The organism is Paenibacillus profundus (genome assembly GCF_021369635.1).
GTDB classification, from domain to species: Bacteria; Bacillota; Bacilli; order Paenibacillales; family Paenibacillaceae; genus Paenibacillus_B; species Paenibacillus_B profundus.
This window is the reverse complement of record NZ_JAJNBZ010000003.1, coordinates 239510-297180: the sequence shown is the minus strand read 5'-3', so window position 1 is coordinate 297180 and position 57671 is coordinate 239510. Positions and strand designations below refer to the sequence as shown.

Here is a 57671-nt window from a genome sequence, read left to right as displayed (position 1 = left end):
TCTGATCAGACCGCCTCATTCATTTCTTATCTTGGTTTCGCCATGCCTACATTCTGGTTCGGGATACTGCTGCAGGAACTGTTCGCACTAGAGTTAGACCTGCTTCCGCTGTCCGATATGTATACGATGGGCAAGGAAGGTCAGATCGGGGATTTATTTATGCACTTGATTTTGCCCGTTACGGTGTTGACGCTAGGTTTCTTGGCTTCCTATGTGAAGTTCTCCCGTTCAAGCATGCTGGAGGTGCTTAATCAGGATTATATCCGCACGGCCAGATCCAAGGGCATGAAAGAGAAACGAGTCATTTATAGACATGCCTTGCGCAATGCGATGATTCCGATCGTCACCATCCTCGGCTCGGATTTGGCCATTCTCGTGTCCGGAGCGGCCATAACGGAAAATGTGTTCAACTGGCCGGGCATGGGACGTCTCTTCGTGGAAATGGCCTTGGCGCGGGAATACTCGGTATTGATGGCCATTACGCTCATTACGGCCGTTATCGTCATCATCGGCAACCTGCTGGCTGACATTCTGTATGCGCTCATCGATCCCCGGGTTCAGTTGGCGCGCAAGGGAGGGGCATCGGCATGAGTGTAACGAAGCTGCAAAGGAAGCGACACAAGCCCACTCCTGGTTCCGAACCGAAGTTAGAGCCGCCTGTAGAACGATTGTCGGATAAACCGATTGGGATTTGGAAGACGGCATTCAAAAAATTCATGAGCAATCCGTTTGCCGTAGTTGGGCTTGTCGTCCTGCTGTTCTTTATTATTATTGCTTTATTTGCCCGTGTCATCGCACCATTCGATCCGGCTGCCATAGACTTGATCAATGCGAATTTGCCTGCCGGCAGTGAAAAGCACTTGTTCGGAACGGATGAATTGGGCAGGGATGTGCTGTCGCGCTTAATATACAGCAGTCAAGTCTCGCTTCTCGTCGGTTTTTCCGTCGCCATCATTACTGTTGTGATCGGTTCGTTAATTGGCGCTGTGTCTGGCTACTTCGGAGGATGGATCGACACGTTTTTCATGCGTCTAGTAGACGTCATGTACTCCGTGCCGACTTTGTTTCTCAACATTCTTGTGCTGTCCATATTCGGTTCCAAGTTCAGCTACATGATATTTATTATGGCCTCTACCAGTTGGATGGGGACGGCACGCCTCGTACGGGGCAACTTCCTGCAGTTGAGGGAAATGCAGTACGTGGAAGCCGCCAAGGCGATTGGCGTGTCCAGCTGGGGAATTATCGGAAGACATCTGCTTCGCAACACGACCGCGCCGATTATCGTCAGCGCGACGCTGATGGTGGGCGGTGCAATTCTTGCCGAATCGGCATTGTCTTATCTCGGCCTGGGGGTGCAGGCGCCCGAAACGAGCTGGGGACTGATGCTTAGCAGCGCTCAGGAATTCATGCTGGTCGATCCGTTGCAGGCGATCTATCCGGGATTATGCATCCTGATTGTCGTGTTGGCCGTCAACTTCATCGGTGATGGCATACGGGACGCTTTCGACCCAAGCAAAAAAGTGAGAATACCCCGGAGGAGGTTGCAGGAATGGCGGAAAAACTTCTCGAAATCCGGAATCTGACTTCGGGCTTTGTGACGGAGCAAGGAATCGCCAAAGCGACTGACCGGATTACGCTTTCCGTAGAGAAAGGGAAGACCCTTTGCATCGTGGGAGAGTCCGGCAGCGGCAAAAGCGTTGCATCCCTCTCGATCATGCGGTTGGTAGACTATGCCGGCGGTGCGATTTTTGAAGGCAGCATTGGTTTTAGCGGCGAAGAATTGGCTTCTATGAGTCAAAAAGAAATGATCCGCATTCGCGGCAACCGGATTGCGATGATCTTCCAGGATCCGATGTCTGCGCTCAATCCGGTGTTCTCGGTCGGCGATCAGATCGCGGAGAGCTTGCGGCTGCATCGCGGGGTGAGTCGCAAAGAGGCGTGGCGGCAAGCTGTCGATATGCTCCGCATGGTCGGCATTCCCGACCCGGAATTAAGGGCCAAGCAGTATCCGCACGAGTTGTCCGGCGGCATGCGGCAGCGGGTCGTCATCGCGATGGCGCTCATATGCAAGCCCGAGCTTCTTATCGCGGACGAACCAACTACGGCCCTGGACGTCACCGTACAGGCCCAAATTCTTGATCTGCTGCAGCGCTTGCAGCAGGAACTGGGCATGGCCATTGTGCTAATCACCCACGATATGGGCGTAGCCGCCGAGATGGCTGACCGCATCGCGGTCATGTATGCTGGCAAGATCGTTGAGGAGGGCACGGTAGGGGAAATATTCGATCATCCGAGCCATCCGTATACCATCGGACTGCTGAAGTCCATTCCCGGATTGGAAGGAGCGCGCGGAGAAGAATTGTACACGATACCCGGCACCATTCCGGGAATCAATCAATTGCCGTCGGGCTGCCGTTTTCACCCGCGCTGCGCGAAGGCAGAGGAGAAGTGCCGGCAAGCGGAGCCTTTGCTCCGTGAATTCAGACCGGATCACCAAGCGGCCTGCTGGTTGTATGATTCCGGCGGCGGACTTGGCGGAGATGACAAGGAATCCGAGGTGAAGCGCGCATGAATGAATCCTATTTTATCGATATTCGCCACTTGAAAAAGTACTTTCCGATTAAGACAGGGCTGTTCAATCGGGTCGTCGGTCATGTGAAGGCGGTTGACGATATTACGTTAGGTATATACGAGGGCGAGACGTTCGGACTAGTGGGCGAATCCGGCTGCGGCAAGTCGACGCTCGGCAGAGTCGTCCTTCATTTGCAGAGGGCGACGAGCGGGGAGGTCTTCTTTGACGGGAAAAATGTACAAGCCATGAATTCTCAGCAACTGCGGCGGCTGCGGCAGGATATGCAAATTATTTTTCAAGATCCGTTCGGATCTTTGAACCCGCGCTTTCAAGTCCGTGACATTATCGGAGAGCCCTTGCGTGTCCATCAGCGCGCATCAGCCAATGATATAGATAAGAAGGTCGTCGAATTAATGGAGCTGGTCGGACTGGATGCGTCCAGACGCAACCGCTATCCGCATGAATTCTCTGGCGGACAGCGCCAACGTATCGGCATCGCCCGGGCGATTGCCCTGAATCCGCGCTTCATCGTAGCGGACGAAGCCGTCTCCGCCCTGGATGTCTCGGTTCAATCGCAAGTGCTGAACCTGCTTATGAAGCTGCAGAAGGAACTCGGGCTGACGTTCTTGTTCATCGCCCACGGTCTGAATGTGGTCCGGCACATCTCCGATCGCGTAGGGGTCATGTACTTGGGCAAACTGGTCGAGGTAGCGCGTACGGAGGAGCTGTTCGCGAATCCGCTACACCCTTATACGGCAGCGCTGCTGTCTGCAATCCCGAGGCCAACTCCGCATCGGAAGAAGGAACGAATCGTACTGCAGGGAGACGTGCCTTCACCGGCGAATCCACCGTCCGGCTGCCGCTTCCATCCGCGCTGCTCATTTGCGCAGGAGCAGTGCCGGAAGGTAGCGCCGGAACTGCAAATCGTATCGTCCGACAGACAAGTAGCTTGCCACTTTCCACTGGAGTATAGTGAAATGAAGGTTCTGATACATTAACAGACAACAGCCCCTCTTTCGATGCCGGAAGAGGGGCTGTTCGTTAGCAGGGTTAATGAGCCGCCTGCCGCATAAACCGTGGGAATTGCAGCATTGCGATAAGCAGAGCGACGACAGCAAAAGCAAGCAGTATAAGCACGTTGAGCCATATATCCTGCAAGTGAGCGCCATGCAGAATAACACTCTTCAAGCCTTGCTGCGCCCAATATTGGGGGGTGAAATGGCCGATGGTCTGCATGAATTTCGGCATCATTTCCGTGGGGAACCATAGTCCGCCGATGACGGCTCCGCCCATTGCAATGAGCTGGGTGAATGCGATGCCTTGATTCTCGCTCTTCGCAAAGACCGACAAGGCAAGCCCCAATCCAGTGACGCAAAAGGCCAGCGCCAGAATGATAATAATGACGGACAACATGTCACCGAGCTCCAGGCCATATACGAAGTGTCCGAAGGAAAGCAGGACTGCGCATTGAAAGACGACGACGAGCAGATATGGAATCCACATGCCGATGAGATAGCTGAGCGGACGCATCGGCGTGCTGGAGAGTCTTGCTGTCATTCCAGTATCTTTGTCGGAGATGAAGCGGCGAGTCATCGAAATAATGACGAAGAAGACGAACATCACCGTGTAGCCCGGCACGACTTGGCTGATCATATCGAAAGGTATTACATTTTCGGTCTTCTCCGCAACGTGAATCGGCGGCGTGAGAACCTGCTTCAGCTTCGCCTCATTCATGCCCGATGACGCCAGGGCTTGCGCAATGTTCGCATCCCGGTAGCTGCCAGCGATATTGTGCAGCACGGCTTGAATCGGAGCTACGGAGGAGTTGGCCGTTTCATCCCGATACAGTGTTACTTCAGCTGGACCGGTGCCCGATTGCAAGTTCGCTTCGAATCCTTGCGGCAGAACGAGCAACGCGGACAGTTTGCCGTCGCGGATGCTGGCGATCTGCTTCTCTAGCGAGAGCGTAGAGTCGGTCTTCAATTCGAATCCGTCTATACGCTCGATCGACTGCAGCAGCTCCTTGGACGCCGCGGTATGATCCATGTCAAGATATTGTACTTTGATAGTTGAACTGCCGGCGCTGCCGAAGACGGATGCGAACAAGACGATGAATAGAATCGGCAGAACGAGCAGCCAGAAGAAGGTGCCTTTTTCTTTCAACAACAATCGGATTTCTTTGCGAGCTATGCTTTTAATCACGATACAATCCTCCTAAACATTTCGGGTGTTTGCCACCTTCTTGGTGCGTAAAAGTTCACTTTGCGAACTCGAATCAGCAGTCTTGTTATCCTTAAGCATCCCGCAGCGACGTGCCCGTTAAATTCAAGAATACCGTTTCAAGTGAAGGGCGGACGACTTCCAGCCGGGCGACGGCACAGTGCGACTGCAGGCATGCATCCGACACGCTGCGCATCGTACGCAGCACGTCGTCGGTTTCGATCTTCCAACCGCTTCCATGAGGGGCCGATGTACCCGGCACAGACGCCAGATCCGGCGCGGCAGCGCCATCTGTCTCCACATATACCGATTGCGTTCCGTACTGCGCCAGCAGCTCGTGTAATGAACCATTGGCGATGACGGAACCATGGTCGATAATGGCCACATCCTCGCACATCACTTCGACTTCCTCCATGTAGTGCGTAGAATATAAGATGGTCACGCCTTCTTGATTCAACTGCCGAATCATTTCAAATATATGATTGCGGGACTGGGGATCGATGCCGACGGTCGGCTCGTCGAGAATGATGAGCTTCGGGCGGTGCAGCAGCGCCGCTGCCATATTGACCCGCCGCATCATGCCGCCGGAGAACGTGGATAGCGCATCGCGGGCCCGGTCTTGCAGACCAACCTGTTCCAACACCTCCGATATTCTCTGCTTCAGTGTGGCTCCTTGCAAGCCGTACATTTCCCCGAAAAAGATCAGATTGTCATAAGCGCTCAGCTTCTCATACAACGTAATGTTTTGTGGGACGTAGCCGATGACCTTGCGCACATCCCCCGCGCGCTGGACCGCATCGATGCCGAATACGTGAACGCTGCCGCTGTCAGGGGCAAGAATGCCGGCTAATATTTTCATCGTTGTTGATTTGCCCGCTCCGTTCGGGCCAAGCAATCCGAAGCAGGTCCCGGTCCGGACTTGAAACGATATGCCGTGTAATGCGGTCTTTTGCCCATAAGATTTTTGCAGTTGAGACACCTGAAGTGCATATTCCATATCAATAACCTCTCCTTTATTTACAGGACGACATCTTTTTTTAGCGTGACGGTAGAGCAGAGCAGTAAGATTACGGCCAGACCGACTGAAATGGGCACCGCGATCGCAAACGCGTACGGTCCAAACGGAATCGAGCCTGTTTCTATATGTGTGTTCCAGTATTCATGCGGCAACCAAAATATCGCGTTGCCTGATAAGCCATATATCATCCAGAGCAGCGGGGTGAGCGGCTTGAGACGCGACTGTCCAGCGATGAAAATAAAGAGACCGAATGCGTTCATGAACGGAATGGCAGCGAACACGAACAAATACCACACGGACGAACCTGACATAAACGATAATAAGCCGGCTACTTCAAACGATCCTTGCCAGATCGTCGCGTAAACGTAAAAGAAGAGCGTCGCGAGCCAAGCGGCGGTGAAAATGAGAAAGACGACGCAGAGACTAGCCGCATACTTGGATAGAATGAGCGTGCTGCGGGAATAGGGGAGCGACAGCCACCAACCCAGCGTGCCGTTCTTCCATTCCCGCTTGACCATGCTATAGGTTAAAATGAACGCCATATAGGGGAAGCCAAAGGTGAAGAATAACAATCCTATAGGCCGGAATTTGTCAGCAAAATAAGCGGTGACGGCAAGGAGCAGTACAATCCCTGCGGCGAGATAGAAAAGCCACCATTTGGCGTGATCCTTTTTGCTCTTGCGCCGTTTCAATTCATCCTTCACTAAATAAAGTAAAGCATTTGTATCCATATGCAATTCCTCCCGACTCTAACGGTACAGTGTGCGGTAGATGGATTCCATGGAACCCTGCTCCGCGCGCAGCATCTCGACATCTCCGTGCAGCAGCACTTGACCGTTATCCATAAAGACAACGTGATCAAACAGACTCTCCGACTCGTGAATCTCGTGGGTGCTGATGAGAACGGTCTGCCGATTGTCACTTAAATTGTCTATAATCGCTTCAATAATGCGTTCGCGTGACAACAGATCGATGCCTGAAAACGGCTCATCAAGCAATAATAGAGGCACGCTGCGGGCCATGCAGATCGTAAGCATCAGTCTTGCTTCTTGCCCACGCGACATGCCGTGAACTTTCATCTCGGGGTCCAACCCCATGAATGAAATGAGCGATTCTGCCCGCTGACGCTCGAACCCGGGAAGAAGGTGTTCCGCCCAGTCGAGAGCTAACATGACTGTATGTCCTTCATACCATCGTGCCCGATCGGGCAAATAAGCGATATCTCGATTCGTCTGCCATCCTGGCGTGCGTCCAAGCACATCGATAGTTCCATGGTCCGGCTGTATCAAACCGGCTATCATGCGAAAAAAGGTCGATTTGCCAGCGCCGTTCGATCCCAACACACCGACAACGCGTTCTTGCGGTAAATGTATAGTGAAATCGTCCAATGCCCGCTTCTGTCCGTATCGCTTCACTATATTCTCGGCCCGGATTGCGATTTCGCTCATGAGGGATTTCCTCCTTTTTGCCGAATCAATTGCTGAATATCATCCCATGTAAAGCCTATGCTGTGCATCTTCTCAAAAAACTCCTGTACGGCTTCTTCCGCCAAGTTATTTCGGATCGTTTCCACAGTGTCAGCATTCGTCGTGATGAACGTGCCTTGTCCCCGTCGCGTCTCGGTCAATCGATCCCGCTCCAGCTCTTGGTAAGCACGCATCACTGTGTTCGGCGTTATCTTCAACGCTTGCGCCAGCTCCCGGACCGAAGGAATCTTCTCACCCAACGCAATCTCCCCCTTCGCAATCGAACTTCGAATCTGAGTTAACACTTGCTCATATAATGGCTTGCTTAAGTCAAGCTCAAAGCGCATTCCACCAATGTGAACTTCATTCAATGAGCACCCTCCTCGCGCAAAAACCTTTCTTGTATAAAGTGTATTATATCACTTGATACACTTGATACAATAGGCACACGAAAAAAAGACAGTTTCCGATACGGAAACTGTCTGAAAGGACTGGCTATTGCTGAGCAGTCTCTAGATTCTATAACGAATGGACAGACTTGAACATGTTATTTCTTAAGGCAGGATGGTGTTTTTATTCAGGCTGCTGCTCACGCAATCGGGCCATCTGCTGCCATACAGTGCCGACGGCATCTTCTCCGGAACGAATGCGCTCCATCGCGATGCGGGCCTGCAATGCGACTTCGAACTCCGCATCCTGAGCGGCCGTTTCGAGCACAGGCAGCGCCCGATCGTCTCCGGCTTCGTACAAGAAGCGGGCTGCACGCCAACGGACAAGCTTGTTCTTGTCCTTCATGGCTTCCATCATCGGCTCAATAGCGGACGGATCGCCGATATCAGACAACGTGTCTCCCGCTGTGCGGCGCACGCTAACCGAGGAATCCTTCAAGGCTTGGAACAGCAGCGGCATGCATTCCGCTGTCTTCAATTCGCCTAAATAGACGACGGCAAGACGCCGAATCTGACTTTGCCCGTCTTGAAGAGCTTGTGCGATGAATGGCAAACGTTCCGCTACAGGCTCCATCCGTTCCAAAGCGGCGTATCGCACACGCCAATCTTCATGCTGCATCCGTTCGGTCAATTCCTCATCTGTTAATTCGCGGCGCTCTTCGACGAATGGCACGTCTGTTTTGCCGGCGGCAATTCCTTGCTGCACCAGAGAATCGAGCCGCTCATCGGGATAGGCTGCCTCTAGCTCCTGTTCCACTTCACGAGCGATATCGGGCAGCTCGCCATAGCGAATCCCGTAGTCGCTCAGCTTGCGTTCTTTAATCAAGGTGGCGCTGGCGACTTCCGTCACAGCGCGCACGAAGCGCTCGGACAGGCCGACGCGCTCTTCTTTTCCATCCGCTTGCACGCGAATTTGCATCGGAATGGCGCGGAAATATTGCACATACACTTGAGCTTCCCCGAAGGATGTCCATGATGCAAGGTCGCCCTCTTGTCCTTCAGCGGCTTGCGGTTCACCGAAGATATCGCGCACATCCGCTAAGATGCGCGCCCAGTCCGCATTGGCGAAGCGGTCCAGCGCAATAAAGTCAGCTGTATGAAATACGCTCTTCACACCCTCGATATCGAGCAAGCGTCCGATGATGGCGGGGGCGGAGCGCCGGTTCTCCTCCGTATAGGTTCGACGAATGCCCGCTGGCAGCGTCTCATCCAGATGAAGCTTCATCGAATTCGGGCTGGGCGTTGGTTCAATTGTGATCAATTTCATTGACGGCACCTCCTGCATGTGTAGTCTTGACTATATTGTACCGCAACGAACCTGCAGGAACAATGAAGTGAAACGGGATGCAATTTGGCAGAAAGACGGTTGGAACGTAAGAAAATGAGTTATAAATATAAGATACAGGTATATGTTCAAGCTGCAAGTCGATTCATTCGTAATGCTGCTGTAGTCCTGCCCCGTAACAGAAAATTGGCAACTGAATTTCAACAACAAGAGGCTAGCTGAATACGATAGGGATTAGCCAGAGTACCCATAGTCGAATAATGGCTCAAACGGTGCTGAGCCATTGCTGCAGGACGATTGGAGCTTAGTTGTTGGGGGAAGTCTGACTCTGGTATGCTAGAACAAGAAATTGACTTCATCGCATCTACAAGGGATTGAACATTAGCCCCTTGCCATTCTATCCGAACTTTCTGCAAATGAGGTGGTGCTATGAAGCGCTATTATGTCAATATGGACGATGTGACAACGGAAAAGGCATGGAAGCAATTTCGGCGCTGGCGTGCCGAACGAAAAGTACGGCTTAAACAGAAGGATTATTCTTATGTGGTTCCGCAAGCGAGACCGGAGCTTGACCGGCTGCACGCCAACCGGACAGACACGACTGTCACTTGGATAGGACATTCGACCTTTTTGCTCCAAACCGGTGGTTTAAATATCGTTACGGATCCGGTGTGGGCCGAAAGCATGGCGATGGAGAAACGGCTGGCCCCGCCCGGCATTCCGATTGACCGCATACCGCCGGTGGACGTCATCCTCATCTCGCACTCGCACTATGATCATATGCATCTCAGCTCGATTCGGCGGCTTATGAACCCGAAGACGATGTTAATCGTTCCGGGAGGACTGAGAAGTAAAATGGTGCGTAAAGGGTTCTCGCAGACGATTGAGCTGGATTGGTGGAACGACATCGTTCTTGGCTCGGTGCGCATCACGTTCGTCCCGGCTCAGCATTGGACGCGCAGAACGTTGACGGATATGAATCGCTCACACTGGGGCGGTTATGTAATAGAACGGTTGCAGACAGAAAAACCACGCGAGCCTAATGGGCGATCCGACAATGCTGCTGCGGTGGAGAACACGATTTATTTTGCAGGGGACAGCGGGTATTTCCGGGGGTTTGAGCTGATTGGCAACCGCTTCGATATCGATCTAGCCTTGCTGCCGATAGGAGCGTATGAGCCGGAATGGTTCATGTCGCCGCAGCATATTACGCCGGAAGAAGCGCTGCAGGTGTTCGAGGACGTGAGGGCGAAGGTAATGATCCCGATGCATTACGGAGCCTTCAAGCTGGCGGACGATACGCCGAGGGAAGCGCTTGACCGCTTGGAGGCCGAACGGATCAGACGGAATATGGACCACAATAGGGTGCGGCTCCTGAGCCTTGGCGAGACATGGAGTTCTTCAGAAGCGAGCGCAGCGAACAGAGAAGCGTCGCATAATATGGGCCGTGCCAACGCTAGAGAGTAAATGCAGGAAAGAATATAAATGCACGCAAGAATATAAGTGCATGAATAAAATATACGATTGCTATTCAAGAAACAGCCTCTGTAGCAGGTTGTTTCTTTTTTTTTATTATTCTGTATCTTCTCGAATGTCAGGGTGTTAGAAACAGAAAAGTGATGGAACAGTGGATCCGGCTGTTTTTAAGCAATTGCTGCGGAATGAGTGTCAAAGCATTGGACGAGGTATAGGCTGCTGATTCATTGTATAAAATCCAATGCAGGATGAGACGAGGGGGATGCCACGGACAAGTATGGTCACGCCTTCAGCCCTACTTTTCTTCTAGAGTGGATCTGGGGCGAATGAGTTTCGTGGAAATAATCATTTTTGGAAGATTAATAGTTCAACTTATATAGATAAAGGAGACGGTATTCCAGCTTAAGGCAGGTTCCAGGGATGCTTGTTGGAGCATCCCTGGACCACCGATGACGAGCGCATGTTTTTGCATTCAATGCGGCTCCTCTTGGATTTATTGATTTAGCGCCGCTTGCTGGAAGTGTTGAACGTCTTCGTCAGCTTCTTAACGCTGTTCGCTTGCTGACGCTTGAGTTGGGCTTCCTCCGAGCGGCGCATGTAGGCGATTTCCCGCTGCAGCTTATGATAGCCCTTCAGGCGCTCCGCTTCTAATTCCCCCAGCGCGATGGCTTGCTGCACGGCGCAGCCAGGCTCGTGCCGGTGGGAGCAATTGGAGAAGCGGCAGTCTGACGCCAGCGCTTCAATATCCTCGAAGGTGTGCGCCAGCCCGCTGCCGCCGTCTACGGCAATCATGCCGACTTCGCGCATGCCGGGCGTGTCAATGAGCCAAGCGCCGCCGGAGAGCGGCAGCAGCTCGCGGTGCGTCGTGGTGTGACGGCCTTTGCCGTCGCTCTCGCGCACCGTCTGCGTTGCCATGTGCTCTTCGTCTGCAAGGGCATTGGCGAGCGTGGACTTGCCGACGCCGGACGAGCCGACGAGGACGACGGTCGTCCCGGGCGCCAGCAGTGCTTGCAGGCGGTCGAGGCCTGCGCCCGTATGCGCCGACACCGCGAAGACGTCGGCGCCGGGGACGGTGCGCATCGCTTCCGCCGCGAACGCAGCCGGGTCCTCGGCCGCGTCGGCCTTCGTGAGCACGACGGCTGGCATGGCGCCGCTATCCCACGCGAGCGCAGCGTAGCGCTCCAGCCGCCGCGGCTCGAAGTCGCTCGTCATCGCTGTGACGAGCAGCGCCACATCGGCGTTCGCGGCGACGACCTGCGCGTCCCGCCGGTTGCCGGCGACCTTGCGCGCGAACAAGCTGCGGCGCGGCAGCACGCCAGCAATCGTCGCGCGGCCCTCCGCCTGGCGCGGCGCTATGGCGACCCAGTCGCCGACGCACGGCCAGTCGCTCAGCGTGAGCATGCCTGCGCGCGCTTGTCCGGACAGCTCGGCGAGCCATTCGCCGTCCGCGCTAATGACGCGGTACAGGTGCTTGTGCGCGAGTGACACGCGCGCTGGCACGAGCTCACCGGCAAAACGGCGAGTGACCGCTTCGTTAAGCCCATCGAGCCACTGTGTCCACGTATCGGACCACGCGTCATTCCAGCCAAGCTCGGAGAGCTCCTTCACGGCGCAGCCGCCGTCTTGCACTTGCGGGAAGCCGCCGTCAGCCTGATCTGACTCTTCGGCTTCCGTATATGGAATGGTTTCGTTATTAATGATGTTGATTTCCTGCGATTGATCTTGCTTGAGATTCTGTTGTTTTTTCCCTTGATTCAAGTCTGTATTCTCCCTTGTTTACGGCCTGAGGCCGCGTCGAATGAACTTGCATGGTCACCTTCCAACGACATTGCGCCACGGTCAAGTTCGGGAACAGAATACAGTTCAACGACACTAGCGTCGAAGTTTGCATAATTGCGGATGCGCTAGGCGTCGAGCAGTTCCTCCCGAACGTTATATGCTGTTGCCATATTACATCCCTCGCTTTCTAAATCAGATAATCACATTATATACGGATAATCCACTAAATGGTAGATAGGAAGTTGACGATATATATGCAACATCGAGGAACACATACAGACGCACATATAGACACATAGACGAATATCGTGGATGTCGTGCAGATAAATACTGTTAAAATCGCAAAATACAGATAAGTGTGCTATAATAACCGTTTGAAACCATTATAGTTAAAAGGACGGGAATGCCATGATTAGTACAACCGGCGTTACGCTCCGCTACGGCAAACGCGCGCTGTTCGAGGACGTGAACATCAAGTTTACGCCCGGGAACTGCTATGGCCTAATCGGCGCGAACGGTGCGGGGAAATCGACATTTCTTAAAATATTGTCCGGCGAGATCGAGTCGACCAATGGAGAGGTGCACATTACACCGGGAGACCGTCTGTCGGTCTTGAAGCAGAACCATTACGAGTATGATGAATACCCGGTGTTGGAGACGGTCATTAGAGGCCATCAACGCCTGTACGATATTATGAAGGAAAAAGACGCCCTCTACGCCAAAGCGGATTTCAGCGAGGAAGACGGCATGCGTGCCGGCGAACTCGAAGGGGAATTTGCGGAATTGAACGGCTGGGAAGCGGAGGCAGATGCAGCAGAGATGCTGATTGGCCTTGGAATTCCGAAAAATATGCATGACAACAAGATGGCAGAGCTGGAAGGCAACCAGAAGGTTCGTGTCCTGCTTGCTCAAGCGTTGTTCGGCCGCCCGAACATCCTGCTGCTGGATGAGCCGACGAACCATTTGGATTTGGAGTCGATCAATTGGTTGGAGAACTTCTTGATGGATTACGAAGGCACTGTTATCGTCGTATCCCATGACCGCCATTTCTTGAACAAAGTATGTACGCACATCGCGGACATCGACTTCGGCAAGATTCAGCTCTATGTGGGCAACTACGACTTCTGGTACGAGTCAAGCCAACTGGCCCAGCATATGATGCGCGACCAGAACAAGAAGAAGGAAGAGAAGATTAAAGAGCTGCAAGCGTTCATTCAGCGCTTTAGCGCGAACGCATCCAAGTCGAAGCAAGCGACTTCCCGTAAGAAGATGCTCGAGAAGATTACGCTTGACGATATTCGTCCATCGAGCCGCAAATATCCATTCATCAACTTCAAAGCAGATCGTGAAGCAGGCAAACAGCTTCTGACTATCGAAGGCTTGACGAAGACGGTGGATGGCGAGAAAACGTTCGATAATCTTCACTTGGTCGTTAACAAAGGGGACAAAATCGCGTTGGTCGGACCGAACAGTGCGGCGAAGACGACGTTGTTCCAAATTCTTATGGGCGAGCTGGAAGCAGATGCAGGTACGTATTCTTGGGGCGTGACCACGTCGCAGGCCTATTTCCCGAAAGACAACGCAGCCTACTTTGACGGTGTGGAGACGAGCCTTGTCGATTGGCTGCGCCAATATTCGAAGGATCAGGATGAAACGTTCTTGCGCGGATTTTTGGGCCGCATGCTATTCTCCGGTGAAGAAGCACTGAAGAAGGCAAGCGTGTTGTCCGGGGGCGAAAAGGTACGCTGCATGCTGTCGAAAATGATGATGACCGGTGCAAACGTGCTTATTTTGGATGAGCCGACGAACCACTTGGACCTCGAGTCCATCACGGCGTTGAACAACGGTCTTATCGACTGCGACGGAACGATTCTGTTTACATCGCATGACCATCAGTTCGTACAGACGATCGCGAACCGCATTATCGAGATTACACCGAACGGCATCATCGATCGCGTGACGACGTTTGACGAATATTTGAATAGTGATGAAATTAAGGCGTTGCGCGAGCAGATGTACGCGTAAGCTAATAAATGTTATAGGACAGGGAGTCCAGACCTTCTGAAAAGGAGTAGGTCTGGACTCTTTTTTTGTCTTATAGAATGAGTCCTCACTTTGACCTTCCCGAAAAGGGTACATCTGTGTGCTCCTTTGCGTCACTCTCCCATCTATTCAGAACAGCTGCAACCCCTTCTCCTGCAAACGAACTGAAAATAAAAATGCTTGTCCATAACTAAAAGACTTCATGGTCCGGTCCTTATCTCCGTTCTCCCGTACAGTCAGGAAGGGGAACATCGAGGCGGAGGCACATGTCGTTTCGTATAGATACATATGCCACGAAGCCGGTTGCTCAGCATGGAAGCTAACCTCGCAGTGTCCGGAGAGTTGTGATTGGGCACACCGCCTCCTGATGTAAGGGGAGAATGGAGCAAAGGTGTGGATGAAGCAGTACGTCTGCCCAAGAGGCCGGTTTGACTGGCAGTGTCGAGAGTCGAAATGGTTCGTCCGGCCTTCTGACGGAGGGGGAGAACGGAGCAAAGGCGTGGATGAAGCAGTTCGTCTGCTCAAAAAGCCAGTTAGGCTGACAGCGTCGAGAGTCGAAATGGTTCATCCGGCTTACTGATGGAAGGGGAGAATGGAGCAAAGGTGTGAACGAAGCAGTTCGTCTGCCCAAAAGGTCAGTTAGGTTGGCATCGTCGAGAGTCGAGAAGGTTCGTCCGGCCTTCTGACGGAAGGGGAGAATGGAGCAAAGGTGTGGATGAAGCAGTTCGTCTGCCCAAGAGGCCGGTTTGACTGGCAGTGTCGAGAGTCGAAATGGTTCGTCCGGCCTTCTGATGGAAGGGGAGAATGGAGCAAAGGTGTGGATGAAGCAGTTCGTCTGCCCAAAAGGTCAGTTAGGCTGGCGGCGTCGAGAGTCGAAATGGTTCATCCGGCTTACTGATGGAAGGGGAGAATGGAGCAAAGGTGTGAACGAAGCAGTTCGTCTGCCCCAAAGGTCAGTTAGGCTGGCAGCGTCGAGAGTCGAGAAGGTTGTACGGCCTTCTGACGGAAGGGAAGAATGGAGCAAAGGTGTGAACGAAGCAGTTCGTTTGCCCAAAAGGTCAGCTAGGCTGGTAGCGTCGAGAGTCGAGAAGGTTGTACGGCCTTCTGACGGAAGGGAAGAATGGGGCAAAGGTTCGGATGAGCGAATCACGTTCAATCTAAACGTGACACTTGGGGGCGCTGTTTTTGATTCCTAGCAATGTCAAGATGTGAACGGCTACGGTGAAGCGGCTGACTGAACGACAATCGCCTATCCTCTCAACCCGCGTGATGCCGGGTGGCATAAGGATAGGCGATGTTGTCGTTAATGCCGATGCAGGTGGGGGTGGTTACGTGGTATGGGCAGGGCGGAATGCGTATTGAAAGGCGTGCAGCAGCTTCTCGAACGCCCGCTTACGAATGTGTCCGTAGGTGACGGCGCTGATCGGAGGATCGAAGCTGAAGCAGTACACTTTCGTGTCGGTCATGCGGGCTGCCTTCATATAGCGCTCGCGGATAAGCAGCTGCTCGTCCGGCTCCAACTCGTTAACAATCGATTCAACCAGTTCGCAGAAAGCAAGGCATTCGCTCGCCTTGTCTGTATTATATACAGCAATCGCAGCCGTCGGGTCTCCGATCCGGTTCGTAGCCCCATTCTCTCTTGTCTCGTAATTCGCCGTAATCTTCGCTTCGCGCACCGCAAACTTCATTACTTTGCACATTCTGTATTTAGCAAACACTTCCTCGATGCGGGCTTTCGCTTGTTTGGCATCCATCGTTTCCATGTGAGGTATCTCCATATATTCCATCGGTATCATCAAGCAAGTCCTCCTTCATTTCGACTCTTAGAGGTTGTTCAAAATGTCGCCTTTGATCACGAAGCATCCCGAGAGGTATTTCGGTATCGAAGCTTGCATTCACTCGTGAAGAGTCAAACTTGTAACTCTGCTCCTCCTTCGAGGTATGCTTTCGATGAAGTTTTCTTGCGAAAACTTGGGCTTCTCGGTACTGAAAAGTGTCATTTTTGAACACGCACTCTTAGTAATAGTTGCTTAAAATATCCCTTGTTGCTCATCCATCGTCCCGAGAGGGAATACGGCATCGAAGCTTGCGTTCGCTATAAAGAGCAAATGCTTCCGCTGTCGTTGTCTAAGAATCATGCTGGGCGCTCATGCCAGACATGCAAGAAAATGCTTGTAAGATGAGTCGCTTCCATCAATGAACAGCAATGCTGAATCTTCTTCGCGAATGCTTCCTGCAGCACGTTTTGCGCGCATGCGCATCCTTCTCGGTAGTAACAAACTTCCTATAGAACACAACGACTTGAGGTTGTTTAAATTGAACACCGTGGCAGGTATACCCATTATACCACAAAAACAAGAACATTTGTTCTTATAATAATATAAAAAGAAATCATCAAAAAACTAATAATTCCCTTTAAACCAAACGTGTGTTCGCCGTTCTATACTAGTAACGTGGACATCGTGAGCACAGAAGCCGCATCTCCAAGACAGCCCGTAAGTTTTCAAAGAAGCGGGTCGTCGGCAAGCAGCGGCAGAAGGATGCTTCAGGATGATTCCAAGGAGGTGATGGAATTTGATTGCATATCGGGATATCGTTCAACAGTGGATCATGCCGCTGGGTCAGGCGTTGCAACTGCCTGTCATAAGCGTGGATGCGCTCCAGCCGGACAGCTCGCTGCCGCTCATTGCCTATGATGTCGCCTCCCCGTACATCGATTGCACGCCGAATCAATCGGAGCATCAGGGCGCTGTGGACAAGGTGGTGGAAATGGAGTGGCTGCTTCTTATCCGAGCGGGCGATCGGATGGAGATGGTTGAACGATGCCGGGACATGCTGGGCTGGCTGTGGACCGATGGACTGGATTGCCTCGAGAGCATTCCGGCCGCGATGGTGCATATCAGTCCGGCGCAATGGAAGGCGGAGCCGCATACGGGGCTTGGCCTTCAAGTCAAGCTGCGCATGAAGGACCGCTTCGAACGGACGGTGCCGTCCGTAGCAACGATTCAGTTGAATCCAATGAAATCAAAGGAGTGAAGGGAAGATGACATTGCAAGACGTGCAAGTAACGATTGATTTGCAGAAGCCGACGGGACGATTGTCCTTCGCCATGCCACTGATTCTCGGGAAAAAAGAGGGCGGTTCCGCCTACAAGGAATATGGCGATCTGGAAACGGTAAAGGCCGACTTCGCTGAGGCGACGCCAGAATACAAAATGGCGCAGACCCTCTTCGGCCAAGGAGATCGCTCTCCGGCCCGCATTGCCATTACGGCACACGACGAGCAGGAAGCGGCGGTGGACCGCCTGCGTGCCGTGTTGGATATGGGGTGGTACTATTTGCTGTCCGCGGACAATGGTCCTGAGACGGTAGAAGCCCTTGCGGCCGAGCTGGAGAAGGAGGATTATCGCTTGTTTGTCACTCGGGTTGCAGACAAGACGAAGCTGCAGGCGTTGAAGGCGAAAGGATATACGCGCACCGCGGCATTCTATCATACGGATGCCGATGCGTATCCTGATGCGGCGCTCGTGGGCGCGGTCGGTTCCGCGGATGTTGGCTCCGTTACCTGGAAGTTCAAGGCATGCACCGGCATCGCGCCGCTCAAGCTGACGGCAAGCGAGCTGATGGAGATTCATGACGGCGGAGCTTTCACTTACGTGAACAAGCAAGGCGAAGCCCGCACGTCGGAAGGCAAGACCGTATCCGGCGAATATATCGACGTCATCATGTCGCGAGATTATGTCCGCGCCCGCATGGAGGCGCAAATTCAGCAGCTGCTCAATCAGTCTGACAAGGTGCCGTATACGAACGCAGGCATTGCACAGATCGAGAGTACGGTCGTCAATGTGCTCCAGGAAGCGTTCCGCATGGGCATCATCGCCGCGGATGACAGCGGCGAGCCGTTGTTCGGCACTTCTTTCCTGCTGCGCAATGAGGTGGATCCAAGCGATCGAGCCAACCGTGACTATCGGGGCGGGTCGTTCTGGTTCGAGATTGCCGGCGCGGTCCATCAGGTGCGCATTAAGGGTGTCATCCGCTTCTAAGCGGGAGCGGTAGGGAAGACGTTTTACGAAATTATTCATTATATACGGCTTGGACAAGCCAAGCTGTTGGAATTCATTGAATTATATCCGTACAGGAAAAGGAAGGTGCGATAGCAATGAGTATCGGCATTTATGATGCAAAGCAAGTGTCCGTTATCGTGGATGGCAAGTATATTACGGGATTCGGAGAGAACACATTCGTCTCCTGCGAGAAGGATGAAGAGCAGTCCGTGGCGCACGTTGGCGCTCGTGGCGAAGTTGCCATTGCTCACAAAAACAATCCGCTCGGCACGGTGAAATTAACGCTCATGTCAACATCTCCGCAGTTGGAGCTGCTCCATCGTCTCGCACGCGAAAAGAAGATATTCGACATCTGGGTCGTGTCCCATAATGAACCGCGCGAGCGGATTGGCGGCACGCAGGCCATCGTGAAGAAGCTGCCGGCAGCGGCATACGGATCGGAGCTTGAGGATCGCGAATACGAGATTCAAGTGCTGGACTATACACATCAGGTGATGTAACGAAAATACGACTGGGAAAGGGTGAATCAATGTGAGCAAGCAAACGACAGTAACGCTGGAGGGCGAGGATTACGTCCTGCAGCATCCAGGCGCGCGTGCCTTGATGCGGCTGTACGACGTTGCCCTGAAGGCAGACGGCGGCTGGAAGCTGGAGTCTTCGATGGATTTCTTCCTCCAGCATGTGATCGTATCCCCGCGCCTCAGCTGGGAGGCGCTCGAAGACAAATCCGACCTCTTAACTCCGCTCTGGCTGGAATGCGCGCGGTTTTTAGGGATGGTCGATACACCCTTGGAGCCCGAATCATCCATCGTATAAACGTTCCATTTCCGCGAATCCGCTCCGGCAGCTATTTTGGCATGTCGTGTTGAATAGCCGGGGCGGCATTACGTATGCGGAGGCGGACGCCATGAGCATCGAGGAGCTATGCGAAGCCGCCTCCGCCATGGAGTGGATGTTCGGGAAAGGAGGGAACTAAGAAATGGATGCACAGGTATCTACAGCCATTCACCGCGAGCTGAGATCGATGAACGGCAGGTTGAGCGATTTGAAGCCGGTCATCACCATTCTGAAGGATGCGATGCGGGATCAGACGGAGCAGCTGAAACGGCAGGCCAAGCTGGCAAGCTCGCTGTTGGCAAGCAATATGTCTCGACAGGCGAGCTCAGCTTCTCTGGCCAGCGCCAATAGCTCGAACATCGCCCAAGCCCAAGCTTCTGTCAAGGTTGTCGTCGGGCAAAGCTCGGGAGCAGTCCCCGCGGGAGCGAAGGACAAGCCCGCCAAATGGAACGATCCATTTATGAAGTCGGCGCCCGTGACGTTGACGCAGGATATGAATGACATGTTCAAGCCGTTCAAGGACTTTGCAGACAACGTGAAGTGGGTGAAGGACAAGTTCAAAGGAGGCGGAGGCGGCTGCAAATGCTGCTGCTGCGCGGGAACCACTGGCTCCGGCAATATGGGCGGCATGTTCGATTCGGGCAAGGATGACAAAGGCAAGCGTTCCGGAAAAGGAAGCGGAAAGAAGGGCTCCTCGGCGTCCCGAGAGGGCAGCGACCAAAAGGAAACACCGCGGCGAACCGACACTTATCGCCGGCGCGGATGGAGAGGCGGCAATAAATCGCCTTCCTCGATGAGGCCCGTTGCCGAAGCTTCATCCGGCACTGGAAAAGGCGCCATTAGCGCTCCTGCGACAAGTGCTAATGCTGGAGAGATGGGCAAGGCGGCTCACGCGGAAGGCAGCCCGATTGGGAAGACGAGAAAACAAACACACGGCAAGACAAAGAGGCCGCCGCAGATTGGCAATGGCAGGTTCGGCAGGCGGATAGGTCTCGGACTTCTTGGAGCAGGTTTAAGTTTGTTTGGAGGGTTCGGAGGCAAGCAGAACGACGAGCCGTCCGAGGCTCCCGCAGTCAGATCTCTGCCAGGAGCGGGAGGAGCGTTGGGGGCAGCCGCAACGGGAACAGCGATGGGATCGGCCGGCTCTGGCTCCGAAGCGCCTGCACCGTCCACGGTGCTCGCCGATGCCGCGACGACCGCGCAGACGACGATGGACATGGCGCATACCGCGCAATCCGTGCGTACGGCTATGAACCCGATGCCGAATCCAGTCCAGCAGGCAGCCGCCTCGGCCCAGACAATGGCCAAGACGACCGCGACCGTGCAGAAAGCGGCATCCGCCGCGAAGAAGACGAGCTGGTTCGGCAAGCTCATCAAAGGGGCGAAGGTGGCCAGCAAAGCGACGAAGCTGCTACGGCTCAACCCTGCGGGATTTTTGGGAGGTCTGGTGCTGGATGCCGGTCTATGGGCCGCAGAGAAATATTTGCTGCCGAAGGATGAAGAGGACGAAGAGGCTTCTGAACAGATCCCGTCAACCAATCGGATCATTCCGAAGATGAAGCCGCCGGCAGCTGCGCTGCGCGCCCAGAGTGGAGCGCCCATGTCTTCCTTGTCCGCTCCGGTATCACCTCGGCCTTATTCGGATATGACCGGAACGGGGAACGGCATCACGGCCGCTCCGCCGCTTAACATTCCGGGTCCGCTGCCGGGCGGGGGCGGGTCGATGGATGTGAGCGCGAATAGCAACGTCGTCATGAACCTCAATGTAAACGGTTATATCGACATGCGCATGATTGAGGAAATCAAGCGCATCGCACGCGATCAGTTCGACGCCTCGTTCCGTTCGTTCGAGCGCAGCATTTCGAGCAAAATGCCGCAGCCGCAAACTACGAAGGAAGGGGCGATGTCCTATTAAGACGAAGTTGAGCCGCTTGGGCGGAATCGAGCTATTCGTCACGTCGGAGGAGCCGGAATACGCGGTTCAGGTTAGCAGCCACAACATTGAAAAGGGCGGCACGATAACGGATCACATTCAAAAGGATACGGTCAGCTTGCATCTGGAGGGGCTCATTCTCGGGCCCCAGGCGTCGAATTACCGCCATCGCCTCGTGAAGGCGATGAACGCGGGCACGCTGCTGCAATATACCGGACGCAACATGCTGCTGAACTGCGTCATTACGAGCCTGCGGACGGCGCATGACAGCTCGATCGGCAACGGCATGAGCTTCTCGCTGACGCTCAAGCAGATTAATGTCGTAACGATCCGGTATACGAAGCTTCCTCCGAAGCGCAAAGCGGCGGTGAAGCCGAAGGTCCGTTCGGGCAAACGGAACACGTCATACCGTCCAAAGCCCTGGTCGCATATTGTGCGTTCGGGACAGAGATGGGAATCTATTGCCAGCTATTACGGCATTGGCGTGAGGCAGCTCCGCGAATGGAATTCTCACTTGGATCCCAGTGTGCCGCCGCCGATCGGCATGATGTTGTCCATCGGGCAAAATGCGACAGAGAAGCAGAAGAAGGTGAATCCAAATCTGAAGTATGCGTATCGCAGCTATACCGTTCAACAAGGAGACTCTTGGTATTCGATCGCGGCCAAGTTCAGCACCTCGGCTGACGTGCTGCGGGGCATGAATGACAATATCAACGCTTATACGACGCTGAAGGCTGGCATGGTCATTCGGGTGGCCTGACGCGGCAGGAGAAGAGGAAGGCACCTTTTGGCAGAGAGGAGGAAGATGGATGGCGGTCATTGTCATTGACAAGGAGCTTGTCCCTTATTCGTTCGACATGGATTTGGGGGAACGGACATATACGTTCGAGGTGCGTTACAATGCGCGGCATGATTATTTTACGGTTGATTTGCTGGAAGGGGATATTCCCCTTGCGCTTGGCGTCAAGCTGGTGTGGGGAGTGCCGTTGTTCGAGAGCATGGAAACGCCTGATTTTCCGCTGGAGTTGATCGTGCCTTACGGCGACAACCCGGAAGAACACGTCACTTGGGATACGCTCGGTCAGTCCGTGTCCATGCATCTGGGAGAAGACGATGGAATATTTGTATAAACGCAATTGCGAAGTGCTTATTGGCGGTTACCGTTTCACATATGAGGATCTATCGCTCCGGGTCGTGGCTGATTTCGATGATGACAAGGAGCCGAATGAATCGACGGTCGAGCTCTATAATCTGTCGAAGCATACGTTGGCCAATCTGAAGACGGGCATGCGCGTCATCGTCAATGCGGGCTACGGGACGGATCTTGGGACGGTGCTGCAGGGCAACATTGTCGAGGTGCGCACGAAGCGGGAGCAGATGGACCGGGTGACGACGATTCAAGTGAAGGATGACTTGAAGGTGTCGGTGTATGACATGGTGCATACGTATCGGCCGGGCAGCAAGGCGAGCGAGATTATTAGGGATCTGTTGAACCGGGCCCAGATTCCGCACGGCGAGCTGCGCATGCCTGCCGACCACACCTATGCGAAGGGATTCGTGGTCAAGGGCGATCCGCTGAATGCGATTCGGCGCGCCGCGGCGGCATGCGGCTTGGGCACGTATACGATGCAGGGCAAGCTGTATTTTCAAGCGGCAAATATGGTTGCGACGAGCCGCACGTTTGTCGCGTTGTCTCCGGAGAGCGGGCTTATCGACAGTCCCGAGTCTTTTGAAGAGGGGAAGTCAAAAGGAGTCCGAGCGACTTCCCTGCTCAATCATCGTCTGCATGCCGGCGCACAGATCCGGCTCGTAAGCGAGGATTTCGAGGGCGTGTATAAGGTGAAGCAGGGCAAGCATACGATTTCGGGCGAGCAGTTCATCACGGAAGTGGATTTGGTCAAGGAGTGAGGCCGCGGAGTGATTACGCGGTCGTTTTGCTGGCAAGTTCGTTTTTTAGAGAGGGAAAGGAGGGGACGCCATGGGAGCCAATCGCGCGGTCGGCGCATTGGAGGCATGGATGGATCACAGGCTGTCTGGCATGGCGGGCGCGCAGCTCGGCACCATTATTCGCATGGGAGCGGCAGACGCCGATGTGGAGCTGGACGGGGAAGCCGGGTTGATTCGCTATCAGCTGCCCGTTGTGCAGCAGGCATCCGAGGTTGTCTTGGAAGCTGGAAGCCGCGTTCTGGTCGTTTTTACGGAGACGAATGGCGGCGGGGGCGTTATCGTGGGAAAGGTGGCAGGCGAATGAAATCTTGGGCTTTGAAAGACGGGGATATTCAGGTGTCTGACGGGCAAATCGCTTGGATTGATGGGCGCGAAGAGCTGGCGCAGTCGGTGCGGGTACGGATGGGGACTCGTTTGGGCGAGTATTTTTTTGCGCCTGACATGGGGTTGGACCATGACCAAATGATGGGCAAGCAGGTGGACGAGGATAGCATCCGGGAGGCGGTTATGCGTTGTCTGGCCGAGGAGCCCCGCATTCAGTCGGTGGAGGAATTGGAAATAGACTGGGACGAGCGTGCGCGGACGGTGTCTATGCGCCTCGTCATGATGAGTGCGGATGGAGAGGAGGTTGAGTTGAATTATGCTGACGGAAGCGGGTTTGAAGCGCAAAACGTATAACGATATTTATGAGGAAATGGTATCTGAGCTGGGCAAACGGCTCGGGCAGGATATCAACACGTCGGAGACGTCGCCGTTGGGCATGATGCTGCAGGTGTTTGCGTGGCATTTGTCGGTGCTGTGGGAGGACGTGGAGCAGGTCTATCACGAGTCGTACATTCAATATGCGACCGGTGTGCAGCTGGATGCGTTGGCGGTGTTCTACGGGCTGCGGCGCAAGCTGGAGCAGCCGGCCCACGGTTCGATTGAGCTGAGCGGGACGGCGGGCTATACGGTTCAGGCGGGGCTGCAGGTTGGGACGAAGGCGGGAGTCTGGTTCACGACGACAGCCGCATGCACGCTGGATGATGCAGGCCGCGGCACGGTAAACTTGACGGCGGTGGTGGCTGGAATATCCGGCAATGTTCCGGCCGGATCCATCACGGATCTGATGAATCCGGTGAAGGAGCTGACGGGCGTGACGAATGCCCGCGGCATGATCGACGGACGCGAGCGGGAAAATGACGTCGAGTTCCGGGATCGTCTGCGTGCGGCGCGGGATGGCAGCCATGCAGCGACGATCGATGCGATCGTATCCGCGCTTCTGCAGCTGCCAGATGTGAAGTCGGCTTCGGTTCGCGTGAATAATACGATGGATACGGATGCGGAAGGCATTCCGCCTAAGTCGGTCCGCGCGTACGTGTACGGCGGGCAGTCGGAGCAGATTGCGAAGGCGATCTTCGACAAGAAGGCGGCGGGAATCGGCACGGACGGCACGGAAAGCGTACAGGTTCGCGACGTGAGCGGGAGCGAGCATGAGGTGAGGTTCAGCCGCATGACGATGCTGGACGTGCACGTGGAGGCGGCGGTGTCGGCCAATCCGACGTTCCCGGCGCGCGGCATGGAGGACATTGTGACGGCGATTGCACAGTACATCGGCGGCATTGGCGCCGACCAGCAGGATTACACGGGGCTGGCGCAAGGCTCGCGCATCGTGTACAGCCGTTTGCTGACGGCGGTGCAAAATGTGATCGGCGTCGAGGAAGTGATGGACTTGAAGGTGAAGCTGGCGGATGGCGAATATGTGAGCGGCAATGTGGACATTCCGCTGTATCACGTGGCGCGGGTGGCGCCGGAGCGGATCAAGGTGGCGGTGACCCATGTTTAAGCTGAACGACGTGATGGCTATGTTGCCTGATGTCATCGCGAAGGAAGGCAGCCGCTTCGCCATTCTGGTCGATGTGTGGCTGCAGCAGATAAATGAGATTGGCGCGACGGTGCAGCGTATGTCCGCTTGGAAGAGCATCGAGCAGGCGGAGGGAGCGACGCTCGACATGATCGGCGGCAATCTCGGGCAGCCGCGCGGCCAGGCGACGGACGAGGTGTACCGGCTGCTGTTGCGCTCCAAGCTGGCGCGCATGAACGCGAGCGGCAACCTCGATTCGGTCATCGAGGTGCTGGCGCTGGCCTTGAACGCGGAGCCGGGCGAGTTCCGCTTGTCCGAGCGGTACAACGACCCGGTCAACCCCGAGCCGGCGGCGATTCACGTGAACGAGGTGCCGTACGAGAAGCTGAGCGGCATGGGCTTGAGCCCGTCGCAGTTCGTCTCGCTCGTCGAGCGCCTCGTCGCCGCCGGGGTGCGCGTTGGTCAGGTTGAACTGACCGGCACCTTTGCGCTGTCGTCGGTGTACGATTCGCTGGAGCGGGACGAGCATGGCCTCGCCGACGAGGCAATGACCGTGGGCGGCACACTCGGGGATATGTACGTGCCGGGGAATGATTATGCGATACCGATCTAGCGGTGCTGGAGCGGGTATGGTATCGACGGCATACTGCCGTCATGAATAAATGAGGAGGGATTACACGATGGCATTTCAAAAACCGCTTCCCGAATGGAAGAAGCAAGGCATCCGCCCGCCGGAGTCCAAAATTACCGAAGGCTACAACGTCATGGACAAGCCGCCGGCGGCCTGGATGAACTGGCATATGAACACGACGTATGAGGCGCTGGAAGAACTGCAGAATAACGCCGTTTCGAAGGAAGACATCACGCAGGTCATTGCCGACAAGACCAGTATCGTTGTGACATCTTCACCGCCGCCGGTTCCCGAGCGGAAAAAGGGGACGTTCTACTGGTGCATCTCCGATCTGGCTCCGCTTCCCCCGGCAGATGGAACGATAAAAGTATCGCCTACGATGGGGATAAAACTGAAATAGGAGGATACGACGTATGGCTAACATCATACAGATTCAACTTCTAGATGAGAAGAATGGGCAAGTGCTCGAAACGGTAGTGCCTGAAACGGAAGCACGAGCGGTATTGATGCAAAGCGGACAAAATCTACAAGCGTATCTTGAGAATTTAGTCCTGCAAAAAGGTCCACAAGGAGCTGCGGGTCCAAAAGGCGATAAGGGTGACAGGGGTGAAACGGGCCAACAAGGGCTCTCAGGTCCAAAAGGTGATAAAGGCGACAAAGGAGACGTGGGGGCACAGGGACCAGCAGGGCCGAAGGGCGATAAAGGTGATAAGGGTGAGACGGGTCCACAAGGGGCTGTTGGTCCAAAAGGAGACAAAGGCGCTGCGGGAGCAGCTGGGCCAAAAGGTGATACCGGAGCAGCAGGGGCGCAAGGACCGAAAGGCAACGACGGCTCTAAAATGCACAACGTGGTGGCAGTACCAGCAGCTTCGCTCGGCGCTGTGGGCGACTGGGCTCTGAATACGGCAAATGGTGACGTATATGAGAAGACGGCAGCTACAACTTGGACAAAACGTGGCAACTTAAAGGGAGCAACGGGAGCTCAGGGACTCCAAGGTGCCCAAGGCCTGAAGGGAGGCACAGGTGCAACAGGAGCACAGGGACCGAAAGGCGATAAAGGTGAGCCTGGCGCTCAGGGAGCGAAGGGCGACACTGGGCAAAAAGGAGTTCAAGGTCCGAAAGGAGACACGGGTGCAAAAGGCGATAAAGGGGAACCGGGTGATAGCGTGAAATACGGAACAAGTATTGGCGCAGCGCAACAAGTTAAAATCTTCTTCAAAAAGCAATAGGAGGTGCGAAGAGTGGCTGAAAATAGAAATATTTTGATACAGGACGACCAAGGGAACAATTATTATCCGCATGGAAAAGCAAAAACGACTTTCTTTGAAGACGGGAAAACGTTGGAATCCCGTGCAGCTGCTTGGGACGGAAAGGAAACTCCCGCGGGAGCACAAGCAAAGGCAAATCAAGCAGAGGCGAACACGAAGGGGTATGTAGATGGGTTGCAAACCTTCACATTTACACAAAAGACATCAAAAAATGCGGACTTGAACGATTTTAAAGAAACAGGTATTTTTCAACTCGGAGCTTCCATAAATTACCATAACATCCCGCAAAATGTGGATTGGACGGTATTAGAGGTTAGGTGCGCTCGAGGGGGGTACATTATCCAAACACTCACATCGGTCACGTCTCAACGCATCATGTACCGCACACGTACTGAGACTGAGACTAGTTGGTCAATCTGGCGGGACGTACTCACAACCCTCCATTACGAAGAACTAAAGCAATCTGGCGTTGACGCGAAAAACAAAGTCGCGGGTGCCATCAACGCCAAGGGAGTCCCGGCATCCGCGAATGATACGTTTGATCAGTTGGCAGGGAAGATTGGGCAAATTAAAACTGAAATTGTGCCAGTGGAACAGGGAGTGTCATTCGAGCAAGTGCACGCTCCAACAGTGAGGACTGACGATAATACTAGAGAATACATTTATACAGTTGCAACGATTGGGAGCATGAAAAACTATTTTATATTTTCTGGAAGTATTTACCTTGACTCTGATCCGCAACTTAACAAAGATAGTTCCGAAACGCGTCTTGCAGCATATCTCGAAGACCGGAATGGCAAACAACGGGCAATCAGTGCCATGGAGTACAACCGAATATGGAGCTATCGATATGCACAAAATATTATCGTACAAGGTAGAAAGATTTATTACACAGCTACAAGCTATTATCAAGGCAGCAGCGATGCGAAAACTGAAATTATTTCAGGTTCAATACCTGATGATTTCGATACAACTGGCCCTGTGTCAATGAAGTTGCGTTATCAGTTTTATCCTAGTAGAAATTATACTTATGAGACAATCCTCAAAGGGAGAGTTAGTGGTAAAATAACTGCAGGCTAGAATGTGGAAGTTAGAGGTGTCTGACCTATAACCCTAACATTAATTAGAGACATGCACTTAACTGCTATAAAATGATGAATTTTAAAACGTATGTTTGTATAGTTTTACCGGCCTCGTTGCTTCTGATTCGATCCTACATCAGGTAGTACAATCACTTAATTAAATTGCATATTATCATAGGCATAGCTAACCTACAGTGCTTTTCCAAGTGAAAGGCGCTATTTTTATGCCCTCGGCTGCGGCCGGGGGCACTTTTATTCTCGAAAGGAGGAAACATAATGGAACGAATCGACGTGCTGCTCAAAGTAGGCGTAGCGATGGCAGCGGGAACCACATCCTTGCTGTTCGGCGGATGGCCATTGTTGCTGCAAGTATTGGTCATCATCGCGGTAGTAGATTACGCCACTGGCGTGATGGCCGCAGGAACGGAGGGCAAGCTGCGCAGCAGCGTTGGCCTCATCGGCATTGCGCGCAAGGTGTTTATTTTCCTGATTGTCGCGATTGCGCATCAGATCGACACGGTATTGGGGGACCAGCATCTGCTGCGAGATGCGACTATCTTTTTCTATATTGCCAACGAGCTGCTATCGATTATTGAAAACGGGGGGCGGATGGGTGTGCCGCTGCCACCGGCAATTCGTCAAGCGGTCGAGGTGCTGAAAGGCAAAGGAGGAATGAATGATGAGCATCGAGGTTAAGCAGCGCCTTCTGCCTGATGGAAGGCCGAACAAGCCAAGCCGTCCGATGAAGCCGATGTACATTACGGTGCATAATACGGACAACACGGATCCGGGGGCGACGGCGGAGGCGCATGCGCGCTATATTTTGAACGGCAGCGGCGGAGCGCAGAAAAGCTGGCATTACACGGTGGACGATTGCTCCGTATATCAGCATTTACGTGATGACGAGCAGGGGTGGCACGCGGGCGATGGAGCGGGTCCCGGCAATGCGCTATCCATTGGCGTCGAGATATGCATGTACGCTGGGATGGACGAGCCTAAGGCATGGAGCAATGCGGCTCAGCTGATTGCGATGCTGTCGCAGAAGCACGGCATTCCGCTGGAGCGCATCGTGCCGCACCGCCATTGGAGCGGGAAAGCATGCCCCTCCCGCCTCCTGCCGCAGTGGCAGCAGTTCATGGCGCTCGTTGAGCAGTGTCTGCGGGAGCATGAAGCCACAGCCCGCTCTAACGAACCGCACAACGTTCCCGTCCGCCAAGTTCACATCGAGCTGCAAGGAAATGCTGCCTCAACTTCATCGATAGCGATGACAGGCTACCTCATTGACGGCAAAGTGTACGCCCCTGTCCGCGAACTGGCCTCTGGCTGCGGGCGCAAGGTCAAATGGGACGCACAGCAGTTGAAGACCTACGTTATCTAATTACCTCGGGTATACTTGTCCTCCCCGAAGCACATCCTATCTAGATGGGGCGTTGTTGCCCCCTAGCAACTTTTCTTAGCAGACTCAACTTTTCTAACCAGAAGCAACAGGTTTTTGCCGGTTCAAGAGTTGTTTCAGGGGTCAACACTGTTTCTCTAGACCCACACGGAATCGGTCTGTTAAGATAGGGATCCGAAAAAATGTAAATGAAATCATGAACATAAAAAAGTTAACCTTTCAGCTATTGTGAATTGTGAGGGGAAGAAAACTTTTTTATATCCTATATCGTTTTCGGGTAAATGGTGCGGGGAGGGTATAACATGAGCGCAGACGTATATGCGGACATGAAGCAAGGGGAAAAGGGAGCATGGATTAGCATCGCTGCCTATATTGCCTTATCTGCATTGAAGCTGACCATTGGATTCTATTATCAGTCGAAGGCGCTGCAAGCGGATGGTTGGAATAACTTGACCGATATTGTTGCCTCCATGGCTGTTCTCATAGGCTTAAGAATCTCCCAAAAGCCGCCGGATCGCGATCATCCATACGGTCATTTGCGCGCGGAGACGATTGCTGCGCTCATTGCCTCATTTATTATGGCGACTGTCGGCATACAGGTTATCCTGTCCACGATTGGATCCCTATTCAACGGCGAGTCATCGACGCCCAATCCGATTACCGGATGGGTGGCTGTCGTGTGTGGAGCGGTCATGTTCGTCGTGTACCAGTATAATAAGCGGCTGGCGGAACGTATCCGCAATCAAGCCTTGATGGCGGCTGCACAGGATAACCGTTCTGATGCGCTCGTCAGCATCGGGGCGGCGATAGGCATCTTCGGCTCCCAGATTGGGCTGCCTTGGCTTGATCCGTTAGCGGCTTTGTCGGTTGGCGTATTGATTTGCAAAACGGCATGGGATATTTTCCGCGAGACGACACATACGTTAACCGACGGCTTTGATGAAGCGCATCTGGAGCGGCTGCGCAAGACGGTGGCGGGCACGGAAGGCGTGCGGGCTATCCGTGAAGTGAAGGCGCGTCTGCATGGAAGCCTTGTCCTCGTGGATGTGGTCGTGCAGGTCGATCCGAAGCTGAGCCTTATCGAAGGCCATCAAATCTGCGATGATATCGAGCAAAGCATGAAGCGCAAGCACAATATTACGCATGTGCACGTGCATGTGGAGCCGATGGATACGGGAACGGCGACGAATTCGGGAAATCTGCAGGGACGAGCGGCACATTGAGGACCACATCATCATATAGATGAAAATGAAAAGCGTGCAGGAGGCTTCTGATTGCTGTCAGAGCTTCTTGCACGCTTTTTTTGCTGTGGTTGACTTGCCCATGACAAGCTGCGACTTCCGCAGGTTCAGCAATTGCTGCCAGCCATTGAATTTACGAGAGGCGCTTCACAGTGAGCAGCTCTTCCTGTGGCAAAGCCAACGCTTGCTGAGAAAGCTCGAGCTTCAGCTTGTCAAATTGCTCGACATCCTGCGTAGTCATCGCTTTGCTGCGGCCTTTTGCCAAGTAGTCGTAGAACTGAAGCGGAAGGAAGTTGTCCTTCAACGCGACTTCAACAGCTGCGCCTTCTGTGGTCGAGATAACAAAGGCGTAGGACTGGGTGCGATGCGGGTCGTATTGAGCTGCCGGGTAATGGACATCCACCGTGTAAGCCCCGCGTGTAACAGCACGAGTAACGAATTCAAACGCATCGCGAAATCCGGGGCCTGCATGGCCGGATAGGACGCTGAGCATGCTGCGCTGCGGCGGTTCCGTGCCGAACAATTCACGTATGGCGGCTTGCTGCACGCGGAAAGCAACAGCGATAGCCATGAGGGCCAGTCCGCCATGGTATTTTTTAATATCTTCAAAGCTGATTTCGATGTAATCCTTGTTGTCTCTAACTCGAATAACAGACATATGTCTAGCCTCCAAAACGTACGCATCCCAAAAAGGGCGTAGCAAGTATGATTAAGCGTTACAATTCAAAATTAAAGCGTCCTGAGCACATTCGCAAAAAGCGGTCTCGATTTGGGTAAGCGGCTTGCGCTTCCGATGAATGAATCCGTTGCGTCGTTCGATGCGCAAACCGTATACGGGCTTCGTTATGAGCTCGCCTGCATCTAGTGAACCACGTGCGGCATAGTAGGGAATAAAGGCAGAGCCCAATCCAGCCTTAATGGATTCCTTGATCACCTCAAAGCTGCTCATATGGATCGTATCTGGCTGTATCCCCAACTCATAGATCGGAGATAAAATACAATCCTGCAAATAGCTATTTTGCGGCAGCAGCAGCGTTGTGCGGGCAATATCGCGAGCATACAGCATCTTCCGCTCCGCCCATGCATGATCCGGCGGAAGCACGAGCACAAACTCATCTTTAAACAGCACAAAGGAATCAAATTGAGCCTGAACATATTTGTCTTCCTCATAAATAGGCAGGAAAGCCATATTGATTTTTTCCTCCATAAGCATGTTAATTAAATCTGTATATCGATACGTATGGAGTTCAAAATGCTGCTGTGGATAGCTGTGGTGAAACCGCCGCAAAATATCCGGCAGCACGTATACCCCCATATAGTTGCTGGCATATAGCGAAAGCACAGGGCTCGAAAGACCCGCGTTCTTGATGCTCAGCGAAGCCTCATCAAATAGAGCAACCATTTTTTTTGCATACTCGTGCAATACTTCCCCCTGTGGTGTCAAACGCACCGATTTTCCCGAGCGAATCAACAGCGTTGCCTCGAATTGCTCCTCCAACTGTTGAATGTGGCTGGTTACCGTCGGTTGAGAGCAGAAGAGTCGCTTCGCCGTTTCGGAAAAAGACCCGCATTCAGCTAACGTCAAAAAAGTTTCCATTTTATCGAGAACCTTCATGAATGCAGCCTCCTAAGGGGGAATGAGAATAGTAGAGAGTATACTAAATATGATATTGATAATCAATATCAATTAAAACAATAAACCTATCGTTCTTTTTAATACATCTATTAGATTTTAATATGAAAGCGGAATCAAATAAGCTATGCCGCTATTATTCCATATATTACTCCTGTTATTGATATTGATTTTCATTATCAACTAATTTATCTTAAATTTTGTACGTTACAGCTTGAGTCGAGAAAAGGAGTGTTATTTCCATGCGATTTCGCAAAATATCATACTTAGTCTTACTATTAACGGCATTCATTTTACTGTCAGGATGCAGTTCATCGAATACATCTACACCGATAGAAAATGAAAAGGCGCCGCAAACCTCAACAGCAGAGGCGCAGCCTTCAATCCGAATCGGATGGCAGGACAGCGGCTATCCATCGCCGTTTGCTTTCAAGTCGTCAGGCCCGGGCGGGTATTTGCGCAACAGCTTCTTGTTTGACACCTTAACCTGGAAAGACGGCACAGGGGTTATTCCATGGCTCGCTAATTCGTGGAAGGTGTCTGAGGATGGATTGCGGTATACGTTCACGTTGGAGCAGGATGTGAAATGGCATGACGGAACCGCATTGTCCGCAGATGATGTCGTGTTTACATATGAATACGTAAAGGAACACCCGTTTCCATGGACAGGTGACATTAGCCAAATCAAATCTGTGTCCAAAACGGGAGACAGCACGGTTGAGTTTCAGTTGAATAACAAGTACGCTCCATTTTTAAGCGATCTGGTGGGGATCGTGCCGATTATTCCGAAGCATGTATGGGAAAAAGTAAGCGAGCCGATCTCTTATCGCGATCCGTCAGCACTGGTCGGCACAGGTCCATTTACGCTAAAGCAGTATGATGAGAAGTCGGGACAATATTGGTTCAGCGCCAATGATAACTATTTCAAGGGAAGCGTGAACGTAAAGGATGTTGCATACATGGATGCGAAAAACAAAGTGCTGTCCCTGCAGAAAAATGAAATTAATGCGGCATCGACTTTAAACTATCGGGAAGCGGAGCAACTTCAGAAGGAAGGCTTTCATGTTATGAAGAGCGAGCCGGCAGGCAGTGCGGTCCGCGTCGTATTTAACCATAGCCATCCGCAATTAAAGGATAAGCGATTGCGCCAGGCATTGGCATATGCGCTTGATCGTACGGAAATGGCTAGCAAAATTGTGGGCGGGACACCTATTCCGGGCAGCGGTGGGATTATTCCACCGGATTCGCCATGGTACAACGACAGGGTTAAGACCTATGAATATAACACGGCCAAAGCTGAACAAATGCTCGACGAGCTTGGTTACCGCAAAGACGGCAACGGCGTACGCCAAGACTTGAAGCTGAGCCTGATAGTCTCCTCAACTTCCAAAGAAGCGCAAATGATGAAGGAGATGCTGAAAAAGGTCGGTATCGAGTTGAACATTCAACAGGTGGATGGGGCGACGTTCACCTCTGCAATGGGTGAGAACAAATACGATATGGCGCTAACTGGGCATATCGGGTTGAGCGGCGACCCAGACTTCTTAAGACTATGGTTTTTAGGAAAAGCGAGCAATTCATTTGCAGCCAGAGGCAGCTTGTTTGACCATCAACAGTTCCAGCAGCTAGCGCTGGAGCAGCTGCAAGAGCTGGATACTGCGAAACGAAAAGAGATTGTAGGCGAAATGCAAATGATCTTGTCAGAGGAATTGCCGACACTCGTCTTGTATCATCGTCCATTTTATTTCCTTTACAAGGCAGCTGAGTTTGACCGTTGGTTCAACACCTATGGCGGTATAGCGGACGGCATACCGCTATGGGACAACAAGGCGGCATTCATCGATGCGAAGAAGTAAGCACACTGTCACCTATTTGTATGTGCTGTTCTTTGTACTGCTTTTGAATTTTGTTCTCCCTCGGCTGCTGCCGGGGGGGCCTATTGATTTTTTGGAGGGCGGGGAAGACGGCCCTGTTTTTATCTCGGATGCGCAAAAAGTAGCGATGAGGGACTACTATCATCTTGATGAATCGGCATGGATGCAACTTGCGGACTACGTGAAGGGGATATTCACCTTCGATTTCGGGCAGTCGTTTACCTATAAAATGCCAGTCTATGAAGTGATTATGAATCGTCTCCCGTGGACGCTGCTCATCGTTGGCGTGGCAACCGTGTTGTCAATCGTGATCGGCATAGTTGCAGGATTGCTATCTGCATGGCGGCATGCAGGGGATCATGATCGCGGATGGTTTCTCTCTATGATTAGTGTCAGCACGATCCCGGATTTTTTGACAGGGATGTTATTCGTTCTCGGATTTTCGGTGAAATGGGATTGGTTTCCTCTCGGTGGTGCGGCGACGCCTTTTTATACACCTAACGGTTGGTGGGACCTTTTGATAGACGTGTCTTGGCATGCAGTTCTGCCTGTCGTGACCTTGACGGTGGCGAATACGGCCAGCATCTATTTACTGATGCGCAATGAAGCTATCCGGGTGCTGCGCGAGCCGTTTATTGAATTTGCATTAGCCAAAGGTGTGGGCAGCGGCACTATTTTGTACAGACACGTTCTGCGAAACGCCATTCTCCCTATTATAACGATGGTTGTTGTCCGACTTGGCGGGCTGCTGGCCGGATCGGTACTCGTAGAAACCGTATTTTCGTACCCGGGCATCGGTAATTTGTTGCAGGAAGCGATTTTGGCGCGGGATTACCCGCTGCTGCACGGACTTTTTGTGCTGATGACCGTTTTTGTATTGCTGCTCAATATGGCCGCAGATAGGATATACCCGCTGCTTGACCCTCGAATCCAGACAGGAAAGCAGGGGGGAGCGTGATGAACCGATCAAAAAAAGCAGGCAGCGTTATCGTAGCATGTTTTGTTGGATTAGCTCTCGCAGGGCCTCTGCTCGCAGGTGTAGAGCCCTTTGCATTTGATGGCGAACGACTGCTCACTCCATCGAGTGTGAATTGGCTCGGCACCAATGCGCTAGGCCAGGACGTGTTCAGTCAGCTCAGTTACGGGGCACGTACGACGCTCTTAATCGGGCTAGGCGTTGCCGTTCTGAGCACCACGCTAAGTGGTGTGCTTGGACTTATGGCGGGTTATTTCAAAAGGCTTGATCCATTGATTAACGGATTGGCGAATGTGCTGCTTGTGCTGCCTTCTTTGCTCCTTGTACTTATTGTAGCCGCCTTTACATCAGGTGGCGTCTGGCAGTTGATTGTAACGCTTGGCTTGCTTACTTGGCCCGGATATATGAGGCTCATTCGAGCCTCTGTGTTATCGCTGCGTGAGCGGGAATTCGTGAAGGCGTCACAGTTGTTTCATGGAAAGCCAAGCTATATTTTGCGAAAGCACCTGATGCCCTTTATCGTTCCACTCTTGCGAACGAAGTTCATTCTATCGTTCCGTCAGGCGGTGACGATGGAGGCGAGCTTGTCTTTCCTTGGTCTGGGCGATCCGAACCAACCGACCTGGGGAAAAATGCTGGAGCAAGCTTTCCATCAAACCGAAACGTGGATGACAACAGCTTGGCAGTGGACGATTGTACCGCCTATGCTGGCGCTCCTGCTCGTAACGATTGGACTTGCTTTATTAAGCGAAGGCGAGCATCAGCAAGGGAACAGATTGCTGCGTTCCTACAGCCCCAGCAGCAGGGTCAAGCTGCTGCTTGCTTCCAGTGAAATTGCTGCGTCTGTGCCATGTGCGCATTCCAGTGTCAAGGCAGCCGAGCAAACTCAACGTACTGAACATTGTACTGCGACTCATGCTGGATCGGATAACGCGGTTGTGGTTCACGATTTAAGCGTGGTGCACAATGGGCGTACGATTTTGCAGCCGATGTCTTTTTCTATCGCAGCAGGAAGCGTCACGGCTATTATTGGCGAGTCGGGTTCAGGCAAAACGACGCTGGCTCGGGCTGTATACGGCTTGCTTCCGGATGATGTGATGAGTGGAGCGGTGTATATTCGTAGTGGCGGCACAAATGGCTCAAGCGAGACAAGTGGCACAAGTGACACAAGTAACATCTGTGCAACGAATGGGAGCAGTGCTGAACGAGGTATAAACCGCTGGGTCGACGCTGCATTTATTGTTCAGGACCCGCGACTTAGCTTCAATCCACTGTTGACTATTGGTCAACAGTTCATGGAGGCGATGCAGGGGACGGACGCATCAAGCATCACTGTATCGGAGAAACGGCTTGCCGCCAAGCAGGCATTGCGAGAGGTGCAGCTTTCTGATCGGCTGCTGGACAGCTACCCGCATGAATTAAGCGGAGGTATGCTCGGCCGCGCATTACTAGCACTGGCGCTAATTAATAAGCCAAGTCTGCTGATTGCTGATGAGCCGACAGGTGCGCTCGATCCTATCGTGAAGTGGGAGATTCTTAATTTGCTCGTCACTAAGGTTAGAGAGCATGGGATGACGCTGCTGCTGATTACGCATGATCATCAGGCGGCGCTGCGGGTGGCTGACGACATGATGATCATCAAAGATGGTCAGCTGCTGGAGCACGCGCCTGCGGAGCAGTGGCTGCACCATCCTGCAACGAGCTACAGTCGTGAACTGCAGGCGCTTATGCCATCGATAAGACGAAGACATATAAGTGAAGAGTTCAAAAAGGTCGGTTTTCAGCACCGAGAGGGTTGCAGGAACTTGAAGAAGGAGCAGCGGAATGTAGGCCGGACTACATGAGCAGCGGACTTTTTGAACAACCTCTATAAATGAATGAGGTAAGGAGTGCAAGCGATGCTCGAGCTGAAGCATATTTCAAAGCGCTTTGGTCAGTCCAAGCAATTTGCGGTTCAGGACGTATCGTTCTCGATTCCTGAGCATGAGGTATTTGCGTTAGTAGGAGAAAGCGGATCTGGGAAATCGACACTGGCCGAGTTTATTGTCGGATTGCAGCAGCCGACAGAGGGTTCTATTTTCTGGAGAGGAGCTCCAATACAGCTGCAAGCGCACTTGCAGCGCCACGAGCAGTCGCGGCAAGTGCAAATCGTATTTCAAAACCCAGATCGCTCCCTCAATCCGTATTGGAAAATCAAAGACATCATTGCCGAGCCGCTTATTTTGAACAAGTGGACGAAGTTGGCGTCACAACGGAAAGTCGAGGAGCTGCTAGAACGAGTTCGACTGCCTCATGAGCTGTTAGAGAGACTGCCTACCGAATGCTCAGGCGGGCAGAAGCAGCGAATTGCCATTGCGCGTGCATTAGCGCTGGAGCCTGAACTGCTTATTGCCGATGAAATCACATCGGCGCTTGATCCGATAACAGAACGGGACATTTTAAGCTTACTGTCTGAATTGAAGCGGGATCATAACATGTCTTTCTTATTTATTACGCATCGACTTGAAACGATTCGCGGCTTCGCAGATGCTATCGCTGTCATGAAAAACGGCATGCTGCTTGAGATGGGAGCGACAGAGGACGTATTGCAGCATCCCGCTAACGCGTATACCAAATCACTAATAGAAGCTTGTTACGATGACTATGCTTAGGGAGGTTAGTTTATAGCACCATGACGACGCCCATAAAAATTGCTTTTTTAGATTCCTATTCGGACAGTCCCTCACGAGTGTATCGGCATGAATTGTACTGCAATCGGCTAGAGCGCATGTTCTTGTATGATATGACGATTGATAGACTGGCACCATACGGTGCCCTAATTGTGCCTAACAATATAGATGAGGAATTTTTGTATCAACATCGTGATAGTATAGCGCAGTTTTTGGAGCAGGGACGAATTGTTGTTTCTTTTGCCCAACTATTTTTGCCATGGCTGCCCGGAAATAGCTTGTGGATTCGAAGCTCACTAGACACGAATGCACGGACCATACTTGCTCATGATGAGCATCCACTCTTTCGAGGTGTAACGGAGTACGACCTGAATTATCGACGCGGTGTAAAAGGCTTCTTCTCGCGGGGCTATTTCGAGGCGCCTGCACATGCAGAAATTGCGTTATGGGATAATTCGGGTCAGACGGTTGTTTATATTGATCGTCATACGACCAGAGGGACGATTTTGGCAGGTGCAGGTACCGATCTGCTAGCATACGGATTGTCCGACACGACAACAGCTCGAAGAATGGGTCAGCAGTTGTTGGCTTGGATCGATAGAGAGTATAATTTCGTGTTCACAACCTCTATAAGGAGTTAAGACGATGAAGACAGCTATATTATACGGCGGTGTCAGCTACCAGCATTATTTTTTTACGAGAAAGGAAGGAAAGTACCGCCAGCGGTTTACCGATATGATTTACATTTTAGATCTGCATCAAACCGAGCTGCGACAGTACGATTACGTGATTGTGCCTACCCGCTTAAATCAGGATATGCTGTGCGAGCATTCGGAGCAATTCCGTCATTACTTGGATCAGGGAGGACATATCATTAGCTTTGGAGAAATCGAGAAACAGTGGCTTTCTCCTGTTAATTGGAAATTTTACCCGACTAATTTTTACTGGTGGGTCAATCAAGGCGCTGATTTGCCGTTGTATCCGGTCGATGCTGAACATCCGTTATTTCAAAAGATTTCGGTCAATGATGCGAAGTGGCACTATCACGGTGTATTTCGGTTAGAAGCTGGGACGGGAGCGGAGCCTGTCCTCGTTAATGAACTGGGAGAAGCGATTATTTGCGTTGATCGTCAATCGCATAAAGGAAATATGTATATAACGACTTTGGATCCAGACTATCATTTCGGACAAGGTTTTATTCCAAAAGTAGAAACGTTTCTGGATGGCTATCTCGCTTGGATAGAAGAAGATATAATGCAAGGATCACGATTAAATAAATAATTTTCTTAACAATTAACCTGACAGGCTGCCGAGACTTTCTCGACAGCCTTTTATTAACCCACTGTCCAAGCTGAGAAGCCGCATTGCCAAGAACAGTAAAGCATGGCTAAAGGTAAACCGGCCCCCGGTCAATCCCAAAACAATTTCCTAATCCACCATCCATCCCTTACTCCCGATCACCCATAACCTCAGCCACAAAATCATGCGGCTTATCTAAGCACAGCGCAATCTGCTTCATCTGGCGCTTCATGCCGAAGCGGCTCGTCACCGTGACCGGACGGTGGAACTGAAGGATGACGTTCGGCGTGCCGAAGACAGGCACAGCCGTATCGCGCACCAGCTCCTTCGGCAGCGGCTCCTTCGTCATCCACACGCTATTGATGTCCTCGCGTTCCACATCGGCCCAGATCTCATGGGCGAAGCGGATGCGCACGTCCCGATCGGTGACCAGCACCGGGTTCAGCTTCATCAGCCGATAATCTGCAATGAGGGCGAGGATGAAATATACGTTGGACAAGGTTAATATCCATGCCGCGAGCGCCGACCATTGGTGAATGAGAAAATGAAATCCAGCCCCCTCCAAGACAAGCACATGGATGATGCCGATGACGATGACGAGCATGCTGGACTGTTCCAAACCGCTAAAAGCAGCGGCGCGCTCTGGAGCATAAGGTTTTTTCCGCCAGCTGAACAGCGCGTGATAGAAGACTGAGGCTTCGTGTGTAAGCAGTGCGCCCGTCTTCTGCGAGCTTACCGTATCGGCGAAGGCCGAGCGCAGCGCATCCAGCGCGGCTCCGCCTTCCGCAATCGAGTTCCGGTACGACCGCTGCACTCGCACCAATTGATAGAGCACATAAGCAGCCAAACTGATGCCGCACCCCAAGGCTAAGGCGTCGAGGAGCTGCTGCAATTCTGTGCCTACAGGTGGAACGAACAGGCTCATCGCTGCATAGCCAGCCAGTCCTGCTGCAAGTGAACGGACGAAGGCGGCTCTCTTCAGGGAGTCGGCACGGCGAACGCGGAACCAGAAATACAACAAGGGCAGGATGACCATGAAATCCAATGCGATTCCGACCGATAACAGATTCGGAACGGTGGAGGAGGAGAAGGTGAGAAGCAGCGCAACATCCGCCGCAGCTACCAATAGCATAGCCAGTACCGGCCAAAAGACGGGAAAACGCTGTATACGAATCATGGAACACGCTCCTTTTTAGATGAAGATACTTCTATAATATACCACGTGCTCTTGGAAAATTGTGTGAATATTTTCTTTTATATGGTTTTCAATGGTTCTATAGAACTAGATTTAGTTAGAATTTTGTCGAATTTTAAGAGAATAGTCCGATAGCAGCATGAATGAAAGTCTATATATAATAAGGGCAAGCATGATTTGGGATGTCATTACAAATATAGAATTATGATTAAAATAAACTAGTATTTGACATCTTGTTCATATGAACATTAGCTCAATATTCGGTTGCACGTCACAGCAATGTACGAACAACAAGGAGGCTTCTCATGAAGAAAAAATTACTGTTAGGTTTACTAATGTTTACGATGGCAAGTCAGATGATGATGACACCACTGCACGCAGCGCCTGCGCCAGAGGCGAGCACGGATGCTGAAATAACGAGCCAAATTCCGCAATTGGATGAATATTTGATAGAAGAAGGCGATCCGGATAGCGATGACGACAACAGCGGCTTCCTTCTCGATTCGGAAGTGACCTTGATTGATCCGGTTACATTGCAAGCGTCACCTGCGGCTAAGCAGTTGAACGAGCAAAAAACGGGGAAAGTCGTTTACGGCGTTAATTTACGCACAGAACCATCCACCTCTGCCACCATTATTCGGATGGCGAAGAAGGGCGAGCATGTCGTCATTTTGGACAAGCATAATAACAATTGGTACAAGGTTCAGGATCAAAACGGCACCGTCGGGTATATGAGTGCTGATAGCAAATACATAGAAGTGGAGGCTACCCCATCCACAGCGCCTTCTGGTTCAGCGGCAGACGCTTCTGGCGAAGAAACCTATGTTATGGCCGCCGCCTCTTCCAGCAAGTCGGCGAAGATTGAGAAAGTGATTAAGACGGGCAAGAAGTATAAGGGGACACCTTATGAATTCGGTTCGAACCGCAACAATACGAAAACGTTCGATTGTTCCGACTTTGTCAGACATATTTATAAAGAAGCATTGGGCGTCGTGCTTCCGACGGATTCCCGCAAGCAGGGAGCCTGGATTAAGTCTCATTCCACGGCCAAAACTAGCATCAGCCAATTGAAACGAGGAGACTTGATGTTCTTTATGACCTATAAAGGATCGAAAAAATCCAATTATAGCGGCATTAATAAGTCCAAGCAGCGCATCACTCATGTCGGCGTGTACTTGGGCAACGGGCAAATTTTGCATACGTATTCCAAAAAGTCGGGTGGCGTGCGCATCGATAACATCAAGAACACGACGTGGGAACACCGCTTCCTGTTCGGCGGCAGCGTCTTATAGAGTGAACGCCAAAGGTTATTATATCGTTCCTATCATTATCATATTACGTACTCTGGAAGAGGCCCTTATGTGGTCTCTTCCTTCTATTAGAAGAGGAGCGCGAATATCACCAAGCGGCATACGAGAAAGAAGGCTGCACCCGATGAGCGTGTTCTGCTCACGGATACAGCCTCTTCCGTCAATTATTGATATTTGGGAGGCTCGTTCTTCGTCTCATCGATTCTCGGCATCGTGCGGTATTTCTTCGTCTTCGACAGACGGACAGCAATCCACGAGCTGATGGCGCTTAACGGCAGCAGCAGCACGATCGCCGCAATTTTCATCGTGTCATCCTGCGCCAATGCGAACAAAATAACGCATGCCATGAGCGGCAAGTAGTCGATAGAGCGCACGACCACGTGGCGTCGGCCCCATTTACTTTCCGCGGCCCCGAATAATATAAATCCAAGAAAGATGACGGCAATGAACAATCCCTTGCTGCTTATCCAACCGAGCGTCTTGGCGAGCAGCCCAAGCGCAATCAGCACATTGCCCGCAAATCCCATTACTGAAAACATCATTATGCATCCATCCCTTACCTTTACATCGTTACGTGAATAAGATTCGATTATTGCAGCAATTCCAATACGGCTTGGGCGCATTTGTCCGGTTCTCTGAAAATGAGCTGGCCTGATTGCCGCTTCTGGCGCAGCGTCTCATAATGAAGCAGCAAATCATTGAACCATTTCGCTACCGTGTCTTTCGATTCAATGAGCTCTCCAAAACCATGCTCTGTAAAATAGTCGCAATTCTCTTCCTCTTGCCCTGGTATCGGCGCGTAGAACAGCATCGGAATGCCTTTAGTCATCCCTTCCGTGCACGTCATGCCACCGGGCTTCGTCACTAACAGATCGGAAGCATCCATTATTGTTGACACTTCTTGCGTGTATCCAAAAATATGTATGTTCGGATGCCGGTACATCGGATCCTGCTCCATGCGCTGAATCGCCTTCTGATTGCTGCCCATGCAGAACAAAAGCTGCACATGTTCGCACCAAGTCGACATATATTGCAGCAGCTCTTCATCCAGTGCCAATCCCCAACCTCCGCCCATAATCATAACGGTGGGGAGCGGCTTCAGGCCAAGGGTTTGCTGTGCCTCAGCTTGGGGGCAACGCTGCCAGAACTTCGGATGAACAGGAATTCCCGTGACCACGATGCGATCGGAAGCAATCCCGCGCATAAGCAGCTTCTGGCGCACCTCAGGGGCAGAAACAAGATATTGATTCACCTCGGGATTCAACCATGTGCCGTGGGCGTCGTAATCCGTTATCAATGTATATAAAGGAATGTTCAATCCAGAACGCTTAAGACGCGATATGACGATATTGGGAAACGGATGCGTACAGACGACGGCATCCGGGCGCAATTGTTCAACGACATGGGAAGCTTGTGTGTAGAATATGCGATGTAAAGCCAACTGCGTAAATCGGTTCAGCGATTTCTTATATTTTTTGCGATACAAAAGTCCGACCAATTTCGGCTGCGCGCTCACCGTCTTGCGATAAGCGGCAAAAATCAACGGACCTACCGTCGGATTCAGGAACTTGCCCAGTTCAATGACTCGTGTCTGAACATCGGGGGCAAGCTGTCTAATACCAACTGATAAAGCATACGCAGCCTGCGTATGGCCCGTGCCGAAACCTTCGGACAGAAGAAGGATTCTTTTTTTTCGCATGTTCTCACCCATATCCATTATAACCGGAATGTCTACAGGAAGCATCAGCCAATAAGACGAATCGATCTAAGGATTTACCTTCGTGCTGCTAGCAAATGCGGTTGAAATTCGGATTATTATATGTTACATTTTTGAGTAAAGACAGTGTGACCAAAATATCGAAATGGTCAGTTAGTCATGTGTCTGTCGAAGAAAGGAGCCAGAGGAGATGTCCATAGACCGCCGAAAACAGATCGTTGAAGCGGCAGCGCAATCCTTTGCTTTGTTCGGCTATAAAGCGACGACGATGGATCAAGTTGCCAAGATTGCCCAAGTGGGCAAAGGCACGATATATACGTTTTTTACGAATAAAGAAGAGTTGTTTGATGAAATATTACAACAGCTCATTCATGAAATGAAGGAGATTGCTGATCGGGAAATTCAAGCGGACAAGTCGTTCTTCGATAACCTGTACCGCGTGCTCGATCGGGTGTTGGATTTCCGCAGTCGACATGAACTGGCAATGAAGCTCTCGCAGGAGGTGCGTGACTTCGGCACTCCGATGGCTAAGGATGCGCTCCTTACGCTCGAAGGGGCACTGCTTGAATATGTGGAACGCCAAGTTCGTCTGGCCATGGAGAAGGGCGATGTGAAAGATGCCGATCCGAAGATTATCAGCTTCGTTATGCTCCAATTGTATAAAGCGCTGTCAACAGAGTGGAACAAGCTGCATGAACCTTTGGATAAGGAATCGATTAAGTCCTATTTCCAACTCCATTTCATGGACGGGCTCGCCACGGACAAGTAAGCGGCTTAAGCAAGAACAACCTTCCAATCCGAACCGAATTGCTCGGCAGGATGGAAGGTTGTTTAAGTCTGTGCTTATAGTTGCTAATTACTGGTTCAGACCATTTGAGCGACATGTACTTCATTGCTTATATCCCCGGGCCCCGGGCAGACAATACCATAATTTATTCTTTGCTCTAAATAGGTAAATAGACTCAAATTTATGTTTCTTTCACTGAAGTTGAGTGTATAAGGTAACAATTTTGGCTTCAATAACCGTTATATATCTATATAAAAATATGTTAGAGGCAGTGTAAAGGGAAGGGAGAAGATAGGGTGAACGCAACTAGTAAGAGAACATCGTGGTTCAGCATGGCGCTTGTTTTTACGCTTCTGTTCGGCTTGTTGCCGTTTTATGGGGTAGCGAACGCGGAGGATACCGTGACTGGCATCGCTTTTGAATCCGACGTTTCCCCTGTACATGTCGTTGTCGAAGGACAATCTGTACAAATGAAGGTAATCGCAACGATTAAAGATAAGACAGATAAGAAAGATGTTACGAGTCTGGCTACTTGGAGCTCTTCCAATCCGAGCGCAGTTAAAGTTGATGCGGGCTGGGTAAGCGGCGCAGGCAAAGGAACGTCAGAGATTACCGTAAAATATCAAGGCTATACGCTGAAGAAGACGGTTGTGTCCAGCTATCAGTTCGATCAGTTGAGCGTGCGCATGGTGGAATCCGGGACTGAAGTGCCCAAGGAGATGAATGCGCTGCTGGGTATGAAGCTGAAATGGAAGGCGTTTGCCTTTGATGAAGCAACCGGCACGGAAAATGACGTGACGGCCGACGCTACGTGGAGCTCGTCCAAAACGGACGTCGCTGACATCGATAAAGGCGTTCTTACCTTGAAAACAAAGGGCGAAACAGAAATTACGGTTAAGCATAAAGGACTTAGCAAAAAAATTAAGTTGAAGGTCGATTTGCCGTATGAGGAAATGACGCTGTCTCCGGACAAGCTGGTTGAATTCGATTACGGCGCTGATTCCCAGACGGTAATCGCGCAAACGAAGACCAAAGACGGCACGCTTGAAAATGTGACGGATAAAGCCGAATGGAGCAGCAGCGACACGAACGTTGCAGAAGTAAAGTCCGGTGTCGTCAAGCCGATTGGCGTGGGAACGGCGACGATTACAGCAAGTTATCTCGGCGCTTCCCAATCCGTCACGGTCGTGGTGCGGGCTTCTTATCAGGCGATGCGATTGACGCCGGACAAGGCGCAGCATATGATGCTTGGCGATGGGCCGCTAACGGTTCAGACCTTTGTGCTGAACAGCGTTGACAATCAGCAGGAAGTGACGGATCTCGCCGAATGGACATCGAGCAATGTGATGGCCATAACTGTGGACCAGGGCAAAGTGTATGCGAAAGGCGCCGGCTCGTCCACAATTACCGCGAAATACAAAGGCTTGACCAAGTCCATTGAGGTGACGGTTCACCCGACGATCGAGAAGCTAGAGTGGGCGGATGTCGACAAGGATAAAGACAAGGGTGAAATTCGCAAACAAAATATATATATGGAAGACGTACAGGATTTGCCGAAAATTAACGCGGTGACGTTAAACGGTGAAACGATCGATGTCTCGGGTCTGGCTGATTGGACATCCGGGAACTCAGATATTGTCTCCATTAAAGACGGCAAGATGAAAGCGGAGAACCGCGGCGTCGTCACATTGACGGCGAACGTGCGCGGCCAGACGCTGGCGACGGAAGTGACCGTGCAGCGCAAAGCGCTTGTGCTGCAAGCCAATGCGACCGAGTTAAGCGTAGTGACAGGACGGGAGCAGGCGGTTCCGGAAGTGACGGTCATCTACATCGATGGCGAGGAAGAGCGTGTCACCTCCGATATGAAGTGGGAATCGAGCTCGCCGAACCTGTTGGTGCGTGACGGCAAGATCAAAGGGCTCATCGCTGGCAAAGTTACATTGAACGGCACCTTCTCGAATGTGAAGCTGTCGCTGAAGGTGACGATTGATGAGGAGATCATATCGTTTGATATCGTTCCGCAGACTATTACCACGAATGTTAAAAAGTCTCAGTCGGTCAAGGTGACAGGGAAATATAAGAACGGCAAGACGATTACTCTTGGATCGAAAATCAAATGGAAGATCGAAAATGAAAAGGTGGCAACGGTTAGCGGCTCTACCGTCAAAGGAGTAGCCATAGGCAGCACGAAGTTGATTGGCGAATATCAAGGTCAACTGCTTGAAGTTCCGGTTCATATCAAGCCGCGCTTGTTGAAGCTGGAGGCGACTCCGAAGAGCGTGAAGATGGGCGTAGGACAAAAGGCAAGTTGGAAGGTGCAGGCGATCTATGATACGGGGGAAGTAGCAGATGTAACTTCTCAGGTCACTTATGTGCCTTCCAATACGAAGGTCAAGGTAGAACGCGGCAGTGTTCAAGGTGTGGCGAAAGGCAGCACCTCCGTCAAGCTGACATTAGATGGAAAGAGCACATCGCTGCGCGTAAGCGTGAAATAAATAGGAATGGAACTACTGATGAACCCGCATATCCGTTAGGATGTGCGGGTTTTTCTCATGAAATTCGGAATGGAAGATGTCTTCTGCAATGGTGTCACTTTTTCCTTCCCGGAGAAAGTATGCCCGTTCGATCCTTTGTCTCACTCTCCCCTCTATTCAGAACAGCGGCCCCCCTTCCCCTGCAAACGGGTTTCTATCGTAGAATCAAAACACGAGCTGAAAATAAAAATTTATGTTCTTAGCCAAAGACTATGATGCGAGGCTTCCGTTCCATGGTCCTTATAGTCATTCTCCCATATAGTCAGAAAGGATAACGTTGAGGATGAGGTACATGCTCTGCCATCCAGTCAGGAAGGATAACGTCGAGGATAGGTACATGCCGTTTCGTATAGACACCATGCCATGAAGCGGCCGATCATGATGGCAGTAATCTCGTCAGCATCCAAAGTTGTCATTGAGCGTACCGCTCCTGAAGGAGATTGGGCCTACCGCTCTTTGATGGAGATTGAGCGCACCGCCTCCTGATGGTCATTAGGGCGCACCGCTCCTGAATGAGATTGGGAGTACCACTCTTGGTGGTCATTGAACGCACCGCCTCCTGATGAAAGGGGAGAATGAAGCAAAGGGGCAGATGAAGCGAATCCCCTTCAGTCTGAACGCGCCACTGCACGAACGGAACCTTAGGTTATGAAAACTTTCCGCTCAATCTTGAACCATACTCTTTCATGCAAAATAACGAATAAAAATACATATATGCGCGATCATACTTTTTGTTCTATTCTTGATCGACCTTCGTTATATGTATAAAAGTGCAAAAAAAGAATCATTATTTATAAACGATAATCGTTCAGTATACACGGATTGAGAGCTGGATAAGCTCTTTACAATAGCTAAACCTATCCAATAATTAAAATTATCATATGCATAAAAATATTAAATTGCCATGATATAAGCACGGTGTTAAAATGATAAAACAATACAAATGAATAATTATAAATTCATTCCAAGTGCGTGAATATCGATGCTAAGAAAGTTCAATTTATATAGAAAGGTTGCATTCCATGAAACAAAACGGCTTACCTCCAAAACAAGGTCTATATGATCCGCAGTATGAAAAAGATGCATGCGGAATGGGTTTCGTCGCACATATCAAAGGACGTAAGTCTCATGATATCGTTCGTCAGGCGCTAAGCGTGCTTGTCAGCATGGAGCACCGCGGCGGACAAGGCAGTGAACCAAATACCGGGGACGGTGCAGGCATTATGCTGCAGATTCCGCATCGCTTCTTTGCGAAAGAAATGAAGGCTCAGCATATCGAGCTTCCTCCATCCGGCGAATATGGCGTCGGGATGCTGTTCATGTCTCAGGACGAACGCATCCGCGAACGTCATGAGACGGTGCTCCGCCGCATTGTCGAGGCAGAAGGCCAGACGTTCATCGGCTTCCGCACGGTGCCGACGAATGAAGAAGGGCTCGGCCAGTCCGCGAAGGCGGTAAAGCCTTATGTCCGCCAGCTATTTATCGGCCGCAGCGCCGATCTTCAAGATGAGCTGGCGTTCGAACGCAAGCTGTATATGATCCGCAAGCTGGCGGAAAAAGAAATTCGTTATACGCAGGAAGACGGAGCAGATTCGTTCTATGTTCCGAGCATGTCGTGCCGGAAGATTGTGTACAAGGGCATGCTGACGACAGAGCAGGTCGGACGATTTTACTTGGATTTGCAGGACGAGAATCTGGATACGGCAATTGCGCTTGTCCATTCGCGCTTTAGCACGAACACGTTTCCAAGCTGGGAGCGGGCTCACCCTTACCGCTATATGATTCATAACGGAGAAATCAATACACTGCGCGGTAATGTCAACTGGATGCATGCGCGTCAGACGTTGTTCCAATCCGGCATCTTTGGCGAGGATCTGGCGAAGATTAAGCCAGTCATCGACCACGACGGTTCGGATACGGCGATGTTCGACAATACCTTCGAATTTCTCTATTTGGCAGGTCGGCCGCTGCCGCACGTCGCCATGATGATGGTGCCGGAGCCATGGTCGAATCACGACAGCATGGATGAGACGAAGAAGGCATTTTATGAATATCATAGCTGCTTGATGGAGCCGTGGGACGGTCCGGCGGCGCTGGCGTTTACGGACGGCGTGCAGATTTGCGCGACGTTGGATCGCAACGGTCTGCGTCCTTCGCGCTATTACGTGACGAAGGATGATTTGATTATATTGAGCTCCGAAGCCGGGGTATTGGATATTCCACCAGAGCATGTGCTGTATAAAGATCGTCTCCGTCCTGGGCGGATGCTGGTTGTCGACACGGAGCAAGGACGCATCATTTCGGATGAGGAAGTGAAAGCACAGATTGCAGCCGAGAATCCCTATCGGGAGTGGTTGGATGAGCATCTGATTGACTTGACCGATTTACCTGATGCGCCAGAAACACCGGAGCCGAAGCACGAGAACGTGCAGCAGCAACAGCAAGCGTTCGGCTATACGTTCGAAGAGCTGCGCAAGATTTTGGAGCCGATGGCAACAAGCGGAGTAGAGCCGCTCGGTTCGATGGGATATGATGCGCCGCTCGCTATCTTGTCCGACCGGCCGCAGCGTCTGTACAACTATTTCAAGCAATTGTTCGCTCAAGTTACGAATCCGCCGATCGATGCCATTCGCGAAGAAATCGTGACGGCGACGGGAACGACAATCGGGCCGGAGCGCAATTTGCTTCTGCCAGAGCCGGAGAGCTGCCGTCATATTAAGCTTGCGACCCCAGTGCTGTCGAATGAAGAGTTCGCGAAGCTGCGCCATATCCGGCGCCCAGGCTTCAAGTCCATCACGATTCCGATTCTGTTCCTGGCAAAGGAAGGAGCGGAAGGCATGCGTGCGGCGCTGCAGACGATGTGCGAAGCCGCAGACAGGGTCATCGGCAAAGGACATAACATTATTATTTTGTCTGACCGTGGCGTGGATGAGGACAATGCGGCGATACCGGCATTGCTTGCGGTATCGTGCCTGCATCACCACCTGATTCGCCAAGGCACACGCACGAAGGTCAGCCTGCTTCTCGAATCCGGGGAACCGCGTGAAGTGCACCATTATGCGCTGCTGCTCGGCTACGGCATCAGCGTCGTGAACCCGTACTTGGCGTTTGAGACGCTGGACGATATGATTCGTCAAGGCTTGCTGGGCGGCATTACGCATGAGAAGGCGGTAAAGAATTACATCAAGGCAGCCACGAAAGGCGTGGTGAAGATATTGTCCAAAATGGGCATCTCCACCGTGCAATCGTACCGCGGAGCGCAAATCTTCGAAGCCGTCGGCTTGAAGCAGGACTTCATTGATGCCTACTTCACGTGGACACCGTCGCGTATCGGCGGGATCGGCTTGGAAGAGATTGCGAAGGAAGCGCTGATCCAGCATTTTCGGGCGTTTGCGCAGCAAGCGGGGCGTGATCCAGAGCTCGATTCCGGCGGAGAATATCAATGGCGCAAGGGCGGGGAGGAGCACCTCTTCAACCCGCAGACGATTCATACGCTCCAACAGGCATGCCGCACGAACGATTACAAGTTATATAAGAAGTATTCCGCCTTGGTGCAAGGCGAGTACAGCCAGAACCGGACGCTCCGTTCCCTGTTCGAATTGAAGCCTGCCGGACCGTCCGTTTCCATCGAGGAAGTGGAATCGGTCGAGTCGATCGTGAAGCGGTTCAAGACCGGCGCGATGTCGTTCGGCTCCATCTCGAAGGAGGCGCACGAGAGCTTGGCTATAGCGATGAACCGCCTTGGCGGGAAATCGAACTCGGGAGAAGGCGGAGAAGATCCGGCACGCTTCGTGAAGGATGCGAACGGCGATTGGAGACGGAGTGCCATCAAGCAAGTGGCGTCGGGACGCTTCGGTGTGACGTCGAATTATTTGGTCAATGCGGAGGAAATCCAGATTAAGATGGCGCAAGGCGCAAAGCCGGGCGAAGGCGGACAGCTGCCGGGACGCAAAGTGTATCCTTGGGTCGCGGAAGTGCGCGGTTCAACCCCAGGTGTCGGGCTCATCTCGCCGCCGCCGCATCATGACATTTATTCGATCGAAGATTTGGCGGAATTGATATATGATTTGAAAAATGCGAATCCGCGCGCGCGCATCAACGTCAAGCTCGTGTCCGAGGTCGGCGTCGGCACAATTGCTGCAGGGGTGGCGAAAGGACGCGCCGACGTCATCCTGGTCAGCGGATACGATGGAGGCACCGGGGCGTCGCCGCAAGGATCAATCCGCCACGCGGGACTGCCGTGGGAGCTTGGACTAGCGGAGACGCATCAGACGCTCATTCTGAACAACTTGCGCGACCGCATCGTGCTGGAGACGGACGGCAAGATGATGACCGGCCGCGACCTGGCGATTGCCGCCCTGCTCGGAGCGGAGGAATATGGCTTCTCGACCGCGCCGCTCGTCGTCATCGGCTGCGTCATGATGCGAGTCTGCCAGCTTGATACATGTCCGGTCGGGGTGGCGACGCAGAATCCGGAGCTGCGTAAAAACTTCGCAGGCGACCCGCAGCACGTCGTTCACTTCATGCGCTTCATTGCGGAAGAGCTGCGTGAGCTGATGGCTGAGCTCGGATTCCGCACGCTCGACGAGATGATTGGCCGCTCCGAATGTCTGAATGTGAAGGAAGCCGTCGACCATTGGAAGGCGAAGCACCTCGATCTGTCGTCACTCTTGCATCAGCCGGAGCTGCCGGAAGGATCTGCGCGCATTCGGGTGCGCGCACAGAATCATGGCTTGGAGGAGACGCTCGACATGAAGGAGCTGCTTCCATTAGCCGAGCCCGCGCTTGCGCGTCAGGAGCCGATCGCAGGCACGTTTGCCATCTGCAACGTGAACCGCGCGACGGGCACGATTGTCGGCAGTGAAGTGACGCGCCGTTATGGAGCGGCCGGCTTGCCGGAGGATACGATCCGTTACACGTTCGTCGGCTCGGCCGGACAGAGCTTCGGCGCCTTCGTGCCGCGCGGCATGACGCTGGCGGTAGAGGGCGACTGCAACGACTATGTCGGCAAAGGCCTCTCGGGCGGCAAGATCATCGTCAAGCCGTCACCGCAAGCGACATTCGTGCCGGAAGAGAACATTATTATCGGGAACACGGCCTTCTATGGCGCAACCAGCGGAGAAGCATACATCCGCGGTATTGCCGGCGAACGCTTCGCCGTCCGCAATTCCGGTGTCCATGTCGTCGTGGAAGGGGTCGGCGATCACGGCTGTGAATATATGACCGGGGGAAGTGTCGTCGTGCTCGGTACGACCGGCCGCAACTTCGCTGCAGGGATGTCTGGCGGTATAGCCTATGTGCTCGACAGCGATAATTCCTTTGTAGACCGCTGCAATCTGGAGATGGTGCTGTTGGAGCATGTGGAGGCTGAAGAGGAAGCCCTGCTGGTGAAGAAGATGATCGAGCAGCATGTCCACTATACGGACAGTGCGCTCGGCGTGCGTCTGCTTCGCGACTGGGAGACGACAAGACGGCAACTGGTCAAAGTCATTCCGAAAGATTATAAACGGATGATGGAGCAGATCGCGAAGATGGAAGCGAAAGGAATGACTGGCGAGGCAGCCTTGTTGACTGCTTTTGAAGCAAATATGCGAGATTTATCACGTGTCGGCGGAAACTGATTTATGATACGATAGCCTTAGTCTGCAGCTCGGAAATTTCTGAGCTCAGACTAAGGTTTTTTTTATAGGACCTTGACTTTGGGAGAGACAGTTGGTGATAGAATGAGGCATTCGCCTTTAGGGATGTTTCGCAATTATACACGGGAAATGAACGTCTTTATATGGGCCAGCATGATCAATTCAACAGGCGGCGCGCTCATGTGGCCGCTCACTACCTTGTTTGTGCATACACAATTGAACCGCTCGCTGGCAGACGCCGGATTTGTCATCTTCATGCAGATGCTGGGCGGGGTCATCGGGCAACTGTTAGGTGGAGGACTATACTATCGCATTGGTGTGCGCCGGCTTCTGATCGGAGCCTTGGCAGCGTCGTCCGTTCTGCAATGCACGCTCGTCATTACCGCACATGCCGATTGGTGGCTGTATGTGACGACGATGACCGTGTTGGGCTTGACCAACTCCATGTCGATGCCAGCCATTCAATCCTTTATCGGATTTCGCTGGGCCGATCGAAGGGAAGAGCTCTTTAACGTTATTTATGTGGCGAACAACATCGGTGTTGCGCTTGGAACTGCGATGAGCGGCGTGCTAGCCGATATTTCCTTCAATCTCACCTTCGTGTTGAACGGTGTAACCTCGGCTGGCTTCGCCATTTTCTTTCACCGCTTCCTGCGCGGCATGCAGGAGGAGGGGCGGGCGGGAACTCATCCGTCTGCTCAAGAACAAGCGGGGACGGAACAAGCCAGGAAGCAAGCTGCGGCGCCGGATCTGCAATTGCCCGACAGCGGAGTGCTGCCTGAACGAAGCATATGGCAGAAGCTGGCGGCGTACCGGCTATATTTGTTCATGTCGATCGGAGCCATGTTTGTCTGGCTTGCGAATTCCCTCTGGGGAACAGGTGTTGCTCCGCATATCGCCGATCACAATATGAGCTTTTCCATGTATAGCTTACTGTGGACGTTGAACGGCGTGCTTATCTTTATGGCGCAGCCTATTATATCGTGGTTAAAACGCACGATCGCGAAGCCATTAACGGCACAGTTGACATGGAGCGCCGTATTTTATGGACTAGCCTATCTAGTTATATGGTTCGTGCCGGTATATGGTGGATTTGTGCTCGGCATGGTGCTGGCTACACTTGGGGAAATGCTGGTATCTCCAGCGGTTCCTGCGTTTCTTGCCGCTCGTGCCGGACGGGAGGCGCCGTTCTACATGGGGGTCGCTGGAGGAATCACCTCCGTCGGCCGCATGATTGGCCCGTATGTGCTAGGGATCATGTATGATCGGAGCGGGTTGAATGGGGTAGCCGTCATCTCGACTTGGATTGCCGCCATCGCGGTGATGTTCTTCGTCCTTCATGCATGGGTGCAAACGAAAGAACAAAAACAACGAAACACGAAAAACCATTCATTTGACACATATTCATAACAGTAATATGATATTCGACAAAAATAGAAGAAAAAATAGGCGCACTTCGTTTCAGCATCCGACAGTATACCTGACTTGACTGGGCTATAATAATGATGTCGCAAAATAATGATGACGAGCTCTAACGATATCTGCGGACAATCTGAACGAAGTGAGGTACGGGATTATGATAGAGAGTGGGCAAACAGAAGCGATTCATACGATGGAATTCATCCATGCGAATACGAATTGTGATAAAATATCATTAGATATCATTTACGTTCTGCAGCAGTTAGATATCGAGTTAGAGCGATGCCCAGAGGATATAAGACGTATGGCGATTGTACATACGATAAAATAAAGCGGGCGAACACAACAACACATCCTCCGTACGGACGACTGTTCGACGGGGGATATTTATGATCCAGACTGAATCATTGCACGTTTACAAAGCTCCTAGGGCTATATCAAGCTTGAGTGTTTGCCGTTTACAATTCCTTGAACGGAACAATTGTGGTATATTCCGCGTATATACTATAAAACAACCACAATTTTCATATAATGGATATCTTCATTGAATTAAGTGAAACTAGGCACAACTGAATGCCATTGGAATGGGAGAGAGGGACTACAGGAATTCCTATGAAATACAATAGCCCCCGAAAATTTAAGCGTACTAATTATTCAATGCGGGACGGGAGCTGGGCAACATTCAGTCGTGCGAGAAGTGTGCCTGTAGATGTAATGAACATGACGGAAATGAAATCGACATCGCCAGAGAGCCTGGGTGCGGTACGGAGGTAACACTTCGAATTCAACACGCGGAGGGAAGGCAATGAGAACGATTTTGGTCGATGACGAGCGTTTGGCGCTCGTTCATTTAAAAAAACTGTTGTCGGCTAAGGGGAAAATAGTTGTGGAAGGTACCTATCAGGATCCGCAAATGGCCTTGCAGGACATTCCTGCTTTGATGCCAGACGTCGTATTTATGGACATCGACATGCCGGAGATGAGTGGGATCGATTTGGCAGAACAGGTGCAATCCATACTTCCGTCGGCTCAGATCGTCTTTATTACGGCCTATGACGATTATGCAGTGAAAGCATTCGAATTGAACGCGATCGACTATGTATTAAAACCGGTGGAAGCCAAGAGGCTGAACGTTACTATAGAACGATTGGCGGAACGTGCAGCCGTAACGACAGGTCCAGGGGATGGTCCTTTTATCCGCATGATCCGCTGCTTTCAAAATCTGCACATCGATATCGGAGCGGCGTCTCACCAGCATTTGCGCTGGCGGACGGCGAAAGCCCAGGAGCTGTTCACTTACTTGCTGCATAAGCGGGGAAAGTCGGTACGGAAGGATTCGCTCATTGAGCTGCTGTGGCCCGATGTGGATGCCAAAAAAGGGTATACGCAGCTATATACGACCATTTATCAGGTGCGCAAGGCGCTGGAGCCCTACAAGGAGCAACTGAAAATCGTAAGCTGTGAGGAAAGCTATATGCTTATGATTCACCAAGCGGATATCGATTGCGTACAGTGGGAGCATGAAGTGCAAAGCCTACCCCCGGTGTCCAAGCACTCGGTCAACAAATACCGTGAACTGCTGCAGCGGTATAGCGGAGACTATTTGGCGGATTGTGATTATAGGTGGACGGAGGGAGAACGTCAGCGGCTTCGTTCTTTGTGGTTGCATTTGGTTACCCAAATCGCGGACTATCTGGTTGCGGACAACGATTTTCCGGCGGCCTTGGAAGTGTATCACAGACAGGTGAACGTCTATCCTCATATTGAATCGGGGTATTACATGCTGATGCGGTTATATGCCGAACTGGGCGATCGCAATGCGGTAGAAGAAATGTACGCCACACTATGTGATATGACGATGAGTGAATTTGGAATGCAGCCGAAAGTGGCGTACCAAGCTTGGTTCGAGCGCTGGAGTGCCAATTGGAAGAGAAGCGCCCTTGAGCACAAGGTGTAATACCGTGGTCAAGCTCCTATTTTGCGGACATGGAAAGAGCTCTAGCCTGTAAGCTGACGTTGGTATACAACCGGCGTTAGCTTTTTTAATTTAACTTGATCTTCGTTGTAACATCACCTCAGCTCCTCGATTCGTTGCTGTTCAGATTTTGTGCATTTGGAATTGGTATTCTATATGTTACCATGTCGGTGATACGGCAGTAAGCTATATTTCCACAACCCGCTTAGTATGTACACCAGAAGTCTGCAAGGGGGACGCGAAATGGAAAACACATATCTCTTGGCTGTATCCTGCTTCTACTATTATAGCCTTCTGTCGCAGTCGCCTCTTTCGATTATTTCCTTGGACAACAACTCCAATCTGATCAATAGCGCGGCTAGCAGTCTACATCAGTCCCATTTTAATAAATATGATTCTAACGGTGCAGGACAGGGCCTTTGCTGAACGATCTCCCTTGACATGAAATGTGGCTCAGCCTTCACTTATACGATGGCGGAGGAGAGAAAATGAAAGACCTAGCAATCGAGCAGCCTTTTGACATGGCAGGAAATGGCAATTCTGTCGCCGCTGAATGGATGCTGCCGATGAAGGTGGATTACGGCGGAGGCGCCCGTATTCTCGTCGTGGAGGATGATCCGGTTAACATCCGCGTCATTTTGCATACGCTGATGCATGAGAAGTATAACATCACCGTCATGGGAAAAGGGGAAGAGGTACTCGCAGCATTGGACGGGGGGGCTGCGTGGAATTACGATCTCGTTCTCCTCGATGTCTTGCTGCCCACGATTTCGGGATATGATATATGCCGCCGCTTGCGAGAACACTCGAATCTGTTTGATCTACCCATCATCATGCTGACCGCACGCAATCAAGCAGGCGATGCGCTGGCTGGATTCGAAGCGGGAGCCAACGATTATGTCTTGAAGCCGATGGACGGCAGTGAATTGAGAATGCGTATTCGGACGCTGCTTAGCTTGAAGCAGGCAGCAGAGGAGCATGTTCACCTCGAAATGGCGCTCTGGCAAGCTCAGATGAATCCCCACTTCATATATAACACGCTCAACTCGATAGCTTCATTGAACTCGGAGGCACCAGATCAGGCTCAGGTGCTGCTGATTCAGTTCGGAAATTATTTACGGGCTAGCTTCCGTGCGCATAACCGTGACAGATTCATCCCGTTCGCCAAAGAATGGGCGTTAGTTCAATCTTACCTATACATTGAACAGGTCCGGTTCTCCGACCGCCTCTCGGTGGAACTGGATGTGGCAGACGGACTGCAATTCGAGCTTCCCCCGCTGACACTGCAGCCAATTGTGGAGAATGCGATACGTCATGGCATTATGAAGCGGAGAGAAGGAGGTACCGTAGCAATCGCTGTCAGACTGACAAGCGAAGAGGCGATTATTACGGTAGCCGACAACGGCGTAGGCATGCGCCGGGAAGTGATTGAAGCGGTTCTAGAAGCCCGTACCCGCGGGGGAATCGGCCTAGTTAACACCCATAAGCGCCTTACGTATTGGTACGGTCGTGGGCTCTGCATCCGCAGCGAACCGGATCAGGGGACGGAAATAACGATGCGCATTCCGGTTCGTTCAGACAATACTCAGAACGGCATGATTAGAATGATGGAAGCTGGAGGGAACCATAGTGGGATTATGTGACAGTCAGAGCGATTCCGGCACATCTATGATGCAGAGGATCGAGAAATGGAGAAGGAAGGTACAGGATTCGGGGCTCAATCCGGCATCGATTCCGCAGTTCAATTCCGTGATGGGGCAGTCGGAGTTCGTATGCAAACGGATTTTTTATGACGAAATGTTAACCGTCGTTCGCTTTTTCACGGGGAAATTGCTTACGCAGCTCGCCGGAACTCCAATTGTAATCGTGATCTCGGATGAGAACGGCTGCATTCTCGAAATGGCAGGAGACGGGACGATGAAGCAGACAGTAGCTCAGCTCGGCATCGTTGCGGGAGTGCGGTTTACTGAAGAAGCATGTGGAACGAATGGCATTACTCTTGCCTTAACATATGGCAAGCCGGTGCAGCTTGCAGGAGAACAGCATTTTCACCATTGTTTTCACGACAAAGTATGCTATTCCGTCCCCTTTGGCA

At 52.0% G+C, this 57671-nt stretch carries 54 protein-coding genes (2 of these 54 running past the window's edge); 41 read left to right on the top strand and 13 right to left on the bottom strand.

Annotated features, from left to right (window positions below; genetic code table 11):
* The 4 genes in view from LQV63_RS06610 to LQV63_RS06595 are tightly spaced (each overlapping or abutting the next) and all read left to right on the top strand, a layout consistent with a single transcriptional unit that may run on beyond the window.
* Window positions 1–591, top strand: partial view of an ABC transporter permease gene (locus LQV63_RS06610; protein ID WP_019419236.1) — the 3' portion only. Its footprint begins 381 nt before the window's first position; only the last 591 of its 972 coding nucleotides appear in the window; its start codon lies beyond the left edge, outside the window; it ends in the stop codon at window positions 589–591.
* Window positions 588–1583 (top strand): ABC transporter permease, encoded by a 996-nt coding sequence (locus LQV63_RS06605; protein ID WP_019419235.1) that lies wholly within the window; start codon window positions 588–590, stop codon window positions 1581–1583. Before LQV63_RS06610 ends, LQV63_RS06605 begins: the two co-directional genes overlap by 4 nt.
* Window positions 1550–2572 carry an ABC transporter ATP-binding protein gene (locus LQV63_RS06600; RefSeq protein ID WP_019419234.1) on the top strand — a complete coding sequence of 341 codons (1023 nt, stop codon included), beginning with the start codon at window positions 1550–1552 and terminating at the stop codon, window positions 2570–2572. Before LQV63_RS06605 ends, LQV63_RS06600 begins: the two co-directional genes overlap by 34 nt.
* The gene (locus LQV63_RS06595) at window positions 2569–3570 is read left to right on the top strand and encodes an ABC transporter ATP-binding protein (RefSeq protein WP_019419233.1); all 1002 of its coding nucleotides are present in this window, start codon (window positions 2569–2571) and stop codon (window positions 3568–3570) included. Before LQV63_RS06600 ends, LQV63_RS06595 begins: the two co-directional genes overlap by 4 nt.
* A 52-nt stretch (window positions 3571–3622) precedes the next feature.
* Here the strand turns inward: LQV63_RS06595 and LQV63_RS06590 are convergent, their stop codons facing one another.
* The 6 genes from LQV63_RS06590 to LQV63_RS06565 form a co-directional block, all read right to left on the bottom strand.
* On the bottom strand, window positions 3623–4774 hold the full coding sequence (locus tag LQV63_RS06590; RefSeq protein WP_233696104.1) for an ABC transporter permease: 1152 nt from the start codon (window positions 4772–4774) through the stop codon (window positions 3623–3625).
* Between the two features lie 91 nt (window positions 4775–4865).
* Window positions 4866–5789 (bottom strand): ABC transporter ATP-binding protein, encoded by a 924-nt coding sequence (locus LQV63_RS06585; protein WP_019419231.1) that lies wholly within the window; start codon window positions 5787–5789, stop codon window positions 4866–4868.
* A 20-nt stretch (window positions 5790–5809) separates the two neighbouring features.
* Window positions 5810–6541: an ABC transporter permease subunit gene (locus LQV63_RS06580; protein WP_233696103.1), complete on the bottom strand. Its 732-nt coding sequence runs from the start codon at window positions 6539–6541 to the stop codon at window positions 5810–5812.
* Window positions 6542–6559: 18 nt separating this feature from the next.
* Window positions 6560–7258 carry an ABC transporter ATP-binding protein gene (locus tag LQV63_RS06575; protein ID WP_233696102.1) on the bottom strand — a complete coding sequence of 233 codons (699 nt, stop codon included), beginning with the start codon at window positions 7256–7258 and terminating at the stop codon, window positions 6560–6562.
* The gene (locus tag LQV63_RS06570) at window positions 7255–7647 is read right to left on the bottom strand and encodes a GntR family transcriptional regulator (protein ID WP_019419228.1); all 393 of its coding nucleotides are present in this window, start codon (window positions 7645–7647) and stop codon (window positions 7255–7257) included. Before LQV63_RS06570 ends, LQV63_RS06575 begins: the two co-directional genes overlap by 4 nt.
* Window positions 7648–7849: 202 nt before the next feature.
* Window positions 7850–8992, bottom strand: coding sequence for a virulence factor (locus LQV63_RS06565; protein WP_019419227.1), 1143 nt, complete (start codon window positions 8990–8992; stop codon window positions 7850–7852).
* 447 nt (window positions 8993–9439) lie between these two features.
* Between LQV63_RS06565 and LQV63_RS06560 the strand changes: the two genes are divergently transcribed.
* Window positions 9440–10477, top strand: coding sequence for an MBL fold metallo-hydrolase (locus LQV63_RS06560; protein WP_233696101.1), 1038 nt, complete (start codon window positions 9440–9442; stop codon window positions 10475–10477).
* 510 nt (window positions 10478–10987) lie between these two features.
* Here LQV63_RS06560 and rsgA read toward each other — a convergent pair.
* A complete protein-coding gene (rsgA, locus tag LQV63_RS06555) occupies window positions 10988–12244 on the bottom strand; it encodes a ribosome small subunit-dependent GTPase A (protein WP_233696100.1) in 1257 nt (418 codons plus the stop codon).
* Between the two features lie 429 nt (window positions 12245–12673).
* Between rsgA and LQV63_RS06550 the strand changes: the two genes are divergently transcribed.
* The 3 genes from LQV63_RS06550 (at window position 12674) to LQV63_RS06540 (ending at window position 15504) form a co-directional block, all read left to right on the top strand.
* Window positions 12674–14290: an ABC-F family ATP-binding cassette domain-containing protein gene (locus LQV63_RS06550; RefSeq protein ID WP_019419223.1), complete on the top strand. Its 1617-nt coding sequence runs from the start codon at window positions 12674–12676 to the stop codon at window positions 14288–14290.
* 415 nt (window positions 14291–14705) lie between these two features.
* Window positions 14706–14888, top strand: a complete 183-nt coding sequence (locus LQV63_RS06545) for a hypothetical protein (protein WP_233696099.1) — start codon at window positions 14706–14708, stop codon at window positions 14886–14888.
* A 166-nt stretch (window positions 14889–15054) separates the two neighbouring features.
* The gene (locus LQV63_RS06540; RefSeq protein WP_233696098.1) at window positions 15055–15504 is read left to right on the top strand and encodes a hypothetical protein; all 450 of its coding nucleotides are present in this window, start codon (window positions 15055–15057) and stop codon (window positions 15502–15504) included.
* Window positions 15505–15636: 132 nt separating this feature from the next.
* Here the strand turns inward: LQV63_RS06540 and LQV63_RS06535 are convergent, their stop codons facing one another.
* Window positions 15637–16104: an ArpU family phage packaging/lysis transcriptional regulator gene (locus tag LQV63_RS06535; RefSeq protein WP_019422700.1), complete on the bottom strand. Its 468-nt coding sequence runs from the start codon at window positions 16102–16104 to the stop codon at window positions 15637–15639.
* Between the two features lie 778 nt (window positions 16105–16882).
* Here LQV63_RS06535 and LQV63_RS06530 point away from each other — a divergent pair.
* The 18 genes from LQV63_RS06530 (at window position 16883) to LQV63_RS06445 (ending at window position 30531) form a co-directional block, all read left to right on the top strand.
* Window positions 16883–17344: a hypothetical protein gene (locus LQV63_RS06530; protein ID WP_233696097.1), complete on the top strand. Its 462-nt coding sequence runs from the start codon at window positions 16883–16885 to the stop codon at window positions 17342–17344.
* A 7-nt stretch (window positions 17345–17351) separates the two neighbouring features.
* Window positions 17352–18350, top strand: a complete 999-nt coding sequence (locus LQV63_RS06525; protein ID WP_233696096.1) for a DUF3383 family protein — start codon at window positions 17352–17354, stop codon at window positions 18348–18350.
* A gap of 116 nt (window positions 18351–18466) precedes the next feature.
* Entirely contained in the window at window positions 18467–18871 is a 405-nt protein-coding gene (locus LQV63_RS06520; protein ID WP_019422696.1) for a phage structural protein, read from the top strand.
* 31 nt (window positions 18872–18902) lie between these two features.
* Window positions 18903–19187, top strand: a complete 285-nt coding sequence (locus tag LQV63_RS06515; RefSeq protein WP_087432020.1) for a hypothetical protein — start codon at window positions 18903–18905, stop codon at window positions 19185–19187.
* 163 nt (window positions 19188–19350) lie between these two features.
* Window positions 19351–21123 (top strand): hypothetical protein, encoded by a 1773-nt coding sequence (locus tag LQV63_RS06510; RefSeq protein ID WP_233696095.1) that lies wholly within the window; start codon window positions 19351–19353, stop codon window positions 21121–21123.
* Window positions 21124–21139: 16 nt separating this feature from the next.
* Window positions 21140–21901, top strand: a complete 762-nt coding sequence (locus LQV63_RS06505) for a LysM peptidoglycan-binding domain-containing protein (protein WP_233696094.1) — start codon at window positions 21140–21142, stop codon at window positions 21899–21901.
* Between the two features lie 49 nt (window positions 21902–21950).
* The gene (locus tag LQV63_RS06500) at window positions 21951–22271 is read left to right on the top strand and encodes a phage baseplate plug family protein (RefSeq protein ID WP_233696093.1); all 321 of its coding nucleotides are present in this window, start codon (window positions 21951–21953) and stop codon (window positions 22269–22271) included.
* Window positions 22255–23049: a phage protein gene (locus LQV63_RS06495; protein ID WP_233696092.1), complete on the top strand. Its 795-nt coding sequence runs from the start codon at window positions 22255–22257 to the stop codon at window positions 23047–23049. Before LQV63_RS06500 ends, LQV63_RS06495 begins: the two co-directional genes overlap by 17 nt.
* Before the next feature lie 70 nt (window positions 23050–23119).
* Window positions 23120–23392: a hypothetical protein gene (locus tag LQV63_RS06490; RefSeq protein WP_019422691.1), complete on the top strand. Its 273-nt coding sequence runs from the start codon at window positions 23120–23122 to the stop codon at window positions 23390–23392.
* Window positions 23389–23766 carry a contractile injection system sheath initiator gene (locus LQV63_RS06485; RefSeq protein WP_019422690.1) on the top strand — a complete coding sequence of 126 codons (378 nt, stop codon included), beginning with the start codon at window positions 23389–23391 and terminating at the stop codon, window positions 23764–23766. Before LQV63_RS06490 ends, LQV63_RS06485 begins: the two co-directional genes overlap by 4 nt.
* Complete coding sequence (locus LQV63_RS06480; protein WP_233696091.1) at window positions 23729–24913, top strand: baseplate J/gp47 family protein; 1185 nt, start codon at window positions 23729–23731, stop codon at window positions 24911–24913. Before LQV63_RS06485 ends, LQV63_RS06480 begins: the two co-directional genes overlap by 38 nt.
* On the top strand, window positions 24906–25544 hold the full coding sequence (locus LQV63_RS06475) for a hypothetical protein (protein WP_233696090.1): 639 nt from the start codon (window positions 24906–24908) through the stop codon (window positions 25542–25544). Before LQV63_RS06480 ends, LQV63_RS06475 begins: the two co-directional genes overlap by 8 nt.
* A 67-nt stretch (window positions 25545–25611) precedes the next feature.
* Window positions 25612–25962: a hypothetical protein gene (locus tag LQV63_RS06470; protein ID WP_233696089.1), complete on the top strand. Its 351-nt coding sequence runs from the start codon at window positions 25612–25614 to the stop codon at window positions 25960–25962.
* A gap of 13 nt (window positions 25963–25975) precedes the next feature.
* Window positions 25976–26791: a collagen-like protein gene (locus LQV63_RS06465; protein ID WP_233696088.1), complete on the top strand. Its 816-nt coding sequence runs from the start codon at window positions 25976–25978 to the stop codon at window positions 26789–26791.
* A 12-nt stretch (window positions 26792–26803) separates the two neighbouring features.
* Window positions 26804–27910 carry a pyocin knob domain-containing protein gene (locus LQV63_RS06460; protein ID WP_233696087.1) on the top strand — a complete coding sequence of 369 codons (1107 nt, stop codon included), beginning with the start codon at window positions 26804–26806 and terminating at the stop codon, window positions 27908–27910.
* Window positions 27911–28188: 278 nt separating this feature from the next.
* Window positions 28189–28608 carry a phage holin family protein gene (locus LQV63_RS06455; protein ID WP_233696086.1) on the top strand — a complete coding sequence of 140 codons (420 nt, stop codon included), beginning with the start codon at window positions 28189–28191 and terminating at the stop codon, window positions 28606–28608.
* Window positions 28592–29290: an N-acetylmuramoyl-L-alanine amidase gene (locus LQV63_RS06450; protein ID WP_233696210.1), complete on the top strand. Its 699-nt coding sequence runs from the start codon at window positions 28592–28594 to the stop codon at window positions 29288–29290. The genes LQV63_RS06455 and LQV63_RS06450 overlap by 17 nt, the downstream gene beginning before the upstream one ends.
* A 320-nt stretch (window positions 29291–29610) precedes the next feature.
* Entirely contained in the window at window positions 29611–30531 is a 921-nt protein-coding gene (locus LQV63_RS06445; RefSeq protein WP_233696085.1) for a cation diffusion facilitator family transporter, read from the top strand.
* 151 nt (window positions 30532–30682) lie between these two features.
* On the opposite strand, the gene LQV63_RS06440 is transcribed toward LQV63_RS06445, so the two are convergent.
* Together LQV63_RS06440 and LQV63_RS06435 are read right to left on the bottom strand one after the other, a co-directional pair.
* Window positions 30683–31207, bottom strand: a complete 525-nt coding sequence (locus tag LQV63_RS06440; protein ID WP_233696084.1) for a hypothetical protein — start codon at window positions 31205–31207, stop codon at window positions 30683–30685.
* Window positions 31208–31258: 51 nt separating this feature from the next.
* Window positions 31259–32164 (bottom strand): LysR family transcriptional regulator, encoded by a 906-nt coding sequence (locus LQV63_RS06435; protein ID WP_233696083.1) that lies wholly within the window; start codon window positions 32162–32164, stop codon window positions 31259–31261.
* A gap of 260 nt (window positions 32165–32424) precedes the next feature.
* Between LQV63_RS06435 and LQV63_RS06430 the strand changes: the two genes are divergently transcribed.
* The 6 genes from LQV63_RS06430 to LQV63_RS06405 are packed head-to-tail and all read left to right on the top strand — an operon-like array spanning window position 32425 to window position 38982.
* Window positions 32425–34038, top strand: a complete 1614-nt coding sequence (locus LQV63_RS06430) for an ABC transporter substrate-binding protein (RefSeq protein WP_233696082.1) — start codon at window positions 32425–32427, stop codon at window positions 34036–34038.
* The gene (locus LQV63_RS06425) at window positions 34025–35014 is read left to right on the top strand and encodes an ABC transporter permease (RefSeq protein WP_233696081.1); all 990 of its coding nucleotides are present in this window, start codon (window positions 34025–34027) and stop codon (window positions 35012–35014) included. The genes LQV63_RS06430 and LQV63_RS06425 overlap by 14 nt, the downstream gene beginning before the upstream one ends.
* A complete protein-coding gene (locus LQV63_RS06420) occupies window positions 35014–36876 on the top strand; it encodes an ATP-binding cassette domain-containing protein (RefSeq protein WP_233696080.1) in 1863 nt (620 codons plus the stop codon). The genes LQV63_RS06425 and LQV63_RS06420 overlap by 1 nt, the downstream gene beginning before the upstream one ends.
* A 54-nt stretch (window positions 36877–36930) precedes the next feature.
* The gene (locus LQV63_RS06415) at window positions 36931–37683 is read left to right on the top strand and encodes an ABC transporter ATP-binding protein (RefSeq protein ID WP_233696079.1); all 753 of its coding nucleotides are present in this window, start codon (window positions 36931–36933) and stop codon (window positions 37681–37683) included.
* 20 nt (window positions 37684–37703) lie between these two features.
* Window positions 37704–38342: an aspartate/tyrosine/aromatic aminotransferase gene (locus LQV63_RS06410; protein WP_233696078.1), complete on the top strand. Its 639-nt coding sequence runs from the start codon at window positions 37704–37706 to the stop codon at window positions 38340–38342.
* 4 nt (window positions 38343–38346) lie between these two features.
* Window positions 38347–38982: a hypothetical protein gene (locus LQV63_RS06405; RefSeq protein WP_233696077.1), complete on the top strand. Its 636-nt coding sequence runs from the start codon at window positions 38347–38349 to the stop codon at window positions 38980–38982.
* A gap of 166 nt (window positions 38983–39148) precedes the next feature.
* Here the strand turns inward: LQV63_RS06405 and LQV63_RS06400 are convergent, their stop codons facing one another.
* A complete protein-coding gene (locus LQV63_RS06400; protein WP_233696076.1) occupies window positions 39149–40177 on the bottom strand; it encodes a hypothetical protein in 1029 nt (342 codons plus the stop codon).
* Between the two features lie 323 nt (window positions 40178–40500).
* Here LQV63_RS06400 and LQV63_RS06395 point away from each other — a divergent pair, with 323 nt between their 5' ends.
* A complete protein-coding gene (locus LQV63_RS06395; RefSeq protein ID WP_233696075.1) occupies window positions 40501–41487 on the top strand; it encodes a C40 family peptidase in 987 nt (328 codons plus the stop codon).
* 182 nt (window positions 41488–41669) lie between these two features.
* Here the strand turns inward: LQV63_RS06395 and LQV63_RS06390 are convergent, their stop codons facing one another.
* Together LQV63_RS06390 and LQV63_RS06385 are read right to left on the bottom strand one after the other, a co-directional pair.
* Window positions 41670–42047: a permease gene (locus tag LQV63_RS06390; protein WP_233696074.1), complete on the bottom strand. Its 378-nt coding sequence runs from the start codon at window positions 42045–42047 to the stop codon at window positions 41670–41672.
* 47 nt (window positions 42048–42094) lie between these two features.
* Window positions 42095–43204 (bottom strand): UDP-N-acetylglucosamine--LPS N-acetylglucosamine transferase, encoded by a 1110-nt coding sequence (locus LQV63_RS06385; RefSeq protein ID WP_026011182.1) that lies wholly within the window; start codon window positions 43202–43204, stop codon window positions 42095–42097.
* Between the two features lie 208 nt (window positions 43205–43412).
* On the opposite strand from LQV63_RS06385, the gene LQV63_RS06380 reads away from it, so the two are divergent.
* The 8 genes from LQV63_RS06380 to LQV63_RS31725 all read left to right on the top strand — a co-directional run.
* A complete protein-coding gene (locus tag LQV63_RS06380) occupies window positions 43413–43991 on the top strand; it encodes a TetR/AcrR family transcriptional regulator (protein ID WP_019422669.1) in 579 nt (192 codons plus the stop codon).
* A 314-nt stretch (window positions 43992–44305) separates the two neighbouring features.
* Complete coding sequence (locus LQV63_RS06375; protein WP_233696073.1) at window positions 44306–46504, top strand: Ig-like domain-containing protein; 2199 nt, start codon at window positions 44306–44308, stop codon at window positions 46502–46504.
* 1061 nt (window positions 46505–47565) lie between these two features.
* A complete protein-coding gene (gltB, locus tag LQV63_RS06370; protein ID WP_233696072.1) occupies window positions 47566–52164 on the top strand; it encodes a glutamate synthase large subunit in 4599 nt (1532 codons plus the stop codon).
* A 123-nt stretch (window positions 52165–52287) separates the two neighbouring features.
* Window positions 52288–53592, top strand: a complete 1305-nt coding sequence (locus LQV63_RS06365) for an MFS transporter (RefSeq protein ID WP_233696071.1) — start codon at window positions 52288–52290, stop codon at window positions 53590–53592.
* Between the two features lie 166 nt (window positions 53593–53758).
* Window positions 53759–53932 (top strand): hypothetical protein, encoded by a 174-nt coding sequence (locus LQV63_RS06360; protein ID WP_233696070.1) that lies wholly within the window; start codon window positions 53759–53761, stop codon window positions 53930–53932.
* Window positions 53933–54406: 474 nt separating this feature from the next.
* Window positions 54407–55558, top strand: coding sequence for a response regulator (locus LQV63_RS06355; RefSeq protein ID WP_233696069.1), 1152 nt, complete (start codon window positions 54407–54409; stop codon window positions 55556–55558).
* A gap of 506 nt (window positions 55559–56064) precedes the next feature.
* Window positions 56065–57219, top strand: coding sequence for a response regulator (locus tag LQV63_RS06350; RefSeq protein ID WP_233696068.1), 1155 nt, complete (start codon window positions 56065–56067; stop codon window positions 57217–57219).
* Window positions 57206–57671, top strand: the start of a protein-coding gene (locus LQV63_RS31725) for a diguanylate cyclase domain-containing protein (RefSeq protein WP_233696067.1). The gene runs 1058 nt beyond the window's last position; only the first 466 of its 1524 coding nucleotides appear in the window; its start codon is at window positions 57206–57208; its stop codon lies off the right edge, out of view. Before LQV63_RS06350 ends, LQV63_RS31725 begins: the two co-directional genes overlap by 14 nt.

Coding starts and splice junctions, on each gene's coding strand:
- LQV63_RS06605 (WP_019419235.1), top strand. CDS start 588: ATGAGTGTAACGAAGCTGCAAAGGAAGCGACACAAGCCCACTCCTGGT.
- LQV63_RS06600 (WP_019419234.1), top strand. CDS start 1,550: ATGGCGGAAAAACTTCTCGAAATCCGGAATCTGACTTCGGGCTTTGTG.
- LQV63_RS06595 (WP_019419233.1), top strand. CDS start 2,569: ATGAATGAATCCTATTTTATCGATATTCGCCACTTGAAAAAGTACTTT.
- LQV63_RS06585 (WP_019419231.1), bottom strand. CDS start 5,789: ATGGAATATGCACTTCAGGTGTCTCAACTGCAAAAATCTTATGGGCAA.
- LQV63_RS06580 (WP_233696103.1), bottom strand. CDS start 6,541: ATGGATACAAATGCTTTACTTTATTTAGTGAAGGATGAATTGAAACGG.
- LQV63_RS06575 (WP_233696102.1), bottom strand. CDS start 7,258: ATGAGCGAAATCGCAATCCGGGCCGAGAATATAGTGAAGCGATACGGA.
- LQV63_RS06565 (WP_019419227.1), bottom strand. CDS start 8,992: ATGAAATTGATCACAATTGAACCAACGCCCAGCCCGAATTCGATGAAG.
- LQV63_RS06560 (WP_233696101.1), top strand. CDS start 9,440: ATGAAGCGCTATTATGTCAATATGGACGATGTGACAACGGAAAAGGCA.
- LQV63_RS06550 (WP_019419223.1), top strand. CDS start 12,674: ATGATTAGTACAACCGGCGTTACGCTCCGCTACGGCAAACGCGCGCTG.
- LQV63_RS06545 (WP_233696099.1), top strand. CDS start 14,706: ATGAAGCAGTACGTCTGCCCAAGAGGCCGGTTTGACTGGCAGTGTCGA.
- LQV63_RS06535 (WP_019422700.1), bottom strand. CDS start 16,104: ATGATACCGATGGAATATATGGAGATACCTCACATGGAAACGATGGAT.
- LQV63_RS06525 (WP_233696096.1), top strand. CDS start 17,352: ATGACATTGCAAGACGTGCAAGTAACGATTGATTTGCAGAAGCCGACG.
- LQV63_RS06520 (WP_019422696.1), top strand. CDS start 18,467: ATGAGTATCGGCATTTATGATGCAAAGCAAGTGTCCGTTATCGTGGAT.
- LQV63_RS06510 (WP_233696095.1), top strand. CDS start 19,351: ATGGATGCACAGGTATCTACAGCCATTCACCGCGAGCTGAGATCGATG.
- LQV63_RS06500 (WP_233696093.1), top strand. CDS start 21,951: ATGGCGGTCATTGTCATTGACAAGGAGCTTGTCCCTTATTCGTTCGAC.
- LQV63_RS06495 (WP_233696092.1), top strand. CDS start 22,255: ATGGAATATTTGTATAAACGCAATTGCGAAGTGCTTATTGGCGGTTAC.
- LQV63_RS06490 (WP_019422691.1), top strand. CDS start 23,120: ATGGGAGCCAATCGCGCGGTCGGCGCATTGGAGGCATGGATGGATCAC.
- LQV63_RS06485 (WP_019422690.1), top strand. CDS start 23,389: ATGAAATCTTGGGCTTTGAAAGACGGGGATATTCAGGTGTCTGACGGG.
- LQV63_RS06480 (WP_233696091.1), top strand. CDS start 23,729: ATGCTGACGGAAGCGGGTTTGAAGCGCAAAACGTATAACGATATTTAT.
- LQV63_RS06475 (WP_233696090.1), top strand. CDS start 24,906: ATGTTTAAGCTGAACGACGTGATGGCTATGTTGCCTGATGTCATCGCG.
- LQV63_RS06470 (WP_233696089.1), top strand. CDS start 25,612: ATGGCATTTCAAAAACCGCTTCCCGAATGGAAGAAGCAAGGCATCCGC.
- LQV63_RS06465 (WP_233696088.1), top strand. CDS start 25,976: ATGGCTAACATCATACAGATTCAACTTCTAGATGAGAAGAATGGGCAA.
- LQV63_RS06455 (WP_233696086.1), top strand. CDS start 28,189: ATGGAACGAATCGACGTGCTGCTCAAAGTAGGCGTAGCGATGGCAGCG.
- LQV63_RS06450 (WP_233696210.1), top strand. CDS start 28,592: ATGAGCATCGAGGTTAAGCAGCGCCTTCTGCCTGATGGAAGGCCGAAC.
- LQV63_RS06445 (WP_233696085.1), top strand. CDS start 29,611: ATGAGCGCAGACGTATATGCGGACATGAAGCAAGGGGAAAAGGGAGCA.
- LQV63_RS06440 (WP_233696084.1), bottom strand. CDS start 31,207: ATGTCTGTTATTCGAGTTAGAGACAACAAGGATTACATCGAAATCAGC.
- LQV63_RS06435 (WP_233696083.1), bottom strand. CDS start 32,164: ATGAAGGTTCTCGATAAAATGGAAACTTTTTTGACGTTAGCTGAATGC.
- LQV63_RS06430 (WP_233696082.1), top strand. CDS start 32,425: ATGCGATTTCGCAAAATATCATACTTAGTCTTACTATTAACGGCATTC.
- LQV63_RS06425 (WP_233696081.1), top strand. CDS start 34,025: ATGCGAAGAAGTAAGCACACTGTCACCTATTTGTATGTGCTGTTCTTT.
- LQV63_RS06420 (WP_233696080.1), top strand. CDS start 35,014: ATGAACCGATCAAAAAAAGCAGGCAGCGTTATCGTAGCATGTTTTGTT.
- LQV63_RS06415 (WP_233696079.1), top strand. CDS start 36,931: ATGCTCGAGCTGAAGCATATTTCAAAGCGCTTTGGTCAGTCCAAGCAA.
- LQV63_RS06410 (WP_233696078.1), top strand. CDS start 37,704: ATGACGACGCCCATAAAAATTGCTTTTTTAGATTCCTATTCGGACAGT.
- LQV63_RS06405 (WP_233696077.1), top strand. CDS start 38,347: ATGAAGACAGCTATATTATACGGCGGTGTCAGCTACCAGCATTATTTT.
- LQV63_RS06400 (WP_233696076.1), bottom strand. CDS start 40,177: ATGATTCGTATACAGCGTTTTCCCGTCTTTTGGCCGGTACTGGCTATG.
- LQV63_RS06395 (WP_233696075.1), top strand. CDS start 40,501: ATGAAGAAAAAATTACTGTTAGGTTTACTAATGTTTACGATGGCAAGT.
- LQV63_RS06390 (WP_233696074.1), bottom strand. CDS start 42,047: ATGATGTTTTCAGTAATGGGATTTGCGGGCAATGTGCTGATTGCGCTT.
- LQV63_RS06385 (WP_026011182.1), bottom strand. CDS start 43,204: ATGCGAAAAAAAAGAATCCTTCTTCTGTCCGAAGGTTTCGGCACGGGC.
- LQV63_RS06380 (WP_019422669.1), top strand. CDS start 43,413: ATGTCCATAGACCGCCGAAAACAGATCGTTGAAGCGGCAGCGCAATCC.
- gltB (WP_233696072.1), top strand. CDS start 47,566: ATGAAACAAAACGGCTTACCTCCAAAACAAGGTCTATATGATCCGCAG.
- LQV63_RS06365 (WP_233696071.1), top strand. CDS start 52,288: ATGTTTCGCAATTATACACGGGAAATGAACGTCTTTATATGGGCCAGC.
- LQV63_RS06360 (WP_233696070.1), top strand. CDS start 53,759: ATGATAGAGAGTGGGCAAACAGAAGCGATTCATACGATGGAATTCATC.
- LQV63_RS06355 (WP_233696069.1), top strand. CDS start 54,407: ATGAGAACGATTTTGGTCGATGACGAGCGTTTGGCGCTCGTTCATTTA.
- LQV63_RS06350 (WP_233696068.1), top strand. CDS start 56,065: ATGAAAGACCTAGCAATCGAGCAGCCTTTTGACATGGCAGGAAATGGC.